The 57230-nt window shown below is 60.9% G+C and carries 45 protein-coding genes and 16 pseudogenes; 39 read left to right on the top strand and 22 right to left on the bottom strand.

The genetic code is table 11. The annotated features are described in order from the left end of the window. Window positions 1–45 precede the first annotated feature (45 nt). Together NKI49_RS23820 and NKI49_RS23815 are read left to right on the top strand one after the other, a co-directional pair. Window positions 46–789, top strand: coding sequence for a thermonuclease family protein (locus NKI49_RS23820; RefSeq protein ID WP_352604953.1), 744 nt, complete (start codon window positions 46–48; stop codon window positions 787–789). Between the two features lie 240 nt (window positions 790–1029). After that, window positions 1030–1131: pseudogene (locus NKI49_RS23815) on the top strand (transposase); the annotation flags it as partial. Between the two features lie 39 nt (window positions 1132–1170). Here NKI49_RS23815 and NKI49_RS23810 read toward each other — a convergent pair. Then, a complete protein-coding gene (locus NKI49_RS23810) occupies window positions 1171–2364 on the bottom strand; it encodes a DUF1173 domain-containing protein (protein ID WP_352604955.1) in 1194 nt (397 codons plus the stop codon). A 185-nt stretch (window positions 2365–2549) separates the two neighbouring features. Here NKI49_RS23810 and NKI49_RS23805 point away from each other — a divergent pair. The 8 genes and pseudogenes from NKI49_RS23805 (at window position 2550) to NKI49_RS23770 (ending at window position 12353) form a co-directional block, all read left to right on the top strand. Beyond that, window positions 2550–7119 (top strand): annotated as a pseudogene (locus NKI49_RS23805) (strawberry notch-like NTP hydrolase domain-containing protein). 12 nt (window positions 7120–7131) lie between these two features. After that, the gene (locus tag NKI49_RS23800) at window positions 7132–8175 is read left to right on the top strand and encodes a DUF7146 domain-containing protein (protein ID WP_352604957.1); all 1044 of its coding nucleotides are present in this window, start codon (window positions 7132–7134) and stop codon (window positions 8173–8175) included. 247 nt (window positions 8176–8422) lie between these two features. Beyond that, entirely contained in the window at window positions 8423–9364 is a 942-nt protein-coding gene (locus NKI49_RS23795; protein ID WP_352604959.1) for a DUF2493 domain-containing protein, read from the top strand. Window positions 9365–9427: 63 nt separating this feature from the next. Further along, a complete protein-coding gene (locus tag NKI49_RS23790; RefSeq protein WP_352443212.1) occupies window positions 9428–9688 on the top strand; it encodes a type II toxin-antitoxin system prevent-host-death family antitoxin in 261 nt (86 codons plus the stop codon). Further along, window positions 9678–10096 (top strand): annotated as a pseudogene (locus NKI49_RS23785) (hypothetical protein). Before NKI49_RS23790 ends, NKI49_RS23785 begins: the two are co-directional and overlap by 11 nt. 288 nt (window positions 10097–10384) lie before the next feature. Further along, the gene (locus tag NKI49_RS23780) at window positions 10385–10918 is read left to right on the top strand and encodes a hypothetical protein (RefSeq protein ID WP_352604961.1); all 534 of its coding nucleotides are present in this window, start codon (window positions 10385–10387) and stop codon (window positions 10916–10918) included. Between the two features lie 713 nt (window positions 10919–11631). Then, window positions 11632–11954, top strand: a pseudogene (locus NKI49_RS23775) (DUF736 domain-containing protein). Window positions 11955–12011: 57 nt separating this feature from the next. Continuing rightward, window positions 12012–12353 (top strand): hypothetical protein, encoded by a 342-nt coding sequence (locus tag NKI49_RS23770; protein ID WP_352604963.1) that lies wholly within the window; start codon window positions 12012–12014, stop codon window positions 12351–12353. A 116-nt stretch (window positions 12354–12469) separates the two neighbouring features. Here NKI49_RS23770 and NKI49_RS23765 read toward each other — a convergent pair whose 3' ends face one another. Both NKI49_RS23765 and NKI49_RS23760 read right to left on the bottom strand, forming a co-directional pair. Further along, entirely contained in the window at window positions 12470–12877 is a 408-nt protein-coding gene (locus tag NKI49_RS23765) for a hypothetical protein (protein ID WP_352604965.1), read from the bottom strand. Beyond that, on the bottom strand, window positions 12874–13554 hold the full coding sequence (locus NKI49_RS23760) for a nucleotide-binding protein (RefSeq protein WP_352604967.1): 681 nt from the start codon (window positions 13552–13554) through the stop codon (window positions 12874–12876). Before NKI49_RS23760 ends, NKI49_RS23765 begins: the two co-directional genes overlap by 4 nt. A gap of 491 nt (window positions 13555–14045) precedes the next feature. Between NKI49_RS23760 and NKI49_RS23755 the strand changes: the two genes are divergently transcribed. The 11 genes from NKI49_RS23755 (at window position 14046) to NKI49_RS23705 (ending at window position 26660) form a co-directional block, all read left to right on the top strand. Continuing rightward, the gene (locus NKI49_RS23755; protein ID WP_352604969.1) at window positions 14046–14453 is read left to right on the top strand and encodes a plasmid mobilization protein; all 408 of its coding nucleotides are present in this window, start codon (window positions 14046–14048) and stop codon (window positions 14451–14453) included. Next, complete coding sequence (locus NKI49_RS23750) at window positions 14450–16699, top strand: relaxase/mobilization nuclease domain-containing protein (protein ID WP_352604971.1); 2250 nt, start codon at window positions 14450–14452, stop codon at window positions 16697–16699. Before NKI49_RS23755 ends, NKI49_RS23750 begins: the two co-directional genes overlap by 4 nt. A gap of 327 nt (window positions 16700–17026) precedes the next feature. Beyond that, complete coding sequence (locus tag NKI49_RS23745) at window positions 17027–17995, top strand: SDR family NAD(P)-dependent oxidoreductase (protein WP_352604973.1); 969 nt, start codon at window positions 17027–17029, stop codon at window positions 17993–17995. A 198-nt stretch (window positions 17996–18193) separates the two neighbouring features. Further along, complete coding sequence (locus NKI49_RS23740) at window positions 18194–21061, top strand: ATP-binding protein (RefSeq protein ID WP_352604975.1); 2868 nt, start codon at window positions 18194–18196, stop codon at window positions 21059–21061. A gap of 134 nt (window positions 21062–21195) precedes the next feature. Then, a complete protein-coding gene (locus NKI49_RS23735; protein WP_352604977.1) occupies window positions 21196–22197 on the top strand; it encodes a zinc-dependent alcohol dehydrogenase family protein in 1002 nt (333 codons plus the stop codon). A 37-nt stretch (window positions 22198–22234) separates the two neighbouring features. Then, window positions 22235–22534, top strand: coding sequence for a tautomerase family protein (locus tag NKI49_RS23730; protein WP_352604979.1), 300 nt, complete (start codon window positions 22235–22237; stop codon window positions 22532–22534). A gap of 254 nt (window positions 22535–22788) precedes the next feature. Next, entirely contained in the window at window positions 22789–23613 is an 825-nt protein-coding gene (locus tag NKI49_RS23725; RefSeq protein ID WP_352604981.1) for an alpha/beta fold hydrolase, read from the top strand. A 92-nt stretch (window positions 23614–23705) separates the two neighbouring features. Next, window positions 23706–24671 (top strand): MBL fold metallo-hydrolase, encoded by a 966-nt coding sequence (locus tag NKI49_RS23720; protein WP_352604983.1) that lies wholly within the window; start codon window positions 23706–23708, stop codon window positions 24669–24671. A 129-nt stretch (window positions 24672–24800) separates the two neighbouring features. Continuing rightward, window positions 24801–25238, top strand: a complete 438-nt coding sequence (locus NKI49_RS23715) for a DsrE family protein (protein WP_352604985.1) — start codon at window positions 24801–24803, stop codon at window positions 25236–25238. 119 nt (window positions 25239–25357) lie between these two features. After that, window positions 25358–25558, top strand: coding sequence for an invasion associated locus B family protein (locus NKI49_RS23710; RefSeq protein WP_502899563.1), 201 nt, complete (start codon window positions 25358–25360; stop codon window positions 25556–25558). A gap of 370 nt (window positions 25559–25928) precedes the next feature. Beyond that, window positions 25929–26660, top strand: a complete 732-nt coding sequence (locus NKI49_RS23705; RefSeq protein WP_352604989.1) for a cysteine hydrolase family protein — start codon at window positions 25929–25931, stop codon at window positions 26658–26660. A gap of 14 nt (window positions 26661–26674) precedes the next feature. Here NKI49_RS23705 and tnpB read toward each other — a convergent pair. Together tnpB and tnpA are read right to left on the bottom strand one after the other, a co-directional pair. Next, window positions 26675–26767 (bottom strand): annotated as a pseudogene (gene tnpB / locus NKI49_RS23700) (IS66 family insertion sequence element accessory protein TnpB); the annotation flags it as partial. A 52-nt stretch (window positions 26768–26819) separates the two neighbouring features. Continuing rightward, window positions 26820–27176: an IS66-like element accessory protein TnpA gene (gene tnpA, locus NKI49_RS23695; protein WP_352604991.1), complete on the bottom strand. Its 357-nt coding sequence runs from the start codon at window positions 27174–27176 to the stop codon at window positions 26820–26822. A 363-nt stretch (window positions 27177–27539) separates the two neighbouring features. Between tnpA and NKI49_RS23690 the strand changes: the two genes are divergently transcribed. Beyond that, window positions 27540–27953 (top strand): type IV toxin-antitoxin system AbiEi family antitoxin domain-containing protein, encoded by a 414-nt coding sequence (locus NKI49_RS23690; protein ID WP_352604992.1) that lies wholly within the window; start codon window positions 27540–27542, stop codon window positions 27951–27953. Here NKI49_RS23690 and NKI49_RS23685 read toward each other — a convergent pair. Both NKI49_RS23685 and NKI49_RS23680 read right to left on the bottom strand, forming a co-directional pair. Further along, on the bottom strand, window positions 27938–28189 hold the full coding sequence (locus NKI49_RS23685) for a hypothetical protein (RefSeq protein WP_352604993.1): 252 nt from the start codon (window positions 28187–28189) through the stop codon (window positions 27938–27940). The genes NKI49_RS23690 and NKI49_RS23685 overlap by 16 nt on opposite strands. Before the next feature lie 17 nt (window positions 28190–28206). After that, window positions 28207–28788, bottom strand: a complete 582-nt coding sequence (locus tag NKI49_RS23680; protein WP_352604995.1) for a Crp/Fnr family transcriptional regulator — start codon at window positions 28786–28788, stop codon at window positions 28207–28209. 60 nt (window positions 28789–28848) lie between these two features. Here NKI49_RS23680 and NKI49_RS23675 point away from each other — a divergent pair, with 60 nt between their 5' ends. Then, complete coding sequence (locus NKI49_RS23675) at window positions 28849–29406, top strand: Spy/CpxP family protein refolding chaperone (protein WP_352604997.1); 558 nt, start codon at window positions 28849–28851, stop codon at window positions 29404–29406. 140 nt (window positions 29407–29546) lie between these two features. On the opposite strand, the gene NKI49_RS23670 is transcribed toward NKI49_RS23675, so the two are convergent. Beyond that, window positions 29547–29624: an SAM domain-containing protein gene (locus NKI49_RS23670; RefSeq protein WP_352695789.1), complete on the bottom strand. Its 78-nt coding sequence runs from the start codon at window positions 29622–29624 to the stop codon at window positions 29547–29549. Window positions 29625–29975: 351 nt separating this feature from the next. Between NKI49_RS23670 and NKI49_RS23665 the strand changes: the two genes are divergently transcribed. From NKI49_RS23665 to NKI49_RS23655, 3 genes and pseudogenes are all read left to right on the top strand, one after another. Beyond that, window positions 29976–30428 carry a YybH family protein gene (locus NKI49_RS23665; RefSeq protein ID WP_352605001.1) on the top strand — a complete coding sequence of 151 codons (453 nt, stop codon included), beginning with the start codon at window positions 29976–29978 and terminating at the stop codon, window positions 30426–30428. A gap of 126 nt (window positions 30429–30554) precedes the next feature. Beyond that, a pseudogene (locus NKI49_RS23660) lies at window positions 30555–30764 on the top strand (hypothetical protein); the annotation flags it as partial. 83 nt (window positions 30765–30847) lie between these two features. Continuing rightward, window positions 30848–31153: pseudogene (locus NKI49_RS23655) on the top strand (adenylate/guanylate cyclase domain-containing protein); the annotation flags it as partial. Between the two features lie 699 nt (window positions 31154–31852). On the opposite strand, the pseudogene NKI49_RS23650 reads toward NKI49_RS23655, so the two are convergent. The 3 genes and pseudogenes from NKI49_RS23650 to NKI49_RS23640 all read right to left on the bottom strand — a co-directional run. After that, window positions 31853–32156 (bottom strand): annotated as a pseudogene (locus NKI49_RS23650) (nitrilase-related carbon-nitrogen hydrolase); the annotation flags it as partial. A 297-nt stretch (window positions 32157–32453) separates the two neighbouring features. Further along, window positions 32454–32639, bottom strand: coding sequence for a hypothetical protein (locus NKI49_RS23645; RefSeq protein ID WP_352605003.1), 186 nt, complete (start codon window positions 32637–32639; stop codon window positions 32454–32456). Between the two features lie 217 nt (window positions 32640–32856). Next, window positions 32857–33127: pseudogene (locus tag NKI49_RS23640) on the bottom strand (type II toxin-antitoxin system Phd/YefM family antitoxin). 150 nt (window positions 33128–33277) lie between these two features. On the opposite strand from NKI49_RS23640, the pseudogene NKI49_RS23635 reads away from it, so the two are divergent. Further along, window positions 33278–33475: pseudogene (locus tag NKI49_RS23635) on the top strand (helix-turn-helix domain-containing protein); the annotation flags it as partial. Between the two features lie 252 nt (window positions 33476–33727). Here the strand turns inward: NKI49_RS23635 and NKI49_RS23630 are convergent. Next, window positions 33728–34863, bottom strand: a pseudogene (locus tag NKI49_RS23630) (DUF932 domain-containing protein). A gap of 472 nt (window positions 34864–35335) precedes the next feature. Between NKI49_RS23630 and NKI49_RS23625 the strand changes: the two are divergent. Then, window positions 35336–35869, top strand: coding sequence for a Ros/MucR family transcriptional regulator (locus NKI49_RS23625; protein WP_352605005.1), 534 nt, complete (start codon window positions 35336–35338; stop codon window positions 35867–35869). Window positions 35870–35956: 87 nt separating this feature from the next. Here NKI49_RS23625 and NKI49_RS23620 read toward each other — a convergent pair. Beyond that, window positions 35957–36269, bottom strand: a pseudogene (locus NKI49_RS23620) (DUF736 domain-containing protein). A gap of 546 nt (window positions 36270–36815) precedes the next feature. On the opposite strand from NKI49_RS23620, the pseudogene NKI49_RS23615 reads away from it, so the two are divergent. After that, window positions 36816–37215, top strand: a pseudogene (locus NKI49_RS23615) (NAD(P)H-dependent flavin oxidoreductase); the annotation flags it as partial. A 406-nt stretch (window positions 37216–37621) separates the two neighbouring features. Then, window positions 37622–38299 carry an outer membrane protein gene (locus tag NKI49_RS23610; RefSeq protein WP_352605007.1) on the top strand — a complete coding sequence of 226 codons (678 nt, stop codon included), beginning with the start codon at window positions 37622–37624 and terminating at the stop codon, window positions 38297–38299. Between the two features lie 329 nt (window positions 38300–38628). Here NKI49_RS23610 and NKI49_RS23605 read toward each other — a convergent pair whose 3' ends face one another. Next, window positions 38629–39039: a LysR substrate-binding domain-containing protein gene (locus NKI49_RS23605; RefSeq protein ID WP_502899564.1), complete on the bottom strand. Its 411-nt coding sequence runs from the start codon at window positions 39037–39039 to the stop codon at window positions 38629–38631. 18 nt (window positions 39040–39057) lie between these two features. On the opposite strand from NKI49_RS23605, the gene NKI49_RS23600 reads away from it, so the two are divergent. After that, on the top strand, window positions 39058–39282 hold the full coding sequence (locus tag NKI49_RS23600) for a hypothetical protein (protein WP_352605009.1): 225 nt from the start codon (window positions 39058–39060) through the stop codon (window positions 39280–39282). Window positions 39283–39356: 74 nt separating this feature from the next. On the opposite strand, the gene NKI49_RS23595 is transcribed toward NKI49_RS23600, so the two are convergent. Then, window positions 39357–39839, bottom strand: a complete 483-nt coding sequence (locus tag NKI49_RS23595; RefSeq protein ID WP_352605011.1) for a hypothetical protein — start codon at window positions 39837–39839, stop codon at window positions 39357–39359. Window positions 39840–39961: 122 nt separating this feature from the next. Between NKI49_RS23595 and NKI49_RS23590 the strand changes: the two genes are divergently transcribed. Next, window positions 39962–40717, top strand: a complete 756-nt coding sequence (locus NKI49_RS23590) for a hypothetical protein (protein ID WP_352605013.1) — start codon at window positions 39962–39964, stop codon at window positions 40715–40717. Next, on the top strand, window positions 40717–41097 hold the full coding sequence (locus NKI49_RS23585; RefSeq protein ID WP_352605015.1) for a hypothetical protein: 381 nt from the start codon (window positions 40717–40719) through the stop codon (window positions 41095–41097). The genes NKI49_RS23590 and NKI49_RS23585 overlap by 1 nt, the downstream gene beginning before the upstream one ends. A gap of 1 nt (window position 41098) precedes the next feature. Here the strand turns inward: NKI49_RS23585 and NKI49_RS23580 are convergent. Further along, window positions 41099–41298 (bottom strand): annotated as a pseudogene (locus NKI49_RS23580) (SOS response-associated peptidase family protein); the annotation flags it as partial. A gap of 426 nt (window positions 41299–41724) precedes the next feature. After that, a pseudogene (locus tag NKI49_RS23575) lies at window positions 41725–42754 on the bottom strand (IS110 family RNA-guided transposase). 297 nt (window positions 42755–43051) lie between these two features. Here NKI49_RS23575 and NKI49_RS23570 point away from each other — a divergent pair. Further along, window positions 43052–43318: a hypothetical protein gene (locus tag NKI49_RS23570; RefSeq protein ID WP_352605017.1), complete on the top strand. Its 267-nt coding sequence runs from the start codon at window positions 43052–43054 to the stop codon at window positions 43316–43318. Between the two features lie 136 nt (window positions 43319–43454). Here the strand turns inward: NKI49_RS23570 and NKI49_RS23565 are convergent, their stop codons facing one another. The 3 genes from NKI49_RS23565 to NKI49_RS23555 all read right to left on the bottom strand — a co-directional run bounded on the left by NKI49_RS23565 (window position 43455) and on the right by NKI49_RS23555 (window position 46593). After that, window positions 43455–44111 (bottom strand): nucleotidyl transferase AbiEii/AbiGii toxin family protein, encoded by a 657-nt coding sequence (locus tag NKI49_RS23565; RefSeq protein ID WP_502899565.1) that lies wholly within the window; start codon window positions 44109–44111, stop codon window positions 43455–43457. 46 nt (window positions 44112–44157) lie between these two features. Beyond that, window positions 44158–45048, bottom strand: a complete 891-nt coding sequence (locus NKI49_RS23560) for an adenylate/guanylate cyclase domain-containing protein (RefSeq protein ID WP_352605019.1) — start codon at window positions 45046–45048, stop codon at window positions 44158–44160. A 429-nt stretch (window positions 45049–45477) separates the two neighbouring features. Next, window positions 45478–46593 carry a Fic family protein gene (locus NKI49_RS23555; protein WP_352605021.1) on the bottom strand — a complete coding sequence of 372 codons (1116 nt, stop codon included), beginning with the start codon at window positions 46591–46593 and terminating at the stop codon, window positions 45478–45480. A gap of 713 nt (window positions 46594–47306) precedes the next feature. On the opposite strand from NKI49_RS23555, the gene gloA2 reads away from it, so the two are divergent. Continuing rightward, a complete protein-coding gene (gene gloA2 / locus NKI49_RS23550; protein ID WP_352605023.1) occupies window positions 47307–47690 on the top strand; it encodes an SMU1112c/YaeR family gloxylase I-like metalloprotein in 384 nt (127 codons plus the stop codon). 163 nt (window positions 47691–47853) lie between these two features. On the opposite strand, the gene NKI49_RS23545 is transcribed toward gloA2, so the two are convergent. Next, on the bottom strand, window positions 47854–52845 hold the full coding sequence (locus NKI49_RS23545; RefSeq protein ID WP_352695785.1) for an autotransporter outer membrane beta-barrel domain-containing protein: 4992 nt from the start codon (window positions 52843–52845) through the stop codon (window positions 47854–47856). A 448-nt stretch (window positions 52846–53293) separates the two neighbouring features. On the opposite strand from NKI49_RS23545, the gene NKI49_RS23540 reads away from it, so the two are divergent. The 3 genes and pseudogenes from NKI49_RS23540 to NKI49_RS23530 all read left to right on the top strand — a co-directional run bounded on the left by NKI49_RS23540 (window position 53294) and on the right by NKI49_RS23530 (window position 54359). Beyond that, window positions 53294–53716: a VOC family protein gene (locus tag NKI49_RS23540; protein ID WP_352608312.1), complete on the top strand. Its 423-nt coding sequence runs from the start codon at window positions 53294–53296 to the stop codon at window positions 53714–53716. 225 nt (window positions 53717–53941) lie between these two features. Then, window positions 53942–54191, top strand: a pseudogene (locus NKI49_RS23535) (Tn3 family transposase); the annotation flags it as partial. 6 nt (window positions 54192–54197) lie between these two features. After that, on the top strand, window positions 54198–54359 hold the full coding sequence (locus NKI49_RS23530) for a hypothetical protein (RefSeq protein ID WP_352608316.1): 162 nt from the start codon (window positions 54198–54200) through the stop codon (window positions 54357–54359). A 47-nt stretch (window positions 54360–54406) separates the two neighbouring features. Here the strand turns inward: NKI49_RS23530 and NKI49_RS23525 are convergent, their stop codons facing one another. Beyond that, a complete protein-coding gene (locus tag NKI49_RS23525; RefSeq protein ID WP_352608310.1) occupies window positions 54407–55543 on the bottom strand; it encodes a helix-turn-helix transcriptional regulator in 1137 nt (378 codons plus the stop codon). 405 nt (window positions 55544–55948) lie between these two features. On the opposite strand from NKI49_RS23525, the gene NKI49_RS23520 reads away from it, so the two are divergent. Then, window positions 55949–57230, top strand: a 1282-nt coding sequence (locus NKI49_RS23520) for a DUF4347 domain-containing protein (protein ID WP_352695783.1), incomplete at its 3' end; no start/stop codon positions are given.

Here is a 57230-nt window from a genome sequence, read left to right as displayed (position 1 = left end):
AACCGCACTTGCGCCAAGGGCGCGCGCGCCCGACGATGGGCGAGCGTGCCGCTGCGGCTGATCCTCGTGACCGTCGCCGCGGCCGGCGCGCTGGCCGCTCAAACGGCCATGCAGAACAGCGACAGCCTGCCCGAGCTCGATCTGTCGAACTTGATCGGGCCGAAGCCGGAACCGATCGTTGGCGCCGCCTCCGTCATCGACGGTGACACGATCGAGATCCACGGGCAGCGCATCCGCTTCAACGGCATCGACGCGCCGGAGAGCAAGCAATACTGCGATAACGCCAAGGGCTTCGAATATCCCTGCGGCCGGCGATCGGCCGAAGCGCTAGATGCGTTCCTGACCGCCTCGCGGCCGGTGCAGTGCACGTTCGTCACTTGGGATCGCTATCACCGCATTGTCGGTGACTGCCGGCGCGCCGACGGGGCCAGCGTGGCTGCATGGATGGTCCAGCACGGCCAGGCGCTCGATTGGCCACGCTACAGCCACGGCGCCTACGCGGAACAGCAGGCGAAGGCCAAAACGGCAAAGGTCGGCATGTGGGTTGGGTCGTATCAGGCGCCTTGGGACTGGCGCGCGGCACACGCTGACGGCGTGGCGCCGTCGAGCCAGCCGCTCGGCATCATCAACCGCAAGCTGGTCGCCCAGAGCGGCTATTCGTGCGAGCCGCGGCGGTACTGCTCTCAAATCGGCTCGTGCGATGAGGCTCAATGGTATCTACACAATTGCACTTGGGGCAGGAAGCTAGACCGCGACAGCGACGGTATTGCATGCGAAACACTTTGCTGAGGAGCGACAGCTATGAAGGCGAGGCCATAATTTGCTGTAGCTATGGCTTTGTGCCTGCCCTTTCAATTGGTTGCACTACTCCAGTCGGCAGCAGGTGAACCCAGTCATTTCCTGCAAGTTTGAGCACCTTCCGCTTGATCCTAACGTTCCGCGTCGGCATGGGAACCAACGATAACACTATACAGGTCGGGCCAGCCCGACCGTGTGGCGCCTTCCTCGGACAGCGGCTACTTCTGTGGTCTTGTCGCGCTAGAAGAAGACAATAAGCGCCTCAAGAACTTGCTTGCTGACAGTCCGCGCAAGGAAAATGCCGAGCTCAAGAAGAAGCTGGGTCTTGCGTAAGACATACTGAGGCTTGTTCAAAATTTCGCTCGACGGCGCTCAAAGCGGTAGCGGCGGCATATCGCCTTCGCCGACCCGCCACACCCAGGAGCGGATCTGCGGTCGCGCGGCGGTCATTTCGTCGAGCGACGCTTCGAACGTGTCCTCCGCTCCGGCAGGAACCACAAAGAGCGCGATCGGCTCCGCCTTGTTCTGAAGCAATGCGTTAGCAATCGGCTGGTCGGGTTGCAGGTCATAGCGCAATCCCTTGACACTCTTCTCGCGTAGACGGGCAAGCGCGTCGACCAGCCGCTTCTCCGGAACCGTCTCGTAAGGAATCCAGTTCTCTGATACCAGCATGAACGCGATCTCCTCGACAATCGCGAGGCCGGCTGGGTTCAGTCCAAAGGTCGCGATCACTATCAGATGTGAGCTGGAATCCGCTCCCCACAGCGACAATTCTTTCTCGAAACGAGCCTGCAAGCGGCGGTGCAATGCATCGTCGATCATGAAGGGAAAGCCGGGCAAATGTTTGATGACAAGTTTCTGACCGGATCGGGCAGGAACGATCTCTTTCACCTCGCCGACCAGAACGAGTAGCTTTCGTGGGCCGGATTTCGGCGGGAGCGCCATGCCGAGAGCCGCATTGCGACGATGTTCGATCGCTTGCCTGTTCTCGGCCCGAAACGGCTCGGGCACGAAAAGCATATCCGCAAGCGGTCCGCCCCTCACCGTCATTTGCCCGGCAGCCTCGAGCAGATGCCAGCGGACATTCCACCAATGTCGCTTGCCAGCCCATCGGGATGTCCAGACCGTCAATTCGGCCGCGTGCCAGAGATAATGAAGGAGGCCACGCAGCGACATCCTCCTGGGATCGGCGGTTGCGCTGGCGGAACTTTGCCCCGCAGGCACGGATGCTGCCCGGCTCCCTGTCTTCGACAGGCTGAAGTCCAATTTGAGGGCCGCCATGCCGCTTTGCGGATCGAGCTGTATCGCGCTGCCCATCAGCGCGCTCAGCCCGGACAGTTCGTGAGGTGATTCATAGGAATCGCAGGACGGATCATGCCCGCCGCCGCTGAGCGGCATGCGCTTGATCAGATGAAGGTCGCCGATGCGGGCGATGTACATCGGGCAGCCCGGCTCGCGGCACAGGCATAGCGGACGCTCGGTGCGAGCATAGGCGTTCGCCAGAGCCGCCTGCAGGTCAGGCGCTCCCTCCTCGTAGACCGCACTGCCAATTCTGAACCGTCGCATCACCTCCGCAGCTCCAGGTCGCCGCCGCATCCCTGTCCGGACATTCAAGTCATGGGTTTGCACAGAGCGCAACCCCCTTGGTGCATCGGCGCCAGAGGCAGAGGGGAGCTGGGAGCAGTGCGGCCCGGCTGGCGCGGAGAGAGTGCCGGCGCGGGCGCCGCTCCCCTCTCACGAAGGACATCTCCATGAACATTGTTTCGACCACCTCAACCGTCGCACGTACGGCCGCTTCCCTCGCCGCGCCGGCACAGGACGCTATCGACACCGCCCAGGCGATCCATCAGGCGGCAATGCTGCTTTTGCCTTTCCTCGAACAGGGCGAGCCTGTCACCACCGCCGCGCTGCGCACCGCCATGACGACCAGTTTTGGCGGCAGCGATGCGCAAGGGTTCTGGGTCTGGAAGGACGCCTATGAGGCGCTCGAAGTCGCCCAGGTGCTGTTTCTGCGCCGGTTCGGCCCGGCGATTCTGTCCCGGTCGACCACGCCGCAGGCAACGCTGGCGATGATGAAGCGCATCGCCGAACTTCTTCCCACTCATACGCGGCGGTCCGACGAGAGCCAGGCCATGCAGCAGCTCTCGACGCCCTTGCCGCTGGCCTTCGTCACAGCACAAGCCGCGGCGATCGCGTCTTGCGATCTCGTTCTCGAACCCTCGGCCGGCACCGGTCTGCTTGCCGTCCATGCCGAGATGGCGCGCGCCTCGATCGCCCTCAACGAGCTTGCCGCGACGCGGGCCGATCTCCTCGGCCTGCTGTTTCCACAGGTTTCCGTGTCGCGGTACGACGCTGCCCATATCGACGATCATCTCGACGCGGCCATCGAGCCGTCCGTCGTGCTGATGAATCCACCCTTCAGCGTCGGCGCCTATGTCGACGGCCATGTCGCCGATGCCGCATGGCGGCACCTCTCGTCCGCATTCGCACGCCTGCGTCCGGGCGGACGCCTCGTTGCCGTCACCGGCTCCGGGCTGTCTCCCGAAAACCCCAAATGGCGGCTCGCCTTCGAGCGGCTGCAACAACAGGGCTCAGTCGTCTTCACCGCGGCGATCGCCGGCCGTGTCTACGCCCGCCATGGCACCACCACTGAGACCCGCCTGACAATTATCGACAAGGTACCGGCCACCGACCCGACCGGCTTCGTCCGGTCGCCCGGCAAGGCCACGGATGTCGAAACGCTGCTCTCCTGGATCACGGCTCTGCCGCCCCGGCTACCTGGCGGCTTTCCGGATTCGGTCGGTGCATTGTCCAGCGGCCTCCCGCGCAATGCCGCCATGCACATGGGCGGCCGATCCGGGGCGAGAGCCGCACCCCTCGGTGTCTCAACGGCTGCTCCAAAGGCCATCCAATCGGTCCGCCCGATTGCCCGGGCGAAGCCCGTCATGGCAAGCAGCGCGCCTGCCGTCCCGCTCGCCTATGGGCTGCGTGACTGGATGCTGGAGGAGGGCGGCCGGCTCACCGATACAATCTACGAGCCCTACGCGCTCCAGTCGATCGACATTCCCCGCGCCAAACCGCATCCGACACCGCTCGTGCAGTCGGCCGCAATGGCGGCCGTCGCGCCGCCAAAACCTTCCTATCGACCGCTTCTTCCTGATGCGATCATCGACGAGGGCCTGCTGTCCGACGCCCAGCTAGAAAGCGTCGTCTATGCGGGTGAAGCCCATTGCGGCCATCTCACCGGCGCCTGGACGGTTGACGGGACCTGCGATGTCGTCTCGGCCGCGCCAGAAGGCGCTGCGAACGCTGTCCGCTTCCGCCGAGGATGGTTTTTGGGTGACGGAACCGGCTGCGGCAAGGGACGGCAAGTCGCAGGCATCATCCTCGACAATTGGCTGCAGGGTCGCCGCCGTGCGATCTGGATCTCCAAGTCGGACAAATTGCTTGAAGACGCCCAGCGCGATTGGGCAGCCCTTGGCCAGGAAAAACTCCTCGTGCAGCCACTTTCGCGCTATCGGCAGGGCACCCCGATCCGCCTTGCCGAGGGCATCCTGTTCACGACCTACGCGACGCTCCGCTCGCAGGAACGGGAGGGCAAGAAATCCCGGATCGCTCAGATCCTCGACTGGGTGGGCCAAGAGGCGCGGAGGGCCGACGGCCCAATGGGGAACAGAGAAAACTCGGCGGGAAGGGCCGAAAGCCTGACGGGGATTAAAGAAAGCCAGACAGGGATTGGAGAAAACCCGTCGGGGGCAAAAAAATCTTTCGATGGCGTCATCGTCTTCGACGAGGCCCACGCCATGGCCAATGCCGCCAGCGGCAAGAGCGAGCGTGGCGACGTCGCGCCCTCGCAACAAGGCAAGGCAGGCCTGCGGCTCCAGCATGCACTGCCTGACGCCCGCGTCGTCTATGTCTCGGCCACTGGCGCGACCGCCGTCGAGAACCTCGCCTATGCGCAACGTCTCGGCCTGGGGCAGCGAGGATTTTCCATTCGCCAACCGTGCCGAGTTCGTGGCGGCGATCGAGGACGGCGGTGTCGCCGCGATGGAAGTGCTCGCCCGCGATCTCAAGTCGCTCGGTCTCTATGCGGCGCGTTCGCTTTCCTATGACGGTGTCGAGTACGACCTTCTCGAGCACGCGCTGACCGAGGAGCAGATCCGCATCTACAACGCCTATGCAGACGCCTTCCAGGTCATTCACAACAACCTGACCGCCGCACTCGAGGCGACCAACATCGCCAGTGAGTCCGGCACGCTGAACCGCAACGCAAAATCGGCGGCGCGCTCGGCCTTCGAGAGCACCAAGCAGCGTTTTTTCTCGCATTTGATCACCTCGATGATGACGCCAACGCTGATTGGCGCGATCGAGCAGGACCTCGCCGACGGGCATGCGGCAGTCGTGCAGATCGTCTCGACCGGCGAAGCGCTGATGGAACGACGCCTCGCCGAAATCCCCACCGAGGAATGGTTGGACCTGCATGTCGACGTCACGCCGCGCGAGTATGTCGGCGGGTATCTGATGCACTCCTTCCCCACCCAGTTGTTCGAGGAATATTCGGACGCCGAGGGCAACGTCTATTCGCGGCCTGTCCACGACAATGATGGCAACCCGGTTCAATGCCGGGAGGCCGTTCGCCGGCGCGACGAGATGATCGAAAAACTTGCATCGCTGCCGCCGGTCGGCAGCGCGCTTGACCAGATCATCCACCACTTCGGCACCGACACTGTCGCCGAGGTGACTGGCCGCGCGCGGCGTATCGTGAAGAAGACCGGCCGCGACGGAATCGACCGGCTTGCCGCCGAGAACCGCCCGGGCTCGGCCAACCTCGCCGAGACCCAGAGTTTTATGGATGACGACAAGCGCGTACTGATCTTCTCCGACGCCGGCGGCACCGGCCGCTCCTATCACGCCGATCTCGGGGTCAGGAACCAGAGGCTGCGCAAGCACTATCTGCTCGAGGCCGGCTGGCGCGCCGACAACGCCATCCAGGGTCTCGGACGGACCCATCGCACAAATCAGGCGCAACCGCCGCTGTTCCGGCCCATGGCCGCCAACGTGAAAGCCGGCAAGCGCTTCCTGTCGACGATCGCGCGACGGCTCGACACGCTCGGCGCCATCACGCGCGGCCAGCGCCAGACCGGCGGGGCAGGGCTGTTCCGGTCCGAGGACAATCTCGAAAGCCCCTATGCCCGTGCGGCCCTTCGCCAGTTCTATCTTCTGTTGCACCAGGGCAAGATAGAGGGCTGCTCGCTCACGACCTTCGAGACCGTGACCGGACTGTCGCTGACGACTGACGAGGGCGGGCTGCGCGACGAACTGCCCCCGATCACGACCTGGCTGAATCGCCTGCTGGCGTTGCGCATCGAAACCCAGAACCTGCTGTTCGAGGTATTCGAGCAGTTGATGGCGGGAAGAATAGAAGGCGCCATCGCCGCCGGCAACTACGACAAGGGCCTGGAGACCATCACGGCGGAGAGCATCGTCGTCACCGATCGCCGCGCCGTTTACTCGCACCCGGTCTCGGGCGCGCAGTCGCATGTGCTGACCGTCGCGCGCAAAGACTGTATCCGGCCGCTCGGCCTCGTCGACGCGCTGGCCATCGTACGGGCGGAGCCCCAATCGGTTCTGCTCGTCAACTCGCGCTCGAGCCGTGCAGCCATACAGCTTCCGACGGCGAGCCTGATGCTCGACGACGGCGCGATAGAGCACCGCGTGCGCCTGCTGCGGCCGACGGACGAGCTGCGCTTCGGCCTCGACGCCCTTGCCGAAACCCACTGGCAGCCGGCCGACCGCAAACTGTTCTGCGACCTGTGGCAGGCAGAAGTCGCCGCCATCCCGGAGTTCACCACCAGCACCTTTCACATGGTGACGGGTCTGCTGTTGCCGATCTGGCGTCGGCTGCCAGACCATGATTGTCAGGTCTACCGGATCCAGACCGATGCCGGCGAACGCATCATCGGGCGTCACATCGCGCCGACGCTTGTCGCGACCATGTTCCGCAATCTCGGGCTCGACGATGTGCCCAAGCTCGCGCCGGACGATGCCTGGGCCGGGCTTGTCGACGGACGGATCGGAATGCAACTCGCCGATGGCCTGATTCTGCGCCGCAGCCGCGTCATGAACGACTACCGTGTCGAATTGATCGGCTTCACCCACGCGATGGTCCCCCGGTTGAAAGCGCTGGGGCTGATCTCCGAGATCATCTCCTGGAAGCTGCGGCTATTCATCCCGACAAGCGACCAAGGCTCCGCCATCCTCGCCGCGCTCCTCGACCGCCATACGCTGGTTGGCGTCACCGACCGCACCTCGGCGGCTTGAGGGGAGGCGATCATGACCGGCTCGGCCTCCGAGCTGGCGCGCCGCCTTGGCGAACACGCCGAGGCAGTGTGCCGCGAATATCTCTCCAACGGCCATCGCTCCGGCAATCACTGGATCGTCGGCGATGTCCACAACACGCGCGGCCGCTCAATGCATGTGCGGCTGAGGGCAACCGCCAAGGGCCCGGCGGGTAGGTGGGTCGACGAGGCGACATCTGAATTTGGCGATCTGCTCGATGTCATCCGTGAAAGTTGCGGCCTCGTCGACTTCCGTGACATCGCGGATGAAGCGCGTCGCTTTCTCTCTATGCCGCCGCCACCGCCCCAAGCTCCTGGCGCGCAACGCCAGCCTGCCGCGGCACCCGGCTCGCCTGACGCCGCGCGTCGCCTGTTCGCCATGTCGCAGCCAATCGTTGGCACGCCGGCCGAACGATACCTCGCCGGCCGCGGCATTCTGCTCTCCCCACGTGAGCGCGCCCTGCGCTTCCATCCCGGCTGCTACTACAGGGATCTCGTAACGGGCGAGAAGCAGACGCTGCCTGCCCTGGTTGCCGCTGTCACCAGCCTCGACGGGCAGATCACCGGCCTACAACGCACCTGGCTTGATCCTTCGGGTCAGGGCAAGGCGCAACTCGCGGATCCACGCCGCTCGCTGGGGGATCTCCTTGGCAACGGCATCTGGCTAGGGCACTTGCCCGGAGCGCCCGTCCCGGTCATGGCCGCGGGCGAGGGGCTCGAGACGATGGCCTCGCTACGGACTGTGATGCCGGTGCTGCCGGTGGCCGCGGCCACCTCGGCCAATCACCTTGCCGGCCTGAGGCTTCCCCCCGGCTGCCGCCGCCTCTACATCGCGGCCGACGCCGACGCCGCCGGCCGGCACGGCATCGAACGTCTCAGCCAGCGTGCAGGCGAGTCAGGAATCCTCGCCCTGGTGTTGCGGCCGCAGCTCGGCGACTTCAACGACGATCTGCGCCATCTCGGCCCAGCTCATCTCGCCGCATGGCTCAACGATCAGCTCGTCCCGAATGATGCCCGTCTCTTCCTGCCAACAGGATGAACGGGCGGGGCCGGCAGGCGGGCGGGGTCGGCGTCACCGGAAGCCTTGCAGGCACGGCGACGGTCCGCCGGAGAGGCTGCGCCCGCGGCCTGCCCGAGAGGCGACCCCTGCCACCCCCCGGTCACGGCCGCAACGGCTGCGCCGTCCTCCGCTCGCGCTACGGCCTTCGGTGCGGCCGCGTCCGGGGCGCGGCCGAGATGCGCTGTCAGGCCGCGATAGGCGCGGCCACAACCGACGGAGACACGCCATGACCTACGAGCTTCCTTTCGACGACGCCTACGAGCCCTACCACGCGTCCTCGCCGACCGACCGCGTCATCCTCGAACTGCAGATGTACGGCTATCGCCCGCATCAGGACGAACCCGACCCTCGGCCCCTTCCCGACGACGAGGTGATCCGGGCAGGCCTCGCCGGGATCGTCGAGACCTTTGCGGGCATGCTCGGCGATACCAGGCTCGAACCCGATCTCGACGACCTGCTCTGGTCCTTCGCAAACGTCTTCCACCGTGCCGCAGAGCGCGTCGCCCGCAGCCTCGACCGCAACGAGGAGGCGCAGCGTTCGAGCCAGCAGGAGCAGGACGGCTCGGAGGTGAAATCGGTCGAGCTGGAGCGGCTCACGGCTGAGGGAATCACCTATATCGAGCGCCGCAACGTGCTGGAAATCATGCGCGATGAGGCCGCCGACCTCTACGAGGCACAAACGGGATCGGCATGGCGGCCGCGCACCGGCTCCAAGGTCTCTCATCAGGCGATGACCGCGTCGGTGATCGACTCGAGAGACTTCCTCGCCGCTCGCCGCCACGCCGAATCCGAGGTGCTCGTCCCGGCCGGCACCAAGATCGCCTTCGCCGGCGGCCTCGACTGCAACGATCACGACCGGATCTGGGAGGCGCTCGACAAGGCCCGCGAGAAGCATCCCGACATGGTCCTGCTCCACGGCGGCAGCCCGCGCGGCGCCGAGCGCATCGCCGCCTGCTGGGCCGAAAGCCGCAAGGTCACCCAGATCGCCTTCAAGCCGGACTGGAACCGGCACGCCAAGGCGGCTCCGTTCCGCCGCAACGACCAGCTTCTCTCCGTGGTGCCCTATGGCCTGATCGTCTTTCCCGGCTCCGGCATCACCGACAACCTTGCCGACAAGGCCCGTCGGCTCGGCATCCCCGTCTGGCGGTTCGCGGAGGGCGGCGCGTGAGCGCCGTTTTCTTGCAAATCTGGCGAACCCAGATAATATGGAGATCGATCAAGGAGTCTAGCCATGCGCCAGTTCACGACGGGGGATCTCAACAAGCAGGTTGGCGACGTCACCGACGTTGCCAGCCGCGAACCCGTTATTCTTACCAAGCACCGCAAACCCCGGTTCGTGCTGATGAGTTACGAGCACTACGAACGGATGCGCATCGGCGGCGATCCCCGCCGCGCATACCATGTCGCCGAGATGCCGGAGGAACACACGGAACTCTTCGCCGCCGAGATCGACCGATTGGCGCGCGGGGAAGGATACGATGATGAGCGGTAGATTTCTGCCCGGTCAGGTGATCTCCTACCCGTATTTTTGGGCATGGCAATACGAGCGCGGCGAAACGGAAGGCCGCAAGAACCGGCCGACCTGCGTGGTCATCGCTGTCCGCGACGCAAGAGATGGCCTGACCCATCTCGCGCTCCTGGCTATAACCACCCAGCCACCGACCAGCGATCGGGTCGGTTTGGAAGTCTCCGCTATCGAGTGCCGCCGCGCCGGTCTGACCGATCTCAAACGCTGCTGGATAGTGGTTGACGAATACAACTACGATATTGCCGAACGCTCCTGGTACATCGAAGCCGACGGTAAGCCCTCGGTCGTTTCAGCAAGGCATTCATGATGAAGATCGCAGGCGCCTTTATCGAAGCGCGCAGCGAGGGCCGTCGCGTCAGCCGTCTGGATTGACGTTCTCTTTTCGCGGCGATGCGCTCGATCCAGGACGGGAGCCTCTGGCTGGCGACAAGATCACTAGCTCCAGCGCGAAGCGCCACTAGCCAGATGCGCGTAGCGCCTCCGGCAGCTGCAGGATCCGGGCGCGCCGGCCTGCGGCCGGCCGGGCTCTCGTCGCGGCGTCCCGCCGCTTCCCGAGCCGGCTTTGCCGTCTCGGCCTTCGGGTGACGATCCCTCGCGCAGGGCCAGGGGAGAGGGCGGCCGGCGCGGGGCGGGGGACGCGGGAGAGAAGGGAAAGTCACCATGTCGATGATATTCATAGGTGGATCACGCGAGATATTCGAGCTGCCGGAACCTGCCATCGCTCGCATCGGCGCAATCGTTGCTGCCGAGCACGGCGTGCTGGTTGGCGACGCGTCGGGAGCCGATGCCGAGGCGCAGGGCCTGCTCGCGGGCTACAAGTACGAGCATGTCGGGGTCTTCCATGCCGGCAAGGAACCCCGCAACAATCTAGGCGACTGGGCCGCCTACCATGTCCCGTCACCTGGAGGCACTCATGGATCTTGGTACGACGCCGCCAAGGACCGGGAGATGGCGCGGCGCGCCGACTTTGGCATGATGGTCTGGGACGGCGCATCACCCGGTACGGCCGTCAACGTGCTTCGGCTCGCCATCGCAAACAAGCCGTGCGTCATTTACGATCTGGCCAGGGGCCGGATGGCAACGACGTACAATGTGGAGGACTGGTGCGCCATGCTCCGCCATGCCGGTTCGGACATTCGCCGCCAAGCCGAAGCCCGCATGACGCCGGAGGAGCGTCTGGCGTTGCCAGAATGATGTAGGCGCGGTCCCGCCGACAGCCCGGCGGGGCCGATACGATATGCTTGATCCGGCCCCGCGCCGCCTACTCCACTTGTATGAAGGCCGGGGCCGGCCCCTTTCGAAACCGCTCCACGCGCAGAGCCGCGGGGCGTTGTGCGGATGATCATCTTGACCCGTCTCGCCTCTGAAGCGGGTGCAAGCGTGCCGAACAACATCCTGGCTTGCCGGGTCATCCAACCTGACTGCGCGGTATCGTCCCCGAGGGGCGTGAAGGCCGCTGCCAGCCGGCCCCGATCTCGAAACTGCTATGCCGCCATACCGAACACGCAAGGCGGTCACGCGCCGGGCTGCTGTTCGACGTGTTGGCGATGCCGACGACATGACCCGAGAGGCTGCAGCATGTTCCTGCGATCCGGCAGCGTTGCGTCGGCGGTCTAGCGATGGCGGCCTGAGTTCTTTTCCTTCGGTCGCATCCGGGGCCATTCCCGTTTCATGTCGCCTTTGTAGACGACCGCCTGCTTTGTGCGGTCAACCCCCGTTGGGGGTACACTCGGCGAATATTCAGGAAAATTCGATTTCTGTTTTTGTCTGCGGACAGGCGAAGGGCCTGCCCGCAATTTTTCGGCAAATAGAATTTTCCAGAATTTTCGCCGAGATGACCGCAGCAGGACGGCCCTCTCCTTTGGCGCCATCGGGAATGGTCCCGATGCAACCGAAGGAGAATTACCATGGCCACCACGATCGCAAACCTCACCACCAAGTCCGACGGCTCGATGGAAGGCGTCTTTGCCACGCTCCGGGTCAATGCCCCGATCACGCTGATCCCGAACACCAACAAGTCGCGCGAGGACGCCCCCGACTACCGGATCGTCAACAAGCGCACGGGCTTCGAGATCGGAGCCGGCTGGCACCGCATCTCCCAGCGTTCGGGAGAGGAGTACCTCTCGGTCAAGCTGGAGGCCCCCGAGATCGGCGTCATCTTCGGCAATCTCGCCCCGCCCCGGGTGGCGAGGAAAACAAGAAGGTCATCCTCTGGAACAACCCCCAGTGAGGCATCGGTGGCCGGCCCCGCAAGGGGCCGGCTCCCCACCGGCAAAAGGAGGTTGCAATGAGCCGCTACACCATCACTGTCACTGGCACCGTCCCCGGACAAGTCCTCTCGGATCCCGACGCTGTCATCGGCTACGACCCACCGCTTCGGACCTACTTCCTGCAAGCGTTCCCCCACGACGAAACCGACGAGCCCGGTCTTTGGCTCGGCACCCACGATCGCGCGTTCGAAACGCTTGAGGATCTTCACCGCGCAGCCATAGCACACGGCTACGACTTCATGCCGCTGTCGCCCAAACTGGCCGCAAAGCTGGTCGACGACAAAGCGGCAGCCAGCGGGCGTCCGGTGCGAGACACAATCCTCGGCCAGGTGCTGAAACACCTCAACCAACCCAAGTAGGCAAACACATCTCAAGGCCCGCGACGGAGTGTTCCGTTGCGGGCCCTTTTTTGCGCGTCGCAAAGAGTCACAAACATCACCCGTCACAGCATGCGACAGCGACTCCATACCGCCGATTATTCCTTTGGCAGTTTGTGCTTATGAACGCGGATATAATCCTGCACGGCCTTTCGCAGCAGTTCGGTCATGCTGTGCCCGTTGCTGATCGCTAGCAACTTGAACTGGCGCTGCTCCACTGCCGTCAAATAGTACCCGCAGCGGATCATCTCCTCCTCGCGAATCTTCTTTCCGGCAATGGGGTCCCTTTTCTGGCCCTGCCGCAGCAGCTTGCGGAAATCGGGCCCAACTGCCGGGGACGGCTTTGTCGGTTGCTGCATCTGGGGCGCAGCTTGCTCCTTGGCCCCAGACGTCTCGGCCTTCGGCGGGATGAACATACTGGGCAGCGCCGGCGGCTGCGTGGAGATCGCCTTCATCATGCGGGCTTTCTTGTCGTCACCGGGTTTCGGTGCGGCTTCTTCACTCATGCCGCGTTCCTTGTGGCTTCGATGAAGGTTTGCAGAAGGTCGTCGAAGACCCCTTCGCTCTCGGCAATCGCCTTCGCGTCAGGCACCTCGGGGCTGTAAAGGGTCTGCCCGGTCTGAAGGTCGCGGTAGGCAACGCGATTGTGCAGGACGTGTTCTGCAATGGGCGTGCCGTTGGCCTGGATGATGGCGCGCAGTTCGATCAGGGCTCGCGCCCTGCCATCGATGATGGTCTGCTTGGTCAGCACGAATATCGCAGGCAGCGGTCTACCCCGGCTCTCGACCGCCAGCGGGATGTAGTGGTCGGTGATCTGGATGGCGGCGGTGACATCGTCGAGGGCAAAATAGACCGGCACGACGACAATATCGGCGGCGAAGAGCCCGGCCATGAGGTTATCGTTTGTGGTGCCCTCCGTATCGATCAAGACGACCGAGCGTTCACCGTTGTGAGTGGCGGCCGCGCGAAGGATTTCCTGCGGCGTCATCGCGCTCACCATCGTAAGTTTGTCAGGACGATTGCCAGCTTCGCCCAGCATCTGGAACCAGCGGTTCATGTTCTGCCGCCGGTCGCCATCGATAAGAGTGACCGAATAGCCCCGATGCAGCGCGACGGATGCGAGGGTGCGCAGCATCGTCGATTTGCCAGTGCCGCCCTTTGGGATCGCAGCGGAGATGATCATGGGGCCTCCTTCCGGCGTTGTTTCCTTGTTTCCATGTTAACATGGAAACAAGTCATCATGGACACATGAAACAAAATCACGGTTGAAACATGGACATTGTCGACGGGGAAGGCTGGTTTGGCAACCCAGGCGCGCATGATAAGGGCTCGCTAAAGGTGCAGTTTTTGCGCAGCTGCTATCTTCAGCAAAGAAGGGGTCCGGTGGCCCATCGAATGCGCATTTCCGACTAAGCTTTTCCGGCCGCGCATAGTGCCGGTGTATCCATGTTAACATGGATACAAGTCGTCAACGCATCATAGACACATCGCATCAAATCACGATGGGCACATTTCGCCCGCGCCGCTGCCGCTGACAACTGCGCCTGTGAGGAGAGGCGCGCGCCCGAAATTTTTTTCATTCCTCTCCTATTGGCAGGATAGCCTATTTTGTGATACACACAAAATAGGCGGCGCGGCCCTGGCGGGCCTTAGCGCCCGCAAGCGGGCTTGAGAATGAATGCAGACGCCCAGAAAGTAGCGGTAAAGAAGGCGTCACAACGCTACGGCGAGGTGACCCACATCCGGTTTTCGGCTGACGAGCTGGCCAGCCTCAAAGCCATTGCGGAGCGGGACGGCGTGACCGTCAGCGAGGTCGTGCGGCGTCTCGTGCGGGCAGAGACCGGGCATCTGCCGATCGCGTCAGAGGCGTTGCGGCCAACGATCGTGGAGATGACCGATCAGCTGCGGCGTGTCGGCGTCAATTTCAATCAGGCCGTGCGCACGATGAGCGACGGCCGTGTTGCCCACGATGAGGATCTTGAACAGGCGCTGGTCGCGGTGGGTAACCTGGTGCGGCAGTTTCGCGAGGAACTGAAGGCGATGACTGGCGGTTCACGCAAGGCGAGGGTGGCCAGGCCATGAGCGGTCGTCTTGCTGGCTACGCGGCCGAAATCGAACGCTATCTTCGAGGCGAGTCCGGCGTGAAGCGTGAGGAGCTGGACGACGACAAGTCCGTGACGGTCGCCCGACGCGAGGTCGGTGAATTCCAGGTGATGAAGAGTTATGAGGGGACCGGTGGCGGCGGACCCCTCGGGCAAGGACAAGCCGGCTCGACGCTAGGTGGCGGCAGGAACGCCCCTCGTTCGTCGGCGGGAGGGACAGGACTGGCGAGGAGTTCCATGTCCAGCAGGGCACCGAAGTCCACTGCTGCTGCGAGTTCGCCCAAGGCCCCTAGTGCGCCGATCATGGTCTATAGCGCCACGCTCGCCGGTTTCCGGCCGGAAGAGGAGGAGGAGGAAGACTGGAAGCGGCGCGGCGGCGGCGGCCGTGGCCGTGGTGCTGTTCGTCCGAGCGGGACAGGACGAGCGGCGCGGGCGGGCTATCAGGCGCGGGCCGTGGCGGCACGAGCAGGCTATGCGGCGGGCGCGCAGCCTGCCGTGTTCAAGGTCATGCCCAATCCGCCATCGACCAAGGAAGCCGCTGCTCGGCTGCTCAACTACATCGGGAAGCGCGAGGACGAAAAAGGCGAGAAACACGACATCGAGATTTTTGACGAGGACGGGCAGGTCCTTGCGACAGGCGGCGCGCGAAAGGCGTTCCTGGAAACGTTTTGCGAGACGTTCGAACCACCCCTGGAAAACACCAATTTTATCGAGGTTCGCTTCGAACTCGCTGGCGAGATCACCGATGCCGCCGTAGGCGAGGCGTTGAGCAACGCCTTCGGTGCAAAACCGTTCATCTATGCGCAGGATGGACAAACGGTGCAGGTTTACGCGCACACCGATGAGCGGGCCGGGCCGCTCGCCAAGGTGCTGGCCGGCGGTCGGGAGAATTCGCGCAGCAAGGCGCTCGACAAGATCGAGACGCGCTTGTCTGAAGCCATCAGCGTGGCGAGTGTGGTGGCCAAGGCAGAGGTAACGGCGGCTGTCAGCCGTGAACCCAAAGCGAAATACTTTTTGCAAGAGTTCATCCGTACAAACAAAGACGTCCGCAATTCGGACGGCGAGCCAGTTCGCGGCGCGAAGGATCCCGCCAAGGCGGCTGCTGCGGTCTACGAACAATGGCGCCCGCAATTTTCGGGACGTGAGCGCCGCAATGCCTATCACCTGCTTTTCTCGGCGAGAGCCGGCACCGATGCCAACGCGGTCATGGCCGCGGCGCGTGCCGTGCTTGAGGAGCGCGCGCCAGGATACAAGTTTGTCCTGGCGCATCACAAGGACACCAAGCACGTCCATATTCACGCGATGGTGCAGGCGCGCTCTGCCGACGGCGAGCGCCTGAAATTCTACAAACCTGATCTCGCGGCCTGGCGGGAGACCTTTGCGGAAAAAGCACGCGAGAACGGCATTGCGATGGTGGCGACGCGGCGCATGGATCATGCGATGACTCGGCCTTTCACGAAGGAGCATGCCGGAGCCTACAGCCGCGCCCAGAGCGATCCGCGCTACCAGGTCAGCGCGAGGACAGTCGAGCGTGTGGAGGCCAAGCGGCAACGCCGTTTGGACGGGCAATCCCTCGTCGTGAACGGCGATGCAATCGCTATCGCATGGCAAAAGACTGTGACCACGATGCGCGCAGTCGGTGTGGTTGGCCAGGCGCTCACGGCGGCCGAGTCGATCAGCAAAAACATTCTTCAGTTCGGTCGCGATCGAACAGTGGAGGGGCAGTCAGATCCTGCCGCGGGTCGCGGAGCTGATCAATCGGGGCAGAAGTCTTTCTTGTCCCATCCCGGTATGAGAGAATTGAATGCACTGATAGGAGATTTGAACATGGCGCAAACCCCCTTGGAAATGCGGCGTCAGATGGCCCGCGTCAATCAGGCTCTGGACAACATGGGCGAGACGCTGCCGCCGGCGCATCAAGGACAGTTCGAACAGTATCGTGAAGAGGTGAATGACAAGATGCACGACCGTCTCGCGCGGCTGCAATTCGAACGGCAGCAACAGCGTCGTGATGGTGTCACTGGCGAGCCGTTCCCCGAGCGCGAGGCGCGAGGGCGAGACCTCCCAACTCGGGACGATCCCCGCGAGCCGATTGAGCCGCGTACAGGCGCCGAGCAAGAGAAGGTGAGAGCCAAGCAGAAGGACGCGAACAAACAGAAGGCGCGGCAGTCGGAAGAGCAGGACCGCAAGACCCAGCGCTCAAACGATAACGACTACGAGCGCTGAACAAGGGCCAATCTAGCGTCCTCGCGCGGTGGTCTTTCAAAACGACGCATTCGTCACAGAATGATCAGGCTGGATGGCAGCTTAGCGCCTCATCTCGGACACTCAAGCAGATTTGAGCACTTGCTGAAAGCCGACGTATCTCATTGGCTGGTTTTCCCGGTTCCTGACGATTAACGGAGCTAGGAGTCGGATGACGTGAGAAACGGTCTGCTACCGGGCCCGAGGGTCCACCTTCCTTTGGCCAAGGCGTGCTGGGCGACAGCACCCATGGAAACTGCTATTGGGTTTGTGTGCCGAGCATTCGTAGGGGCGAAGCTAGGGGACAAAATGCACGAACGGCAGACTCCGCTCTATACGCCTTTTGGGCCTGCCGTGACGGCGTTGGAAGTGGCAACTGGCATCGACCTTACCGGACACGTTGCATTGGTGACAGGTGGTTCTTCCGGGCTTGGCTTGGAGAGTGTTAGAGTGCTTGCTGCATGCGGGGCTAGCATCTGCGTGCCCGCGCTTGACCCAATCGCCGCCCAAGCCGCTTTGAGCGGAATTGAAGGGGTAGAGGTCTGGCCCGTTAACCTGATGGATCAGGTCTCAGTCCAAACCTTTGCCACCACCTTTCGCGAGCGCCGAAGCCGACTTGATATCCTGGTCCTAAATGCGGGCGTGATGGCCAGGCCTCTGTTCCGCGATGCCGATGGTCACGAAGGCCATTTTTCCATTAACTACCTCGGACACTTTCGACTGACAGTGCTGCTATGGCCAGCTTTACTTGCGGCGGGGAAATCTCGCGTGGTTGTCCTCTCCTCCCGAGCCCATCAGATGTGCGATGTCGATCTGGATGATCTCGATTTTGTAAGACGACCCTACGAGAAATGGATGGCCTATGGCCAATCAAAGACCGCCACCGCGCTTTTGGCTGTTGCGCTCGACAGGCGTGGGCGCCGTCACGGCGTCAGCGCCCTCTCCGTACACCCCGGAATGATAATGACACCCGGGATCCGTCATCTACCCCGGTCCGAGATCGATGCTGTCGGTGCTGTCGCCCCAGATGGGTCTCCGATAATCGATCCGGCGAGGGATTTGAAAACCGTAGAACAAGGCGCGGCGACGACAGTCTGGAGCGCGACCTCTCCTGCGTTGGACTCGATAGGCGGCGTTTATTGCGAGAATTGTGACGTAGCACGCATAGAGCCCGACGAGGCGTTTGGGGTGCGCCCCTATGCCATCGATCCCGAGAGGGCCGAGAGGTTGTGGCGCGCGAGCGCAAGTCTGACTGAATTGGACATTGCAAAAACCTGAGGCCCCATGCTTGGGGCGGTCCGCCCAAGCGAAGTCGAGTTAAGCCCGCAGAGATGGATCGGAGCTCCGCTACACGAGGATCGTATGTTACTTGAAATCCTGCGGTCGTCAGTAACGTGAGTCCGACACACTCGATCTCCTTGGCAGCATCGCTCTATACTCCGTTCTGACAACGACCCGTGACCAGGGAAGGATAGAATGCAAGAGAAGGCTTTCCCGAAGGCAACCGCCGCAGATTCGGCAATCACCTTTAGCTCATTCCTGCTCTATCCGGGGCGACATCTTCTACTCAAGAACGATGAGCCCGTCTTGATCGGCTCCCGAGCGCTCGAAATACTCATTGCGTTGGCCGAGCGACCTGGAGACCTAGTAACGAAAGATGAATTGACCGCGCGAGCCTGGCCCAACGCTATTGTGGAGGAGTCGAACCTCAGAGCTCAGATCGCATTCCTACGAAGGGTGCTCGGCGACGATCAGGCCGCTCCGCAATACATAGTCGCCGTTCCGACAAGAGGCTATCGGTTCATTGCCTCTGTCCGCCGCTCTCATGTTGAACACGAGCCCGAGACGACACAGGCGCCGAACAACCTCCCAAGTCAGCTGACGCAACCCATCGGTCGTGAAGAAGCCATCAAAACCATCGAAGGGCGGTTTCAACGGTTCCGGCTGGTCACGATTGTCGGCCCGGGTGGCATCGGGAAGACTACCGTTGGCCTTCGTGTGGCAAAGCAATTGTTGTCGGCGCATGAGCATGGGCATTGTTTCATCGACCTGGCCCCAATAAGGAATTCCCAACTCGTCCCTTCGGTTTTGGCGTCACAGTTTCACCTTCCGGAGACCTTGGGTGATCCGACCGCGAGCCTCATCGGGCACCTTCGTGGGAAACGCTTGCTGCTCGTCTTCGACAGTTGCGAACTCGTTCTCGAAGCCACTGCCCGTCTGGCGGAGACCTTGCTCCGCGAAGTTCCAGATATCACCATCCTTGCCACCAGCCGCGAAGCCTTGCGGGTGGAGGGTGAAAGCGTCTACAGGCTCCCCCCGCTCGATACGCCGCCGTCGGCGGCGGGTCTGACTGCCGCCGACGCATTGGAGTTTTCCGCCATCAGCTTGTTCGTTGAGCGGACGACCTCTTCCGTGAACGGCTATACGTTCGACGACAATGAAGCAGCCGTGGTCACACACATATGCCGCCAGCTTGATGGGATCGCCCTTGCGATAGAGCTTGCCGCGGCGCGGGTGGAGGCGTTTGGCACGCGAGGGATCGCGGAGCTTCTCAACGATCGTCTGCGGTTGCTGACAGGTGGGCGGCGCACCGCTCTACCGCGCCATCAGACTTTGGCGGCGATGATCGACTGGAGCTACGGTGCGCTTTCAAAAGAGGAACGGAAAGTCCTGCGTCGGCTCGCCATATTCGCGGGCGACTTCGGACGTGAAGCTGCAGTTGCCGTCGCGTCCGACTTGGCCGCACCGGACCGGGATGTACCCGGTCATCTTGCTAACCTCGTCGCCAAATCCCTGGTAGCCGTCGACGCTCAAGGCAAGGCCGCGCGATACCGGCTGCTCGACACGACGCGGGCATTCGTTTTGGACAAAATTCGGGAGGAGGGGGAGCTCGATGCCGTCATGCGGAAAATGGCGGCCTATCTGTGCGACATTCTACGGCATTCGCAGGCGGACGTCGAAACCCTGTCGAGCGAACTATGGCTGTCCAGCTACGGTACCCAGATCAACAACGTACGCTTCGCTCTGGACTGGGCGTACTCGGATCATGGCGACCTGGAAATTGGCCTCGCGGTCACGGTCGCCGCCATTCCGATGTGGTACCAGCTTTCCCTGGTCGACGAATGCCTGACCAGTGTCCAGCGAGCGCTGCAAGGGATCGGCCCGGGAAAGCGAAGAGACGAGCAGGCTCGGATAATCATGCAGCTCTATAGGGCACTTGGGCTCTCGCAAGCATTCAAGGTAGGCTTCGCGCCACAGGCTCCGGCCGCGTTCGCGAAGGCGTTGCAGATATCGGAAGAGCTAGGTGACCTGGAAGGTCAGGCGGAGGCTCTGTGGGGCCTTTGGCTCGCGCAGGTGGGGATGGGTGAGTATAGAGCATCGTTGCGAAACGCGGAACGCTTCATGGCGCTTGCCCAAAGCGGGCTCGATCGGTTCATTGGCGATCGGATGCTCAGCATGACGCTGTTCTGCATGGGGGACTTCCGGGGTGCCCGCCATCGCGCCGATCTCATGCTGGCCCACGATGTCTCGGCTGAAACCGCCTCCGCGGGTTCAGTGCGTTTCCGATTCGGCCAGTCGGTTTCGGCACGAATACAGCCCGCCCAGCTCCTGTGGATGCAAGGCCTTCCAGATCAGGCAATCAAGGCGGTCCATACCGCCGTCGCAGCCGCGCGGGACTCGGGCCACGCGATCTCATTGTGTGAAGCCTTGGCGCGATGGTCATGTCCGGTCCTTGTTCATGTCGGCGACCTAGCAGCGGCGGACTCGGCAATCACCGAGCTACTCGATCTGGCCAAAACAAACGCGCTCGGCCCATGGGAGGTGTTCGCTCGGTGCTGGAAGGCGGCGCTTTTGATCCAACGGGGGCTCCCTGAGGATGGCGTTTCCCTTCTCCGTAGCGGGCTGGCTGAACTCCGCCAGGTAAAACTCTTCAACCTCTACAATGTGAGATTTCTCGGCTTTCTGGCCGAGGGCCTGTCTTCTCTGGGACAACACGCCGAAGCGCGGTCTCTGGTAGAGGCGGCGATCAGCGCCAGCGAAGAGAAGGACGAGCTCTGGTGCATCGCGGAACTGTATCGCCTGAAGGGGGATGTCCTTTGGCGCGACGGCGACGATTTCAAGAGTGTCGAACGCTGCTATCTCCATTCGGTCGACTTGGCGAGGCGGCAGGACGCGCTGTCATGGGAACTCCGGACAACTACGAGCTTGGCGAGGTTGGCGCGTGAGCGCGGAGAGCCCGGTCAGGCGCGTACGCTGCTGGCCGCGGTCTACGATCGGTTCATCGAAGGTTTCGAAACAGCCGACATGGTGGCGGCCAAGGCCCTTTTGGCCGAGGCGTCCTGATCTTCCCGCGGTCTCCGCGTCTATGCTCCTGCCCGTCACAAGATTTCACTGCGATTCACTGGCTTGAGATAACGGAGCTCTGCCATCTTCTATCCGTCGTCGGACAGCCGGCGACACCGCAGCGGGGCAGGCAGATGAAGACTACGACGACCAAGATGGATGCGCTCGTCCTGCACGAGACGAACTCCGACTTCGTCCGTACCAGCGTGGTCTGCCCCGCGCCCGCGGCGGGCGAGGTCCTTATCCGGGTCAAGGCGAGCAGCGTCAACCCACTCGATCTCAAGATCAGAAGCGGCCAAGCGCCTCATGCGCGACACCCACTGCCCGCCATTCTCGGTATGGACGTCGCCGGGATCGTCGAGGCTGTCGGTCCAGGGGTGATCGCGTTCAAGCCACAGGACGAGGTCTTCGGAATGACGGGCGGCGTCGGCGGTCTCCAGGGATCGCTCGCGACCTTCGTGGCCGTCGATTCAGATTTGCTGGCCCAAAAGCCAGCCAACATGACAATGCGCGAAGCGGCCGCCTTGCCGCTGGTATTCATCACCGCCTGGGAGGGGCTTGTGGATCGCGCACAGGTTCAGGCGCGCCAGAAGGTCCTTGTACTTGGTGCGGGTGGCGTCGGCCACGTTGCCATCCAGATCGCACGGGCTTTCGGGTCCGAGGTCTTTGCCGTCGACAAGGCTGCCAAGCAGCGCGAGATCGAGGAGCTATGTGCCACGGCAATCGACAGGGATCAGACGACGGTCGAGGAGTACGTCAAAGACCATACGGGCGGGCGCGGCTTCGACATCGTCTACGATACCGTGGGCGGAGCCGGGATCGACGCCGCCTTCAACGCAGTGGCGCGTTTTGGTCACGTTGTGAGCTGCCTCGGATGGGGCACGCATTCGCTCGGTCCGCTCTCGTTCCGAGCCGCTAGCTACTCAGGTGTCTTCACGCTTCTGCCGATCTTGACCGGGGAAGGCCGCGCCCATCATGGGCAAATCCTGCGGGAGGCAAAGCGACTCGCAGAAGCAGGAAAGGTCACGGCTCTCGTCGATCCGCGTCGCTTCAGTTTCGAGACGATCGCGGAAGCATACGCCCAGATCGAAAACCGAACCGCCCACGGCAAAATCGTGATCGACGTCACCGACTAAAGCGGAACGGACAATCTGCAAGTAAAGGAAATCCGTCATGCCATTTGTCAATGTGAAACTGGTCGACGGCGTGTTCACGCCGGAGGAGAAACATGCCATGGCCAAGGCCTTGACCGACGTGATGGTGAAGTTCGAGGGATCGGAGGCCTTCCGCGAAGTGGTGTGGGTTCTTATCGAGGAATTGCATACCGATGGCTGGCACATTGGCGGAAGGCCGTTCGAAGGGCCGAAGTCATTGATGACGACGCTTTCGAAATCCAAGGAGGTCGTCGAAATGATCGACGGCATGCCTACCACCCGGAAAGAGTGGGCCGTGGCAGCGCCAGTTCTGGGCTGACGACAGCAAAATATCGACACGACCGAAAAGAGAGCGTCCGGACAGACGATGTCCGTAGGCGCTAGTGGAACCGCGTCCAGGTCGCAGAGGAAAGAGAAATGGAGACGAGCACATCCACGACAATGCCCATTACGGCTACGAGACGGGAAGTCCTGATCGGGGCGGGAGTCGTCGCTCTTGCCACGACCTTGCCTCTGGCCGCCACGGCGTCGTCGAATTCAACCAGTGCAACCCCTGAAGATGGAAATGAGACCATGAGCAGCATCAAGACAAAAGACGGCGCGCAGATTTTCTACAAGGACTGGGGCGCCGGACAGCCGATCGTGTTCCACCATGGTTGGCCGCTGAGCGCCGACGACTGGGACAACCAGATGTTATACTTCCTCGGCAAGGGATTCCGGGTCATCGCACACGACCGGAGGGGCCACGGCCGTTCTAGCCAGACCTCGGGCGGCAACGACATGGACACCTATGCGGCCGACGTCGCAGCTCTCGCAGAAGCGCTCGACCTCCGCGACGCCATCCACATCGGCCACTCTACGGGCGGCGGTGAAGTGACCAGGTACGTCGCCCGGCACGGCAAGGGCAGGGTCGCCAAAGCGGTGCTCATCTCCGCCATACCTCCCGTCATGGTCAAGTCCGCCAAGAATCCTGGAGGGCTCCCGATCGAGGTCTTCGACGGCTACCGCGCAAGCTTGGCGGCCAACCGAGCGCAACTCTACCTCGATATCGCCAGCGGACCGTTTTACGGGTTCAACCGTCCCGGGGCCACGATCTCCGAGGGGACGATCCGCAATTGGTGGCGTCAAGGCATGATGGGCGGAGCGAATGCGCACTATGAGTGCATCAAGGTCTTCTCGGAGACCGATTTCACCGAGGACCTGCAGATGATCGACGTTCCGGTGCTGATAATGCATGGAAGCGACGACCAGGTCGTGCCCATCGCCGATTCTGCCGAACTCTCCGTCAAGCTGCTCAAGAACGGGAAGCTCAAAGTCTACGACGGCTACCCGCATGGCATGTTCACAACCCATGCCGACGTGATCAACGCGGACCTTCTGGCCTTCATCAAGGCCTGACCACCTCGGCAGGCCGAAGGGGCCTGCCCTTCATGTATTCAAGTCAATTCAAGCTGTCGGCTCCCTTGAGGCCGGTTGCGGAAAGGTATGTCATGAAGACGGAACACATGCTCTCCCGCCGCGGATTTTGCCTGTGCTGCATAGGCGCTGCTACCTTCGCGGCGACCGGTGGCTGGATGAGCCCCCGCGATGCCTACGCCGAAGCGCGCGGACTTGTCAGCTTGATCAAGGACAGCGCTGCCAAGTCCTCGATTTCCACTCGCAAGCTAAGGAACAATATCACTATTCTGGAAGGCTCGGGCGGCAACGTCGCGGTATTGAGCGGCAAAGATGGTCTGGTCATGGTCGATGCAGGCATCAGCGTGTCGCGCCCTCAGATGATCAAGGCACTCTCCGCCCTCTCCCCCGAACCCGTGACCCATCTCATAAATACCCACTGGCATTTCGATCACGCGGACGGCAACCCATGGATCGGGGACGGCGGAGCCAAGATCATCGCGCACGAGAATACCCGCAAGTACCTGTCGCATGTGCAGCGGGTGGAGGACTGGGACTACAATTTTCTGCCGCTGGAGCACAGCGGAGTGCCCAAGCACGTCTTCTCAAAGGAGCATTCGCTCAAGGTGAACGGCCAGTCGCTCGCACTGAACTACTATGGTCCGGCGCATACCGACGGCGATATTTCAGTGATGTTCGGCGAGGCCGATGTCCTCCATGTCGGCGACACCTACTGGAACGGCATATACCCATTCATCGACTATTCGACAGGCGGCGGCATCGACGGAATGATCGCCGCCTCGGACGCGAACCTGGCCGCGTCGACCGACAAGACGATCATTATCCCAGGCCACGGAAACCCGGTAAGTAACCGGGCGGAGCTGCAGGAATTCCGCGACATGCTTGTCGCCGTCCGTGAGAACGTCGGAGCGCTCAAACGCCAAGGGCAATCGAGGGACGAGGCCGTCGCGGCCAAGCCCACGGCAGATTTCGACGTGAAGTGGGGTAATTTCGTCATCGATCCGGGCTTCTTCACGCGGCTGGTCTACGAGGGCGTCTAGTCCGAAGGTCCGGTCATCTGCTGATCTTGTGGCGAATTCCTTCCGCAACTCCCACGCGCCATCGGGATGCCCCACGGGGGCGCCGCGGCCCGAATCCTTGACGCAACTCCGAACCCTTGGGAGACAGCCATGTCGGAAACAACAAGCAAACTGATCATAGATATCCCGGTTGAGCTGAAGGAAGTAAAATCGGTCCACAGCATTGGGAGCCTTCAGTTCGAAGGCGACCTTCCTGCGGCGCTTTTCCATCTTCAGCTGATCACCACGGATATCGCAAATTGGAGGGCGACATCAGATGTGATCGTGGTCTTCCACACCAACGCGGGTCACGTCACGCTGAATGACGCGGCCTATAATGCTTCGCGCAACATCGCCACTGGAAACCCCTACAAGAAGCTGATTGCTGACCTCATCGACATCGGCGTCAAGGTCGAACTATGCGGCGCGACGGCGAGGGTAAACGGCTGGGGGAACGCCGATCTTGTGCCCCGGATTGAGGTAAATCTCGACGCTATGGCCCGCACGATCCAGCTCGTGCGTCAGGGTTTCGTCAAGATCACAGAGTGACGGTCGGTCGACTGATCCAGTCTCTTACCAGACATGAGGCGACCATGCTCCAATTGCCATTCGGGTTCCATTCGACGTCTTCCGAAGTCCTGAGAGGTGTAGACCTCCGGGGAAAGACGATGATTGTCACCGGCGGCGCGAGCGGGATCGGCATCGAGACGACCTCGGCGCTCGCCGCGGCCGGGGCCACGGCCGCGCTGCGCAAGGGAAGCACCCTCAAGGTGATGGTGGTGGCGGACGGCGGCAAGGAGACGAACCTTACGCTCTCGCTTAAAGGGTTCCCGAGCGCGCTCGACAGGACCACTGCGTTGCTGCAGTAAGTGGCAACCCCAGCCAACCCGCCGAGACGCCATGCCAAGCCTTATTGCCTCGGGCGGCGGCGACGCTCTTGGCGCACGGCTGCTTGACGCTTCAGCGCTTAGGCACACTCGCGACGCTTCCGGTCATGTGTTGATCACCGTCGTCGCACTGGCATGCGGTTTGGGCGCTTGTTTTCGGCCCCCGAAATCTTCGTCCAGCCACAATACACTCGAACTGATGTAACATAATGGATATTATAAGAGCCGTAACCGCTATTCCTGGGCCGCCCAAGCAGGCATGTAGCCCCCCTTTTGTTGACGCGATGTATGTGGCGGATCATGATAACCAAGGGCGCAAAGAGCGACACCTCATGCTGGTGGGAGGATAAAAATGCAGCCACTTGTCATCGACGCGAAGCCTCAACCTATTTCAATTGATCCCGCTAACGCTGCAGTTCTCGTCGTGGACATGCAGAATGACTTCGGCTCCAAAGGTGGAATGTTCGACAGAGCCGGAATCGATATCTCCGGCATTCAACGGGCTGTCGACCCTACTGCCAGCGTAATAGCTGCCGCTCGCAATTTGAGCGTGCCCATCGTTTATCTGAAGATGGGGTATTATTCCGACCTATCGGACCTTGGGACATCGGACGCCCCCAATCGTATCCGACATCTTCAGATCTTTGGGGTCGGTGAGAGCATGACAGCCCCGGATGGTAGCGAGAGCCGGATTCTGATCCGCGACACCTGGGGAACAGATGTCGTTAACGACCTCAAGCCAGAGGCAGGGGATGTCGTCCTCTATAAAACGCGGTTCAGTGGTTTCTACGAGACCGAACTCGATTCTGTTCTGAAGACCGCAGGCATCAAACACCTCATCGTGACAGGATGCACGACCAGCGTGTGCGTGGAGTCGACAATTCGGGATGCCTTCTTCAGGGACTATCAGTGCATACTGCTGACGGATTGCACTAGCGAGCCCATCGCCTGGGACGCCTCAAGGAGCAATCATGATGCCTCGATCACGCTCGTGCAGATACTCTTTGGATGGACATCGACGTCCGACCACTTCCTGAAGGCGATCGAGGAGCGAGTTCAGGGGCGTCTTGAACTAGCCGAATGAGTTGGCGAGGCGAGACCGCGCAACGGATCGGCCCCCATCGTCTCTCGCACCAGCGCTGCCAATCCCTCCGCGCCCTTGCGGAAGTCGACGGGCTTCGTCGCCACCATGACCTTGACCGCACCCGTCGGCCCGATCACGACGTCGCCTTCAGCGCGCGGATCACTGCGGCCCCCGTCTTGGTATCGGCGCCCCCCCGCCGACGCGCATCGCGATGCCGTCGATCTCAAGCTCGATCATGCCTGCATCTCGGGTGGCTTGCCGTTTCCGCTGCTTCGGTGAACGGCTGGCTACAGGTTCCGCCGCCGCCACAACCGCCGGCACAAAGGCAGGAGAATCTTGCTGCACCGAAGCGGCCTGTTTGCGCGCTTCGCGACGCCAGGCGAAGACCTGCTGCGGCCTAAGGCCATACCGACGGGCGACCTCGGAAATGATTGCGTTCGGCTCCAGCGTCTCCGCGATGATCCGCGCCTTGTCGTCCACCGACCAATGACGCCGACCGCCGGCACCGTTGATCACCTCGAAACGCCGAAGCTGCCGCTCCGGATCAAGCGTAAGGTCAAGTCCAGACACAAGCCGATCTCCGATCCCAATACAAGATCGGCAACCTCACAGATCGCGACCACTCCCGAAAGGTGGTCCCACAACATCGCTTACTAAGAGCCTCTGAATCTTGATATAAAAATATTGGTTCCATAGCTAAACTTCTGCCGTTTATCGTAGAAGAGCGAATCCGCAAACAATTGGACGGTTCTACAATAAGGGATCGACTTGGGTTCCTGGAAGCTTTTCGAATTTTCTGCCTCGCGCCGCCAGCCGAATTGCGGGGCACTTGTGAAAGAAGTCGGAATGCATGAGTTCGCTGTTGGGCAAGCTTGATCGATGCGCACGCATCGGAATTCATACAGGACGGCAACACCTCATCGCATCTGGGGCAAGCCCGGGGTCCATAGGGCGGGACATGACGTTCGCAGTTTTGAATCGTTGCGGCTCCCCGGGCTTAACGAAACTGCGAAGTACGAGCTGCCGATCTCCTTCAAATCTACGCGACAGCCCACCATCAAGATTCGGAAGCGCGACCGCGAGCGCGCCGAGCGCATCCGATTGGCCGGTGGGCCGAAACCATGCCTCAGAGAACGCGCAGTCGCGCTTGCTCGGGGGCGAGAGGTGGTGCGAACACGTGATCTCACAGACATTGGCATTCCCCGCTGCTATCTGGCCCGGATGTGTGATGAGGGCCTGCTGATCAACGTCGCCTACGGCATCTATCGCGCCACAGATCAGAAGGCGGCATGATCCGATGATGGCCAATCCCCGCAGAATGACAATGTCCGCAGCGAGAGCGGCCACACCTGGCACCATTCGGCATGTTGCTGTTCAAGATAACGAAACTCGGCGTTGCCGAGGCCGCCAATCTCAAGGACTACAAGACCAGGATGCCCGCTTTCCGGGAAACGCTGAGCGACGACGACATCATCGCGGCTCTGTCCTACATCAAGTCGCGGTGGCCGGGAGAAATGCGTCGTCGACATGATGCACTTAATCGTGTCTACGAACGTCGAGACTCTTCCGCGAGATGAGCCGCAACATGCCGGCGACGCGCCAACTCCCGATAAAACGCCTCCGGTGTCACGCCGATCTCGGAGGCCGCCTGATACCAGCGCCCTTTGGGCGGTAACTTGCCGCCGTTGAATGCCATCCAGGCATCCAATCTCGCTGCAACCGATTTCAGGGACAGGATCTCGGCGCGGGTCCGCGTCCGGTGCACCTCGCCTGCCAGATGGCGCATTAATGCAGAAGCCAGATCGGGATCGCTTTCAATGGCCGTCTTGGCTCTAGTCATCGGCACGGCCCGGACCGCCGATTCTTCGGCTGCGAGGGCATCGCAATGATATCGGTCAGCGAACAACGAAGCCTCGGCGACGATCGAACCGGAGCCGGCACGCTGGAGCGTCAGCTGGAGTCCGTCAGGAAGCGCCCGGACAAGGCGCAGTTCACCCGCAATGACCAGGAAGAGTGACAGGACCGGGTCGTCGGTTCGGAAGAGGACATTGCCCGCGTCGACGCGCTGCTCGCGCTCCGCCAGCGTCAGGAAATATTCGAATAACGAACTCGACATGATCGCGATCATGTTCCTAGTTCGATAGCCGTGTCAAACGTCGCAGGACCCCGAGACCACGGAGATCTACCGATGAACCGGATGTTTTCTGCATTGCTTTTGCTGGCGCTCCTTGAGGCCGTGGCGACCGCGGCTCAGAACCATGGTCTCCACGGGGCCTCAGAACAGGCTAACCCGCCTTCGCCATATTCGGGGATGGAGACGCGTAGCGTGAAAGCGCTGTCAGGTGAGCAGATCGCCGACCTCGGGGCGGGCCGCGGGATGGGCTTGGCGCTGGCGGCCGAACTTAACGGATATCCGGGTCCGTCACATGTCCTCGAGCTCGCCGAAACTCTCGGCCTGACGGGCAAACAAGCGACGCGTACTAGGGAACTGCTGGGCCAGATGGAGGCGGAGACCATCCCACTGGGAAAGCGGCTCGTCAACGAGGAAGCCGAGCTGGATCGCCTGTTTGCCCAAAGGACGATTACGGCGACCCGCCTCATTGAAATGACAAAAGCCATCGCCGACTTGCAAGGCGCTCTACGGACGGCGCACTTGCGCTACCATCTCGATATGGTCCAGTTACTTACTCCCGAGCAGGTCCGCCGATATTCCCAACTTCGCGGATATGCTGGAAGCGCTAATTGAGCAGGCACATCACTTCGGCCCCACATCAGATGGGACGGATTCGATCACTAGCGCGGGGCAACTTAATGGCGGTTGGTACAATGCTACCGCCGTATCTAGGATCAGGGCTTTGCCGGCCTAAGCGAGGGCAGGGGGCTACGCTACTTACGCCGATGCCCAATCGACATGATCCCGAGCGCCGTCAGATCGTCGGCGGTCAGGCTTGGTAGCACCTTCATCGATGTCGTGGCTACCGAAGGCGTCGGCATACCCGTCGAGGCCGAGGCTCACCAGCCATGCCCGAACATCCACGTGCCTACCTCCCAGGCGGTGGAGGCTTTGCCCGACCACTATATCGCAAACACTAAGCCCGGTCGCCTCTCTCGCGATGAGCAATGCCCCTTTGGCCGTGCGTTATCCTATCAGTGAATGATGCCAACAGTCCCGAATTTTTACTGATGGGTAGCCTGCATTCAGATGGCATATTAGGACAAGTTAAACTAATACAGAGTGCGGCCCACGACCATTCGCGCGATTGATCTCCACTTTGGAGGAACTGGTATCCAGAAACCGGAACGCGGGAGGATGAAATGACTTTGAAGCACTGTCTGCTAGCCGTCGTTTTCACGTCACTGTGCATGGGTTCTGCCCAGGCCCAGTCTGCGAAGGAAGCCATCGAAGCCGCTAATGCAGAGTTCGTGAAGGCTTATAACAGCAAGGACGCGGCCGGAGTTGCGTCGAAGTACGCGGATGACGCGGCCGCATTCCCGCCGGATATGGCGCGTGTCGACGGCCGCCAGAATATCCAGAAACTATGGCAGGGCGCGATGGATATGGGCATATCGGGGCTCACGCTTACGACACGTGATGTCCAAGAAAGTGGGGATTTTGCGTTCGAGTCCGGGAGTTTCTCTCTCAAGGCACCCGGCAAGGATTCGAAGCTGGTCGATGCGACCGGGAAATATGTGGTGGTCTGGAAGAAAGGCCAGGACCGCACCTGGAAGCTCTACCGGGATATATGGAACTCCGACTCGGGGAAATGAAGGGCACCTACGACGCTATCAGAGTTAGCGTCATTCTCCCCACTGCGATGGGCGGGACGGAGCCATGGGCGACTGGGCCCGCGACGCATTTGGTCCCAAATCATGCGCCGAGTCAGCCCACGCCGCGTTGCATTCGTTCCTTCGAAAGCCGACCGAAAACAGCCCGCCCCCTGCGACTTCAACATGTACAAGGGGCGCCATCTCGCCGAGAACTTCTTCTGCGACCTCAAGCAATTCAGGCGTGTCGCCGCTCGATACGAAAAGATCGACGAGAGCTTCCGCGCCATGATCTATGCCACCCAATCAAGTCCACAACCGGCAGCCGCTTGCGGGTAAGGTACTAATAGGCGAAACTGATCGGAACCTGAGAGGGTCTGCCACCTCGCCTCCGAGTTTGGCCGCCGACAGAGTGCTCCGCAATGGACCGCAAGCTCGCCGCCATCCTTGCTGCTGACGTCGTCGGATATTCTGCCATGATGGAGCGCGACGAGGCGGGAACGCATGAACGGGTGCGCGCCGATCATAAGGAACTTTTCGAGCCGACAATAGCGCGTCATCATGGCACTATCTTCAAGCTGATGGGCGACGGCCTGCTGGCGGAGTTTTCTTCTGTCGTCGAGGCGATGGAATGCGCGGTTTCGCTGCAACGTGGGCTGGCCGAGCGAAACGCCTCGTTGCCGAAAGACCAGCGCGTGGAAGTGCGCATTGGCGTCAATCTTGGCGACTCAGGTCCGATGGTTCGCCATACGCTCTGCCAACTCGAACTTAAGTGATTAATCTGTCGAATTGAAAGTTCACTGACCGTTACTGTCCAAAATTGACGGATAAAACTCTAACACCCACGAGAGTTCTCGCTGCAAGTGAGCTTAGAACCAAAGAAATATTTAGAAATATTTACAAATTCATGAAAAAGTCGCGTAATACATATTATGGAACTAAGTGGTGGATATATAACATTTTCTTTTCAACTCTGAGGGAGTGCGTAGTATTCGAGTCCGCCGTTGAAGAGCTCACGCTGGCTGGGTCCTCCTTGGCATGCAGCTTTGCCACAATCGGTGTTGCGCCGACTCCTGTCCAAAGGCATTGAAATGCCGCTGCGCGGCTCTATCTGTTCAGGTATATCGTGCGTTCTCCTCCCATTTCGCACGATGAGTTCCCCTCTGAAGGTCTAACCTTCACATCTTGGCCGAGCCTCTGGGTCGGCCATTTTTTCACTCCACCGCCCCAACTCAGAACAACGCGGCCAAACTGGCATTCATTTAGCGGCCGCACATCCAGCCAGGGCGTCCCGGCACAAATGCCGACTCACTCTCGCGCCTGCGCTGGCCTTCAACGGTGACGGCGAGTGGTGACTGGACTCCTATCGCCTCTACAAAGCGTCGATGATTTCCCGCTTCACAAGTCGATCTCCATTCCTCTTTTGCTCACCGGTTGAACGCGATGACCAGCGGCGAACCGAACAGTGAAGCCCAGGCTTGGGCAGTCACCGTTTGGATGGCGAGAATGCGGGTCTTGTCCGTCCACCAGCCATTGCGGGTCGCGACGATGATGTCCGGATTATAGAGCATGGACTGGAGCACCGGCCAGATGATGAGCTGCTCATGGCAAATCAGCGCGCAATCTTCACGCCATCGACATCGACGATTGGATTGGCAAAGACATGCGCCCTCGCCCCGCTGCCCTGCCCGACCCAGGCCAGCCATGCTGCCACATGGAGACAGGCACCGGCTTGAGCGCGCAAAGCGAGGGCGAGGCTATATTGACCCAGGCGCTACCGGCGCCGATCTACCTCGCTGAATGTCTGAGGTGTGAAGAACTCGCGCAGCAGCGACAGGAATGCCTTTTAGCCGCCCGATTGACGGTTCCGGTTCAAGCGAACGAACGTCCAGTTACATCGGTGTTGAACTCGTTGAGGACGATCCAAAGGCGCAGGTCGGCATTAGGTCTGCTCGCAATTCTCGCGGGACGGAACCTCGGCCGCGAACCTGGCCAGTTCCGGCTTAGTGGTTCTGGCCCATTGCACTCCTAGTTCTCTGCGTGGCTGAAGATGAGAGCGCCGTTGTCCTTGCGAACTTCAACGGACACGATTCCATCGTCACCCCTTCGGGTCTGGAACATGGAGATTGCATGGTCTTTCGCGGTCTTCTCGGTGTCGAAGGTCACCTTGTCGACGATGCCCTGTCTTCCATACCAGATAACGGTGTAGGCCATTGTTACTCCCATCCTTTCGGCGGAGCATATAGAATTCGGCGTGTCGCGCGACAGTCGCTTCGACGTCGGGTGTCGCCAAGATCAGATTTCAACTGAGACGCTAGCGAACACCGACGGCGACCGGCCTGTCCTTACGACGCTCAGTTTCGCCAGATTGGATCGCGCGTCCACAGACATGGACAGCGGATGACGCAAGCCGTCTCGATCTGGTCGTAGCTCATTGTCGCCCCGCGTCGTTCACCTCCGCGTAGGCTTCAACCGAATCCTCGAATTCGACGAGCAGCCTATCCGACGTTGTTTCGGTCGTCCCTGCTGGCCGCACGTCGGCCTGGCTCATCAGCCGCTGGTAGTCCTGGGTGTTGAGAAGCACCAGACGTTGCTTGTTGCGCTGAGTTATCGTTATCCGGGTGACGTAACGCCTCGGCGATTATGTCGCCGGATTTCCTCGCCAGATCACTGGTCGAATAGGAACCACCTGATCGGGCCAAGCTGCCCTCCTGTTTGTTGCTGTATTGCTGCTATTTACGTCATTCACAAGCTTACTGAATGAGCTAAAGCAGCGGCCGCTACCCGACGGAAAATCGGGGATTCTCGTATATGGCGGCCGTCGTCAGCTACAAGGCGTTGCGCTCGCGGACATGGAGATACGCGAGGTGTTTGCACCAATTTGAGGCGGCATCGGCAGGCGGCTGGGCTTTCGCAGGAAGAACTGGCCCACCGCGCGGAAGTCGATCGCACCTATATGAGTGCGTTGGAACCCAGCGTCTGCGGCGCGATGATCGACGTCGTCGACAAGCTGGCAAATGTTCTCGGAGTTTGAGGCCGCGGACCTCCTAACCGGGCCTCCATTGCGCGTCACAAAAATAGCAAGCAAATCGCCCTCATTTGTCTTTGTCGGCACCCATGACAGCAGTCGAATCGCGAGCCGGGGCGGAGCCCGGCGAGCGGCCGCCGGGTTTGAAAGACGGCCGCTCGCGCCGGCCCCGATGATCTGGCCGCGAGATTATATTATTGTATGGCGGTCTCGGTGACACGGCGGGCCTGATAGGGCCCGCGGCGAAACGTTCGCTGCGCGGCCTTTCGTTCCCTCATGCCGCCTTTTCCAACAAGGCCTTCGCCCTGCCTTCGAGCTCCAATCGGCTATCCTGATGCGCTTTGGTACGCGCATGCGCGGTCATGCCCTGGACAAAATCGAAGATGCTTTCGGGCGGGCGGCCTTCCTCCCGCAACACAGCCTCGATATCTTGCCCGTTTCGCTCTTGGAGAAACCGCGCTTGCGCAGGAAGCTTTCGCGGTCTTCGTCGCTACGGGCGACGATCTTCTCGCGCGCGGCCTTGATGCCGGCGATGAACGGCGCCGGACTTGAGTTCGCAAAGCTCGTCAAGGCGGGCGCTGCCTCATGAGCAAAACGAAGTGCTGCAAACTTCGAATGCCGGATACTGATTTCTTCAAAGCCTTCCACACCCCACAGATTGCGGTTCATGCAAACAGCGCGGAGATAGAAACTCGCAATGCCCAGCGTCTTCGAACCGACTTCCGAATTCCAGCAATAGAAGCCGCGGAAATACAAATCCGGGTCTCCATTCGGAAGGCGCCCGGCTTCGATCGGATGCGTGTCATCCACCAGAAACAGGAACACGTCTCGGTCGCTGGCGTAAAGCGTCGTGGTGTCCTTTGTGATGTTGACGAAAGGATTGTGGGTCAGCGTCGCCCAATTGAGAACGCCCGGCACCTTCCACATGGTGTCGCCGGTTCCGTTACCCGCTATCTTCATGACGGCGGTGACAAGCTCGTGGTCCCAAATGCGGCCATAGTCCGGGCCGGTGACGGCGCGAAGCTCAACGCGTCCATCCTCCGTCTCAAGGGTCTTCATCAATTCCGCCCGATGGCTCAAAAGGCTATGCTGCAAATTGATGCCTGCCCGCGGTGCGGGCAGCTGGCGCATATAGGTCGCCGGCGCGCTGACAAGACTGCAAAGCTGGCCAAAACTCCAATGCGTGGGTGCAATCGGTTGCTCTTGTCCGGGGATGATAAGCGAAAGCCGCTCTGCATTGTCGCGGGTCGCTTCGACGCGAACCGCGCGGCTCTCAACGGTGCGGGCGGTGGCGCGGTCGGCTCTCTTCTTCACGGCATCATAAAGCTCGGTAAGGCTCAGAAAACGCTCGTCATCGGGACGTGAAAACCATTCCGAGGAAACTCGTCCGATCCGCTCGCCGCGCGACACTTCGACACGGAAGCCGCTGGAAGCAGGCCGCTGCTGGCCGTTGCTCTCGCTGTTGAGATGGTGGTCATATCCATTGTGCTCACTCCTTTTCCGTCAATGCCGAAGGCATGTCACCCGGCATGCCTTCCGGGGCGCGTGAGCGCGCGGGAGTGATGGGGGCCAATGGCGGCGCGCGGAGCCGGGTTGCACGGTCGAGCGGAGCGGATGGAAATTGATGGCCGTTTTTGCTGCAGTGGGCCGCTTTGCGAGCCGGCGGTCCTGCTCTGCACAGGCGGCAATGGTGGGGAAGCGAGGGGAAGTCCCTCGCTGCCCAACGGATCGACAGGGTTATCGATCAGAACCATGAATGCGAAGCTTACTCTTTTATGTTGTGCAAGAGCTTTGGATTTTATAAAGAAATATACTATTGACTGTCCGCGGCATATGCAAATCAAAATCGCTAAACCGTCCGGTACAATAAGAGGAAAACTGTATGACCACTGCGCCCGAACAAATCAGCCAAGCGGATACCGTGTCGATAGCGGCCGACATTGTCGCCGCCTATGTGTCGAACAATCCGCTGCCTGTCGGCGAATTGCCGAAACTGATCGGCGATATCCATGCCGCTCTACAAGGGCTCGGCACGCCGGTGACGGGACCTGTGGTGAAGCAGGAACCGGCAGTATCGATCAGGAAGTCCGTGACGCCGGACTTCATCATCTGCCTGGAAGACGGAAAACAATTCAAATCGCTGAAACGCCATATCGGAGTCCACTACAATCTGACCCCTGACGAATACCGGCAGAAATGGAACCTGCCCTCCGACTATCCGATGGTGGCGCCGAATTACGCGGCCACGCGTTCGGCCCTTGCGAAGTCATCTGGCCTCGGGCGGAAAGCGGCTGCGCCCATTCCTGCCGCGGTGGAAAAACCAAAACGGACTGCTCGTGCGGCAGCAGCAACGACGACCCCGGCCGCCATCAAGTCACCAGTGAAGAAGACGCGCAAGGCACCAGCCAAAGCCTAGTGCGCTGCGGCTGGCGGACGTGCCAAGCTGTGGGACCTGACCATGGCAAAGCCCCGCCTTTTCGGCGGGGCTTCGTGTCTAGTCGGGTCACTCTGCGGTGCGGCGGGACCAGATGAGCGAGAATTCGCCCTCGGTGTCGGTCTCGACCAGACTCGCATAGATTGGAGCGGGGAAGCTGGGATCGTCGAGCTTGACGGAGTGGTAGTTGCGGCCCTCGCGCGAGGTCTTCTTCCATGCCGCCCCGAACTCGGTGGCGCCGGCGAAGATGCGGAAGTCGGGACCCCTTTTCCTTTTCGCCAACCGCTGGAGAGAACGTCACCGTCTTGACGTCGAGGTTGAGGGTCTTGACCGAGCCGGAGAAGCCTTTCGCGGTGCGCGAGAATGTGCCGATTGTAGCCATTGTGGTGGTTCCTTCTGTTTTTCTCGGGCCGCGCCCATCGCGGCCTCGATGGTGGTCGTGAGACCGGAGACGATCGGTCCGCACCCACCGGGTCCCCGTTGCGCTGCGCAATGGGGTGGTCCTTAGGGGCTGAAACGAAGTGGAAGGCGGCGGCGCGAGGCTTTCTTGGACCGCGAGGAATGGACGCTCAGCGGACAGGGGAAGAAAACGCAGCGCCGTCGTTGCGGGAAGACGATCGAGACTGAGTGCAGCGAAGACGGTCTTCGGTCAGACCCAATCCATCCGAGGACGTTGTGGGCGTAGCTTAGAATTGGCGGAAGGAACCGCCACCAGGCTGCTATCTGTCACAGCTGATGTCGCCCGTGCCGTGGCGCCTCTCCGTCCTGTCAAAGAACTGACCCAAACGCCAGGAGAGTGCGTCCGTCCTCCAACGGATGAAAAAGGAACGGCCGACTTCCTTCATCTTGGGCTGACCCGCCATCGAGTTTCGGGCGGCTCCGAAGACGACCGATTGAATGCTGAACGCAGCGCTTCCAAGCCGCCAACGCTCGTGAAGTCTCGGTGCCGGTGATCGCGGAAGGCGGCATTGCTGACCGGCGCGGCATCGCCGCCGCCTTCATGCTCGGCGCGTCTGCCGTGCAGATCGGCACCGCCTACCTGCGCTGTCCAGAATCTCTGGCCAGCGCAGTGCATAAAAGCGCGCTGGCACATGCGTGATGACGGGACGGCACTTACCAACGTGTTCACCGGGCGTCCGGCTCTCGGGCTGTCGTCAACCGCTTCACGCGTGAACTGGGACCGGCCGGCGGCCGAAGCAACGGGCTCAGGCGATTTCTCGCCGCTGCGGGCCGGGCAGTCGGCCGCACTCGGCAAACAGTTGCCGGCGAGAGAACTGACGCTGAAATGGGCCACGGACGCAACGCAACTGAAGCCCCATCGGCTATGACTGGGAACAGACATGATCCGGTGCAGCTGCCCTGCACGCCTTGGACGATATCAGGATCGCAAGAACGGCTAACATGAAAACGAACGCTGTCTCAAAGCGCTTCTGAACGGCCCCACTGAGTGGCCCAGGGCAAATGTAAGTTTGGTCTTGGTCCGGGCTCCACTGGGAGCCTGGCCGGCGGAGCGGGTCGGGCTGGCGCAGCCGGCCAGGCGGCGATCGCCCGCCTCAATTGGGATTGGGCCCGACAGACCGGCTGCGGAAGTAGGTCCCAATATACACCATCATTGTTGCCCGTGGGCCACGATCGTCAACAAATTGGACCAATCAAGGCCGCTCCTCAGTAGATTCCGTTGACCGCTTAGATGCGACGTATCTATTCGACAGATTGCATTTGGGGGTGATCGCTATGAAACGACTTCTTCTCGCATCCGCGTTGTCCGCGTTGACGCTTACGCCTGTCTTGGCCGCTGACGTGGTTGCACCTATCGCGTCCGTGTATGACTGGAGCGGGTTCTATGTCGGCTTGCAGGCTGGATATGGGTGGAGCCGCGTCGACCAGCCGTACGCAATTGTCGGCGGGCCGTTTGACTTCACGCAAGATGATGCTGACGGAAATGGATGGCTTGGCGGCGCGCACGTTGGTTACAATAAGCAATTCGACGCTTGGGTACTTGGCCTTGAAGGAGACTTCGAAGCTTCTAATATCGATGGCGATGATGGCGGCTCCGGCGGTCACATTAACGGCTTTGAGTTCAAGTGGCTGGGGTCGGTACGCGGGCGAGTTGGCTACGCATTAGACCGCGTTCTCCTGTACGGCACGGGCGGTTATGCCATTATGCGAGGCTCAGCATACGCGGTTGAAGGCTTCGGCGGAGCAACGGCAGAAAGCAACTCTGCCACATTCCATGGTTGGGCCATTGGAACGGGTGCCGAGTACGCTTTTACGGATAACCTCACTGCGCGTATCGAGTATCGGTACACAGATTTTGGTTCGAAACGAATTTCGTTCCCGGTCAACGGTTATGATGAAAAGATCGACCCATCATTCCAGGCTGTTCGACTAGGTGTCAGCTACAAGTTCTGACCGACCATACAAAGCGGGGCGCTCGCCCCGCAGCCTTTTATGGCTTCACGCGCTCGCCGGACCTCGCGGTCCAGATGGCCGCATCGAGTTCGCCGGCAAGTTTCATGGTTGCCGCGTTTGTCTCTCACGCCGCAGATAGCATTCGTATTGCAGCTTCTCCGCTTAGGTGAGCAAGTCGGGATTGATCGTCGTAGCGCCAATCGCAGTTCGGATTATCCGCATCGACTTCGAACGGCGTCGAGGAAAGCTCTGTTCGCGGCGATAGAAGCATTGTCGCAAAGGTTGAATCCGCCCGTCCGTAGCCGAACCGCCGTCCATAATCTTTGATGTTACGGCGCATCCCTATGGTCTGGTTGGGGAGCATGCGGGCTAGAATCCCGAGCGGCCTTGCCATTTGAATTGGTCAGGTGGGGCGTTGAAGCTTCACCCCATGTTTCAATCAGCATGCGCATGAACCTCTCGGCGGGCGGGAGAGCGATGCGCCGCGTCGGCGCACGACTCCGATCGTGCGCGAGATTTCGGGACTCGCGGATGGGCCTTGTGACCAGGAACGGATGGTCGCCCTGCGGGGTTGCCATGCGCGGCAAGACCGATATCCCGAGACCGGCTTCGACCAGACCGAGTGACGTCGAGAGGTGCGTCACTTCGTAGGACCAGCGCAGCGCGAGGTTCGACTTCGTCAGCGCGGCATCCAAGAGGCCAGCAACATAGATCTGGTTTGCGAGTTCGCCGGTGAACACCTTCCAGGCATCACGCCCATGCGGCCCGACGCGTCGTTTCTGGTGTGGTTGGACGCGTGCGCGCTCGACCGCAGAGTGGGTGGAATTCAGAAGTTCTTTGTCGAGCAGGCCGGGGTTAATCTCTACGACGGCCGCGTCTATGGGCCTGGCGGCGAAGGCTTCATCCGTCTGAATGTCGGCTGCCCGCGTCCTCTGTTGCGCCAAGGGCTGGAGCGCATGTCCAGCGCGCTGGCATCCCTGTGATTGAGCGGGACCAAGCTTTTTGCGCCGAGTTGATCTGGAAGAAATCGATGAGGTCTTGCATCCCTTCAACTCTGTCAATTGCGTGGCAACTTGTGAATTTCCAGCCTGACAGGCCCGCCCCTGTCACAACTCGTGCAAAAGAGCGCGCGCTCGACAGTACTGAACAGCGCCCCTTTTCCATAGCGTTCGATGAGTCCGGCAGGCTTCACCGTTCCATGGTGCGAACAGGACCTGCACCAAGCCCGCAATACATGCCACTCGCGAAGATCGCCGAGCGCCACATCGAGGCCGGCGTGAACGCTGCCGTCGATGATCGCCTGCGGTGGGACCTTGACCTCGCCGGGTGTTAGGTTTTTCTCCATCACATGCCGACTGTTGTAGTGAATCAGCAACATCCCTGGGCGGCGCCGGATGGCGGCTTGCCAGGCTGCCTGACTCACCGTTGAATCGGGAGAACGCGAAATGGTTTCCGACAAAGCCTGCTCCTCGCGATCCCAGACCTCGATCCGAAAATTGTCTTCCGCTGTTTTCGCCAAGCGCGATTGACGCCGAGCCATGGTCCTTTGCTGCTCAAGATGGCACTGAAATAGGGAACATATTCCTCTCTCGTCAAGGGCACGCTTGACTCTTTGTTCTCATTTTGTTCACATTGACAGGATAACGCCATAGGAGGCGAACTATGGAACTTCGCTTGAACATTGAGGACGCAACACCCGAAGAGCTCGCACGCGGCATCGCGGCAGCCGAAGCGGTGTTTTCACGCACCGGCATCACCGCTTTGCAAGGCGCGGAAGGGCTGTTTGCGTTGGAAGGGTGGGATATCAAAGGCTTTCCAGAAGACGACAAGCCTGCCGAGGACGAGGACCGCGCCGCGGCCGCTTGGATGGAGGCCGACAAGGCTGCGGCGGCTGCGTGTTGTGCGGGCTGGCCGGAGGACAAAGTTCCGCACCATCCGGTCATGGAACTGGTCAACGTTCCCCGCACGAAGCTGCAAGCTGAGGCGATTCCAGACACCTGGCCGGAGCGGAAGCAACTCTATCCTGATGTCATCAAGCGGCTGGAGATGATGACTGGCCCGGACCGCCAGATTGATTTCGATGTTGCCTTCGTTCTCGGTTGGGTTCCCGAGCGGCCGACGCTGGATCGGGTTGAGCCGCTTTCGGAAGATGGAGACCGCATCCCCTTCTTCACCAGCGATCTTGCCCAGGTCGAAGTGATGGCTCGCAAGGCGCTGAAGAACTGGACAATCGAGATCGACCGCGATCCCTGCGATGCCCACGTTTTCGACCCGAGAGCCAGCGATGACGATGATGAATTGCGCATGGCGGCATGGCGCGATTTCGACGGCTCCTTGCATATGGAGAAGCCACCTGCAAATCCTGCAATCGCGTTGACGCTGGCAATGATGCGCGGCCAGTCCTTGCATTTCGAATAGTGGTCAAACGCAGCCGGGGCTCACCAACGCCATCGGTCATCGACCGCGATTGGCCACACCAGGTTGCGCTGCCGGATGACCTCTGCACCGACCGCAACTTCACCATGATCGCGAAGTTCTGCCAGGAACGAGGGCTCAAGCACGAGACGCGGCATGTGCAGGCGATTTGGCCGAACGGCAAATATGAAATCTATCGGCTCTATTGCTTTAGCGATGCCGCATCTGCAGAGGTGTTCCTTGATCACTTCGAGGGGCTGATGTTCGATCCGAGGCGGCATCGGGAAAATGGAAAGGTGCGAGGCATCTGGCGCCGCACGGGCGAATACGCGCCGGTTCTCGATCTCGGGCCGCTCAGCGTACCAGAGATCTTGCGCAGCTAAGTCACGCGTTTTCGGGGCGAACTGTCTCGACCGAGAGCGATCCGGCCGGGAGCGGACGCAGCAACTCAGCCTCGGGCTTTGTCAGATCGATCCAGGCCGCCCAATCCTGGGACGAAGAACGACCACCTGCCGATTGTGATATGGGGCGACATCCGGCCCAGGATCGGTCGTCCCCATCGTGAACGTGGACGGCTTGTTGCCGACAGCCTACTCGTCCTTCACCTACAAGGGCCGTGATGCTCTGCCGCCGCCGGCCATCCTCAATCCGAGCGCAAGGACCGGCTCGTGATCTCTACCTCAATCGCGGGCGCCCTCCCGCGCAGCGGGTCGTCTAATCGCTCGACCGTCAAGGGGGTGAGTGCAAGGCCGTCGTCCTTTCTGTCGGTTCTCGTTCGTCCGAATGCCGGGTACAGGGTCGTCTACGCGGTCGACGCGATGATCGCCGCAGGATGAGTTTCGCAGGTGAGATCTTCCTATGTTCGTTACGCAATCTGCTAAACGAGGCAGTTGCTTCCCGCTTCGCGGAATGATCTCAGCCACGTCCCGGCAGGGACGACTCGGTGCGTCCCGTAAGAACGCTATCGGTGGAATGGCGTGAAGAATGGTCGTAGCTAAACGTCTGCAGGATCAGACAGCGGCGGGTTTTCCTCCGTGCGGATCGAACAACTCGCCCGTCCGGAGCATCGCATGCATGATGACTGCCAGCTTGCGCGCCAGGGCCACGGCCGCTCGCTTGAAGCCGAGCCGATCTTTCAGCTCCAACGCCCAGGTTCGCAGGATGCTGGTATCCGTCGACCGGTTCAGGATGACCGCGGCCGCCTCATATAGCAGTCCGCGCAACTGACTGTCGCCACGGCGCGAGATATGACCATCATTATCGACCTCGCCGGACTGGTAGCGCCTCGGGGTCAGGCCCACCCATGCGCCCACGGCGCGCGAGTTCCTGAAGTTGGCCGGATCCTCCACCGCTGCGGCAAAGGCGGTGGCTGTGACGGTGCCTACACCGGGCACTGACATGAGCAGACGGCAATGCTGGTCGTTACGCGCCATCGCTGCCAGCTGCTTGCTCAGCTCTGCGATTTGGTATCGGATACCACTCCATGCCTGCAGCATTGGCACAACAATGCGCGCCAGCTTTTCTTCACCCCGCAGAAGGTCGCGAACGTTGCTCGAATACGCTTCCGGCGCCCTTGGGCACGACAAGGCCGAACGTCTTCATCAATCCACGGATTTGATTGGATATCTGCAAACGCATCTTAAGAAGTTGGCGCCGCGCGGTGATCAGCGTGCGGATCAGCATGCTGTCGAAACCTTTGACGCGGACCTCTCGGTAGAAGCCGACCTCGGCCAGATGTGCCAGGCCATCGGCATCGTTCGCATCGGTCTTGTTCGCGGCCATGTCGAGCGCGGCTTTGGCATGCCGCGCGTCGATGCAGATCACCGGCAGGCCCTCTGCCGTCAACGCATGGTAGAACCACACCGACAGCGGCCCCGTTTCGAACACAACCCGCCGGACATGCGGTGCGCGCTTGCGGATCACCGCCGCAAGCAGTTGCGGATCGGATGCGCACTTGCCCCGCCAAATCCTCTTACCGTTCTGCCGGATCGATATTGCCGTCTCTTTCATGGATACGTCGAGGCCGATATAGTGTTCCATGGCTGTCCTCCGTTCGGTGGCTGGGCCCGGTGTCGATCGAGAGCCCGTTCTTCATCCTATCGGAGGACAGCCAGCCGGCCAGATGTTCGAACATCGCCGCCACATCTCAGGTGGCCACCGCTTCCGCGATTACTTCATGTTCGTTCCTCGGCCCCAAATCCAAAGACTAGTTTGAGTGTTTTCCCAGTGCGCCCGCATCCCAATCAGCTAAGATACCGTTGCCGCCGCAGAAAAACGGCCTGCCTATTGGTGCGACAATCGGATGACAGTTGTTCGCCTTCGCATAGGAATGTCACCATGAAGCGCAAGATGGCTGCTCTCATGGTCAGCGATATCGTCGGCTACTCCGCGATGATGGAGCGGGCTGAGGAGCAGACGGCCGAACGTTTGGCTAGCTGCCAGGCACTGATTTCGGAGAAGGTCGGCCTGCTTGACGGCCGCGTTTTTAAGACAGCGGGTGACGCCGCGCTGGCTGAGTTCCCGAGCGTCGTCAACGCGGTGCGCGGCGCAGTCGAGATACGCAGCGCGCTTGCTGGTGCTCAGGACCGTCGGAAGAGCCACTGAGGACGCGATTTGGCTTACATATCGCAGATGTCGTGGTGCAAGGGGACGATCTGGTCGGAGACGGCATCAACCTGGCATCTCGTATCCAGGCAGCCGCCGAACCAGATTCTATCTACGTGAGCAGTGCGCTCTTCGATCATGTCCGACGCAACTCTGCCTTCATATTCGACGACATGGGCGATAGAGTCTTCAAGAACATCACAGATCCCGTGCACCTGTACCGGGTCCGCGGGGAAATAGGCGTGCACCGGCTGCAGACAGCCCCGGCGCAGTTGCTCAGCACGAACGAAACGGCGCCGCTGTAGCCATCATGCCGCGTCGGAGCAACAGTGCGAACCGTCGGCGGCTGCGCAGTCGCAAGGTCGTACTCCTTGCGATTGAAAAACATACGAGCATGAGCCACGCAGTCCACGCCAATATCCTTGTTCGCGATCGCCCGGCGGCCGATTTCGGACTCCATGAGCTGATGGATGTCGTAATAGTGGCACGAGATCCGTTGTCCGCCACCACGCAGTTCACCGCGACGCTCAAACCAGCGCGGCAAGCCGTGAAGGATCACGACCTTGTCCCAAAAGGTCCGGTCCGGATCGACCGTAGTGACGTCTGCTAGACTTAGATCGAGACCTGGCGCGTCCTCATCGACATAGGATCCGATCTGCGGCGTGTTCGGATCGAGCGCTGACTTAGCGCCTGACTCAATCGTCACCGCCGGACGGACATACCGATCGCAGGAGCGAGGTGCTTGAAAGCTCTCGCGTGCCTTGATCAGCGTGCCCAGCGCTGCGAGGAGCATGGTCGCGGCCGCTCGAAGCCGGTCGCGGCTAACGAGTCCGGCCGAGTCAGTCTGAGACAATTTCGTAGTGAAGAAGCTGGGCGTCGCCGAGGGTCGACCTCAATCCAGGCGAGATGACGCCGGAGCCGAAGAGGAGAATATCTTCGCGGCGTACGAATACTTCATGGCCGGGTCCCATCGACACAAACGTGCCCGACGAGCTTCGCTCGACAAGCCGGGCCCTGCCATTCGAAATGGTGAAGGTCGCGTGATGCCTTGAAACCCAGGGCCGCTGGACGACAATATTGCGTTCCGGAGATCGGCCGATGGTCACGAATTCGTTGTTTCGACAGGATCGCAATTGATCTCCGTAGCGGATGACCAGATTGATCTGCCGCGGCGAGGCGGAGAGCTTATCGGTAATGGTGCCCCAGTTGGTGATCTGCGTACCGAGCGCCCCATCGTCGCTCCACAGCGTATAGACATCGAAGAGTTCTTGCTTCCCTTTCAAGGCCATTTTGTCGAGGAGCCGTAGTGCTTTGCGGCTTTTTGCGGAGAGGGCTTCGCAGAAGCTCTGGCTGATCAGCACCTCCCCGGGGTTGGCCGTGGTGGACAACCTTGAGGTGACATTGACAACGTCACCGAATACCTCGCCCCGCGTGCGAATGACCGCGCCGAAATGCAATCCGATACGGGCGCTCAACGGCCCTTTCGTAAGTTGGCGGCTGATTTGGCAGACGGCTCTCAGCGCCGCCTCCGGGTTCTCGAACACGCTGAATACGTCATCGCCTTTCGAGTGGATGAAATCTCCGCCGTGCCGTGCGACGATCTCGCGCATCGCGTCCAGGCAATCAGAGACCTGCTGCAGAGCGGCATCGTCGCCGATGCGCTCATAGAGGGACGTGCTGCCCACGACATCAGCTAAGAGGACTGCGGCTAGAAGTCTTTCCTGATCCATCGATCTCGTATCCGCGCCGCGAACACAGCCTATATAGCACACCAAAGTTGCCTTTAACTTATCTAATTCCGCGCCCGGGAGCCGGGCGGTGCTTCAATTGGTTGATTATGGGCAAGCCGTTGAACGGGGCCATGCTGCTGGGTGACGAGTCGATTCCGAAACCGGTGAAGCTTCGACGGCACCCCGCGCCGGCGTGCGGGTGTTCCTTGCGTCATGCGGCAAGTGAGGCACGCCACGGCGACGAGCGAATTCCGGGTGCTACCGTTCGGACCGTTCAGCCGTGTTTGACGGTCCTTTTTTGGTCCCCAGTGGGTCGCGGCTTGTTGCGGCGGCTGGCCCGAGCGGACGTACTCTGAAGCGCGTGTGTTGCGTCCGATATTGAGACAAGCGGGCTGTTTACCAGCCTGTCCCTTCATTCGCTGACGGGATTTACTCACGATCGTCACGAATATTCAGCGTGTAACGTGTGTGTCGGAGTTCACCAGTTCTGGTCAGCGCACCTTTGGCAACCAGATCCTGCAGATCCCTCGTCGCCGTAGCGCGCGACGCCTGGGTGGTGGCGATGTAATTCTCGGCGCTGAGACCACCCTTGAAACCGTCGATACCTTCGCCGAACATTCGAGCGATGACTTTTTCCTGGCGCTCGTTGAACTGATCCCGATGGCGCTCGTGGAATTTGGCCTTGGCGACGGAGAATTCGACACGAGCAAGCGTCACGCGCTGCGCTTCGAGGATCGTGTCGGCGAAATATAGCAGCCAGTCGGTAATTGCGTTGCTCTTGTTGCTGGCTTCCAGCCGGTCGTAATAAGCTTTGCGATGACGTTCGATCGTATAGGCCAACGCGATGAGGCTTGGCTCGCCCAGATTTTGCGCCAGCGCCTTTTCGCAAAGCGCGCGTCCTATGCGGCCGTTGCCGTCTTCGAACGGATGGATGCTCTCAAAATAGAGGTGTGCGATACCGGCGCGCGTCAGCGCGGGGATCGGAGTCTTGCCCTTGGGGGCAGTATCGTTGAACCAGATGGCAAAGGCGTTCATTTCGGCTTTCACGCGCGACGAGGGTGGCGCCTCGAAATGCACTTTGGGCTTGTCCAGCCGACTGGAGACGATCTGCATCGCATCGGCATGCTGGCGATAATTGCCGATAGTTTTGATACGCCGTTCACCCGACATCACCATCTTGTGCCAAGCGTAGAGGGTGCGATGCGAAAGCGGCTCCGCAAAATGCAAATACACGTCGGCCATCATTTCTGAGACGCCTCGCTCGGCTGGAGGAATGCGTCTGTTTTCACCTCCAAGCCCAAGTTGCTGCCGTAAGGACGATTGCAGGCTCTCGCGGTTGAGGTATTCCCCTTCGATGGCGGATGTCTTCAACGCCTCTTCGCTGATAAGCTCGACGCGGATCTGATCGCGATCCTCGGACCCGACGTGACGAAAGACGCCGAGGAACTCGCCCGATCGCAATAGGAACTCGCTTTCCAGCGGGTCCAATGCCATCTTGTCGTAGGTAAAATGCGGCCAGTCGGCCTGCTCCCAATTCCATGCCATGAGCTATAGAACGCCTTACTATAACTCATGATAGCGAAAAAGGTGAGCTATAGCAATCTTATCTATGCCTCAGCCGGCATGATCAAACTGCACTGAGGCCTCGATAAATCGCTATGAAGGCAGCACGGAAATGGATGGGTCAGCCCGGACGGGCGCCACACGGACGGTCGGATCGGGCCTAGTTTCCATCCGGCTTTTCGTTGCAGGCAGCCGAAAGAGTCGACCCCTGCAACACGGGTGCTTTGGTGGTTGGGCTGGTGGTTCAACCATCCACTTCTTCACCGGCTGCCGCCGGATCCTGAATTCGCCCCAGCAGTGCTTCAATGTCCACGCAATGGCGCCTAGTCAATTCAGCGACGAAAAGCGCCATAGCCGGTTCCCTTCATCCGGCCGCAGTGCAGGCGCCAAAGGCAAGCGGATCTCAACTCCCAACCCAACCCTCAGGGTCGAAGATCACGACGATACCGGCACCAAAGTGGAAGTCGGCAGCGCCGCATTGTCTGCGTTCATGGGGACTTTCGTTTTGGCAAGATCGGCGTTGATAACTGCCTGTCGCGAGGCCGCGTTATGACGCGTTGTTTGCTCTCTGGCGGCGACGTTGGGCGGAGAGGAAGTCCGCAACGACGAGGCGGCCCTCGCGGGATATAAACAAAGTGGCCTCGTACCCGATGGTGACCTTGGCCTCAAATCCCAGCTTGGCTAGAGTTCGTAGCATGCTGAACGCCATTCACCACGTCGCGCTCATCTGCACAGACTACGACCGGTCGCGACGGTTCTATGTCGAACTCCTCGGCCTTGATCTGATCCGGGAGGTCTATCGGGCGGAGCGGCAGTCATGGAAGGCCGACCTGCGGATCGGGTCCGCCCAGTTGGAATTGTTCTCCTTCCCCGCCCCGGTGATGCGGCCGTCCTATCCGGAGGCGACAGGCCTGCGACATCTGGCATTCACCGTGGTCAATCTCGAACCCGTAATTGCGCGCCTGGAAGCCGCCGGCGTTGCCGTTGAGTCAATCCGGACCGACCCGTACACGGATCAGCGATTCACCTTTTTCAGCGACCCAGATGGATTGCCGCTGGAACTCTACGAGGCCCAATAGGAACCGTTAGCCCCTTTCGCGACTACCGCCTTTTGAGAACGGCAGGTTTCAGGAAAGACACTTGGCTCCTCAACGATCATCGGCCAATCTGGGCCAAGCTCGATCGGGTCCAGCCAAGCACCGCATGGTGCGTCAGTTCTATCCGCAGCCCAGTGGGGAACGCTCACCACTTGACCCGCAACCCCAGTGAGCCGGTCAGCGCATGACTATCACCAAAGTCTTCCAGTGCCGTCCGGGCGATGGCTTCGCCGAATACCGAAAACCTGTCGTCGGCCCAGTCGATCGTGCCGCCGATACCGAGGCCGCCCCACAGTTGCTGGTTGCGGTTCGAAAGGCTGCTGCCGGCGAGGTCGACCGAGGAGCCATCCTCGAAGTCGTAATAAAGGTTGGCTATGCTGTAGAGGTTCGTGTGGCCGGCGCGGCCCGAGCGGTCCTGCCATTGCGTCTGGTGTTCGAGCGAGAGGCCGAGGCGGCCGAGCAGGCTGTCGTTGCTGCCGGGGGCGACCCTCGCGCCGAAGGCGTCGGTAAAGGCGTCGAGGTCGACCGACGACCAGGCAAGCTGCGCCTGCGGCGTCAGCGACCAATTGGGATCGAGCATGATACGCTTGCCCGCTTCGACGCCGAGCGCGTAGCCGACGCCATTGTTGCCGTCGACGAGCCGCTGTCCCGCGGTCGCCGAGTCGAGATTGCTGTCGTACCAGATTACCTGCGCCTGGCCGTCGAGGTAAAAGCCCTCGGCGCCGTACCAGGTCAGCGAGCCGGAAACGCCGGTGCCGGTGCTATCGATCGACCCGCTGCCGAAGACCGAGGATACGTCGGCGGACACGGTGCCGTACTGGAAGGCGACGCCGCCGATGAGCTGACCGGCCGCGCTGTCGGACAAAAGCATGTCGGCGCCGGTCTGCAGCCTCCAGGTCGAGGTGTCATAACTCGTTCCCGTGGTGGAGCTTTCCGGATCGTAGGACCCGCTGGTGCCTTCGATCCTGCCCCACAGCCCGATACCGGCCTCGGCCTTCACCTCGTCGGAAATCCCGTCGGCACCTTGCGCTTCGACGGTCCACGAGCGGTTGCCGAGCCGCTGCTGGAGGGTGCCCAGCTGGTTGAAGGTCTGCAACACACCCGCATAGGCCTCATAAAGAGGCGCGCCGGCCTGATAGAGCGGAGTTCCGGGTCCGCCGCCATCGATCAGGGCGGAACGCAGATACCAGTCGCCGTCGCCGGGCGTGCTGGTGCCGCCCTGGTAGAGCCTGTAGGCGTAGGCACCGCCGACCACCGCCTGATTCCCTTCGAAGGTGTAGTTGCCCTTCAGTGAGAAGCTGCCGTTGGAGATGCCACCGACGTCGACGATCTTGATGCCTTCGACCGTTTGGTCTCCTGAACCGCCGAAATTGACGACCTGAAGGGTGCCCGTCCCCGATGTGTTGCCGGCGATCACCAGCATGTCGGTCGGCGACCCGTCACCGCCGAGCGCGGTGTTGAGAACGACGTTACCGCCGTTGCCGACATAGTCGCCGCTGACGGTAAGTGTGTGGCCGGGGCCGCCGCTGGCTATAAGAACCGTGCCGGCGTTGCTCAGCCCGGCAAGCGTCTGCGAAGTGCCGGCGAGATCGAGCGTGGCGCCTGAGGCGACCGAGAATTGCGAGGAGGAACTGAACGCGTTCGCTGCGCCAGCGGCAAGCGTGCCGCCGGTGACCGAAGTGGCGCCCGTAAAGGCGGAATTATCCGAGGCGAGCACCAGCGTGCCCTGGCCGCCCTTGATGAACGTGCCGGCGCCTGAGAGCACGCCGGCATAACTGGCGTTGACGACCTGGTCGAATGTGAAAGAGGTGCCGGCGCCGATCGCGACATCGCCGCCGAAGCGCTCGGCCGCCGAGACGAGGCCGCCCTGATCGATGGTCCAATCGAGCAGCGAGGTGCCTGCAAGCGTCAGCGTGCCGGCGCCGTCCTTCACCATCGCGCCGGTGCCGGAGATATTGCCGGCAAAGCTGGCGTCCGCCGCCTGGTCGAATACGACGATGCCGGAATTGCCGATGTCACCGCGGATCGAAGCCGCATTGCCGAGCAGCGTGCCGGCACTTACCAGCGTGTTGCCGCCATAGCTGTTCGTTCCGGCCAGCGTCAGCGTGCCCTGGCCGGTCTTGGCAAGGCTGCCGGCGCCCGAGATCACGCCGGCAAGGGTGAGATCGGCCACGGTGTCGAAGGTGCCGCCGGCTGCGGAAACGATGATATTCCGCGCCGAGGAGAAGGCGGCGGTATTGCGCAGCGTCCCGCCGGAAAGAGTGAGGCCGCCGCCGGCAGCTCCAAGGTTGTTGTCGGCTGAAACAGAGAGCACTCCACCCGCAACCATTGTGCCGCCCGTGTAGGTGTTGGCGCCCGAAAGCACCAACGTGCCGGCATCGGTCTTGGTCAGGCTGCTTGCTCCGGCCAGCACCGAAGCGATGGTGGCGGTGTAGCCGTTTCCGGCCGGGGTACCGTCGCCGACGCGGATGATGCTCTCGCCGCCGGCGCCGGCCAGTGTTACGGGGTCACCTTCGATGCGGTAGCCATCGGCGGCAAACTGCATTCCGGTGACTTCCAGCGCGCCGGCGCTATCGTTGGCGACGACGGTGCCGCCGAGCGTCTGGAAGATGGCAAAACCGGGCTGCGGCTTCATGGCGCCGTTGACCAGGCCGGTGCTCATGGTCCAGGTCGGGCTCGTCGCCGTCCAGGTGCCGTTGCCGCCGTCGACCAGATCGTTGTTGGGACTGCCGGCCGCGTCACCATCCCAGAACAGCAGGTCGTTGCCGACGCTGCTGACCAGATTGACCTGGTTGGCGACCGAGGTCTGGACCGTCAGGTCGGCCGTCGTAACGCCGGCCGGCAGAGTGCCCAGTTCGAGACCGTTGTCGGCAAGCGCACCGCCATAATTGATCAGCCGGTAGACGCCGGGGCCGAAGCCGCCGACGTCGGTTATGTTGACGCTGCCGTCCAGCGTCAGGTTTCCGGTCACCTCGATCAGGTCGTTGACGCCACCGCCGACAATGCCGGCCTGGCCCAGCTGATAGTCGAGGATCGAGCCGGAACTCAGGCTGAGCGACCCGACCGCCAGTGTGCCGGGACTCGAACCCGGCGCCAGCACGCCGCCATCGGTGATGATGACCGCGCCGCCGATCGTGCCGGAGCCGCCCAGCGTACCGCCGCTGTTGACCGTCGTCTGCGTGTTGCCGAGCGAGCCCTCGACCGCGAGCTTGCCGCTATCGACCGTGGTGGCGCCGCTATAAGTGTTTGTGCCGGTGAGGCTCAGCTTGCCAAGACCTTGCTTGGTAAGGGAGCCGCTGCCGTCGATGGGGGCGGCAAAGATGGCGTCGGTCGGCTGGTCGAAGACGAGCGCGGCGTCGTTGAGGATTCCGCTGGTGCCGAGGCTCGATCCCTGACCGATCAACGTGCCGCCGGTGATCACAGTGCCGCCGCTGTAGCTGTTCAGACCGGTCAGTGTCGTGCTGCCCGAGCCTTGCTGAACCACCGCGCCGGTGCCTGAGATCGCACCATCGACGATCAATGCATTTGAGCGGTTGAATGTCAGTGTGCTGTCGTCGAGGACATTGCCGACAATGCTGCCGGAGGTGCCGCCATCGCCGAGTTGGAACGTGCCGGCGGTGATCGTGGAGCCGCCAGTGTAGGTATTGGCGCCTGTCAAAACCAGCGTGCCGTCGCCGGCTTTCGTGAGACCGCCTGCGCCGGCGATGACATTGCTAAGCGTGAGGGTCGTGCTGGCATCGGTCAGGGACGTTCCGCTGCCGGTCAGTACGATGGTCCGGGCGCTGGTGATGTCGGCGGTGGTTTCCAGCGTGCCACCATTGAAGGTCAAGCCGCCCAAGAGCGCGCCCAGATTGTTGTCGCTCGATATCTGCAGGATTCCGCCGGACAATGTCCAAGGCGTGACGGCAGTCGTCGTCCCCGTCAGCGTCCAGGTGCTGTTGCCCGTTTTCTCGTAGAACCCGAACCCGTCATATTTGGCGCCAGCGCCGATCTGCGACACATCGAAACTGGCGTTGGTACCGCCGCTCAGCTTGAACGTATCGGCATTGCTGAAAGCAACCACATTGCCCGTGATGGTGGAGCCGGCCTGAATCTCCAGCGAGTTCACGCCGCCCGTGAATTCGATGGCTTTGCCGGCTACCGGCGTTCCACCACCCGCGCCGACGGCGCCACCTGTGATCGTGCCCGCATTAATGACGGCGATGTTGGCGCCCTTGATGCCCGCGCCGCCATCGCCTGCCGTTCCGGTCGCGCCGGCCTGACCGCCAATGCCGCCAATGATCGTCGCCCCGGTCCCGTTGATGACGGTTCCGCCCGAAAGCAGCAGAACACCGGCTCCGCCGTCGCCAGCGTTGGCCTGGAGGACGACTCTTCCGCCAGCTCCCCCAAGAAGGTTTCCGCTGTTCTCTATCGTTCCGCCACCGGTCAGGACGACAGCAGCTGCGCCGCCGCCACCACCTGCTTGTGAACCAGCTGTGACGGTACTAGTGCCGCCGGTAACGCTGCCGCCCGCCTCCACAAACACGTTTGCGGACGAGAATATACCAACGCCGCCACCGCCGCTGCCGCTATTGCTACCGATTCCGGTTCGGCCACCAATGCCACCTGTCACCGATCCTGTTCCGGTGACGGTAACGTCGGCCGTGGCACTGACGCCGACACCGCCACCGCCACCGCCGCCGCTCCTGACGACACCGTTCGTAGAAGTTGAGCCTAAAGCGCCGGCCCCTCCGCTGATGCTCGTTGCAATGGTTCCGTCTGTGGAGATGACCAGGCCCGTAGCACCGGTCGCACCGGCAATGCCATTTGGGTTGTTAGCTGTCCCACTTAGCGATCCCGACCCGCCGGCCGCACCGTTGCCCGTCGTGAGGTCAACGCCGCCACCGCCGCCACCGGCGCTAGCGCCAGGGGCGGCATTCTGACCCGTGGCGCCCGCTAGCGAACCGTCCACACCCCCCTGTCCGGCGCCTACGCCGACGCCATTGCCGCCATCGGCCCAAGCGGGCGCGGCGCTCAGTGCGACGGTGACAGCAAGGATCGCAAGGGAAGAAGCGCTGGAGCGAAGCGACACGGCTTGCTGCAAGCGCGCGAGATGCAAAACCCAAATCCCATCGCGCGCCAGAATCCGCTCCGCCATGCCTATGCTCCCTGATTCCCAAGTGCGCCGAACGCAGCATGAAAGTTATTCGCCCACAAGACGTTATAGTCTTGAAAGCTACCAAGAAGCTAATAATGGCCAGTAAAATCTGGTCTGCGACGTTTGCGTGATAAGAAATATATTTATATTAGCTTTGGCTCATAATGAGGACCCTTACGCATCGCGAGAACAATCTCGCCGCATGGATTTGCGCGGAATTTTCGGAGCTCCTGGCCCTCGGCCGATCCCATCGAGTGAACTCGAAGGCTTCGCGGCACGCGAAAAGCAGACACGCGCCGCCTGATTCCAAATGAACGCTGTATGTCTCGGCAACAGCTCCGCTGCATTGGTAATAAAAAATTAGACGCCGTGTCGGCAATGCGGGCGGTCAAAACGTCTTCAAGCAGACGCCAATCGGTGGACTGCCATCTCAACAACGATAGGAATGATGTATGACCAAGAAGATTTTTGTCGGCCTGCCGGTGGCCGACGTGAAGGCATCCACGGCTTCTATGAGTCTCTCGGGTTCAAGAACAATCCCAGGTTCACCAGTGAGACGGCTGCGGGGATGATGTGGAGCGATGAAATCAACTTCATGCTGCTCAGCCGGGAGAAATGGCAGACCATGACCACCCGCCTCATCCCGCCCTCAACGTCCAGCGAGGTAATGCTGGCGCTGTCCCTGGACAGCCGTGACGCCGTCGATGCGATGGCTGCAGCTGCTGCTGCAAACGGCGGAACCGCCGACATCAATCCAATCGAGGATCACGGGTTCATGTACACCCGAGACCTCGCTGATCCCGATGGTCATGCCGTGGGCGCGATGTGGATGGGCGTTCCTGCAATGCCTTCGGGCAACAAGGCGGACTGACATACTTTAACCGATCAGCCTCGCTCGGCTGCATTGAGCGGGGCTGATCGGCACGGATTAAGGACGGGCCCTCATCCTCGAAGAATCTTGAAGGCACGATACGAACTTTGACATCAGGGCCAGGCTGGCCGCTCCGGGTAAGCGTAAGGTCAAGTCCAGACACAAGCCGATCTCCGGTCCCCATACAGGATCGGCAACCTCACAGATCGCGAACACTCCCGAAAGATGGTCCCGAGACACCGCTTACATTCAAGTCCGGCACTGCGCCGGCGCTGCGAGGCCGGCCTTAACAAGGGCGAAGTCTCGCACAAGCTCAAGCGCGCGGTCTTCTTCCGGCGAAATCCGAAATCGTCCACTCGAAAGCCAGGCATTCCGAGCGTCGGGCCTCAATTTCATCGTCAGCCCGATTGTACATTGGAACACGGTCTATCTCGACCGCGCGGTCACGCCGCTCAAACGCGGGCGACGAAACATTCCACTGTTGAAGCACATCTCGCCGCTGAGTTGGGAGCATATCCACCTGACCGGCATCTACACCTGGGACAGCCAGCAGCATCTCCAGGAAGGCTTCAGGTGCTTCGCCTCTTGGCTGGGCTACGGCGCGCCGAATAAGGTTCTTGCTCCGTTCTATCTTAATCTATGATTTCGAACTGCTCTGTTCCGACCCCGACCTGCCCCACTTACGTTTTGTCATTTTAACAAGACATCAACTCTTTCGTCGTTTGAGAGGAGCGCTAGGGGGGCGAGTAGGGCAACCAGTTGACCTTGCCGGTGCGTTTCTGTTTTGGAAAAAATAGATTTTAGATAGGACCGTGCGGTTCCTCCAGTAATACAAACCACATTCGCGGCGTCCTCAAGCGAAAGACCCGCGGCAAGCAGCTTGGCAAGATTAGCCTCAGATACCGACAAGCCAAACTGCGTATGCAGAACCTCTGTGGTCGGTTTGCGCCGTTGTGCGGGGTCTACAATAAGAATAAGGGCCCGTGCGTTGCCAAAAATATCGACCGACCGCGCGCTCAAGGGGCAGGCTGTTATCTGATAAGCGTGTTTCCCCGACGGTCGCTGAAGCACAACTGTTTGCGGAGGGGATAGCTGACCAACATTCGAACGTAAAGTGCATGCGTGCAACATGGCATTTAGGGCAACTGCATCGGTGTTGTTGGTTGCCTCCAATCTACTTTGGCGAATTTGCAGACCATCACCCATTAGCGCGTAGGCGATCTTGTTGATTAGAATGGCGCGCCCACCGTCATCTACTACGACAGCGCCGATCGACATGCGCTCGAAAGCGTCCACCGCGCCCTCAGCATGGGCGTAATGGAGGGCAGCGGCAGTGGTGGCGGCGCGAGACAGATGGCTTGCCACGAGTCCGAGCCGCCGACGGTCTGATTCCTCGAACGGCCCCTGCTTGTTGCTGCGCTGGATCGATGCCGTCCACGGCTTGCCACCGACACTGATGCTGATGCCAGCAAACCATCTGAGGCCACAGGGACGAAGGAAGTCATTATAGAACGGCGAGGTTACCATTTGTTCCGCCGTCATAACGTCCTGGTCAAACACTACGCGGGCAAGTCCGTGAACGGCTCTTCCGTGATATCGTTCATCTTGGAAATACCAGCCGTCCCGTTGATAGATCTCGACAGACTCGTTTAGCGTATCAGAATGAGGTAGCCCGAACCTTCGCAATTCGGTGACGTCTGGCAATAATAATGCACCAACCCCGTTTTCCAGCCGGGCCAAGCTATCGCACACTTCGATCCACTTCTGGGGCAATACGACTGCTTCGTAAATTGTATCCAACAAAGCTTCATAGGGTTTATCAAACATGGCGTGAGCGCCTGACCAGAATCCAAATCGGCAAACCTACGCCAGGGGCAATCAGGGAACTTTTGGAGCTGCTTTCAGGAAGCTCTAAGGAAGATGAAGCCTTGTCCGATGGCTGCGCGCTACCCCGCCGACTAGGGACACTTGGGTCCCGTCGAGCAGGGTTGCAATGTACCCAAATTTTCACAAATTCCCCGTCACCTAAGCGATTCGACCAAAGCGCTTGGCCGCAAAATGCTGCGCTGTGGCGTCAAAAAGAGTTTGTCCCACTCCCTCTCGATCAAGTTACCTTACCTAGCGTCAGAACTCCAGGGTTTTTCATCCAGTACCCCCAAATGGGAGGTTCGCTGTCCTACGAATGCACTAAGATTTTCGCCTGCTTCTTGAGAACCACAGGTGCTGTGGAGGATGAAGATGCCCAGCTCTATAAGTGAAATAGCCTTCATCGATTGCGGCATAGGAGATGCTACAAAATTGGCTGGGAGCCTTCGTCCTGACGTCAAATCGGTCATTTTGACACAAGCTTCTGGCGCACTCGAACAGGTCCAATTGGCTTTAGCCAATCAGACCGGGCTCAAAGCGATTCATATTCTAGCCCATGGTTCTTCAGGCAAAATACTGTTCACTTCAGGTACAGCTGAGGCGGACGATTTAGCAGCCCGTCCCCTCCTCACCGCTTCACTGCGATCCGCGCTCGCCAGCGATGGCGTATTGCAATTTTGGTGCTGCGAAACAGGAAAAGGTCCGGGAGGCGATGACTTCGTCAGGGCCATCCAGCGCCTGATCGGCCGTGCCGTCGCGGCCGCGTCTGGTCTGGTCGGGGCGCATGCACTGGGCGGCAGCTGGACCCTTGACCGCTTGACGAGCTGTGCCACTTTCGACTCGCCGCTGTTAAAGTCTGCGCAGCTGACTTATTCCAAGGTTCTGGCTACCAACAGCGCCACCACCGGCACCGATAACATTTCTCAAACGGGCGGTGGAGATACGCTGCTGGTCAGCGCCACCAACCAGATTCAGGCGGCCGATTATTTTAATGGTGCCAACGGAAGCGATATTATTCTCATTAGTGCATTGGCTGGGGGAGCCATTGATCTCAGTGCAGCAGGAAGCGACGCAAGTCACGGGTTCCATAATTATGAGTCACTCGCATTCAATAATACCTCCGGAACAACAACCGCGATTTTCAACTCTTCCCAGTTTAGCACGAGCCTCCTCTCGACAAGCCTGGCAGTCACGGGGACTGCGGCAAATCAGGCGATCACCATCAACAACGCATCGTTTTTTTCGGCGGCACTGTGGACCTTCTCATCGTGGACCAGCGGCGTCGATACCATTACGATCAACGGTACCTCAGGCAGCGACACACTGACGGGCAGTATAAAGGCCGATATCATCAACGCTGGTGCGGGCGCGGATAACATCAATGCAGGCGGCGACAACGATACGATTAATATAGGAACCGGCCAGTTCGTGGCGGGTGAATCTATCGATGGCGGCACCGGCGCCGGTGACAGCCTGAATTTCACCTCCACTGGAGACGGCACCAGTGTTGATCTATCCGTCGGCACCGTCAGCAATGTCGAGACGTTGGCAGCCATCAATCAGGGGAGCGGCAACGGCTACGATCAGACTTTCACCGTCAGTGCGACCCAATGGGACGGCTTCACAACCGTCAACATGAATGACGGTA

It is taken from the genome of Mesorhizobium sp. M0587, assembly GCF_040320945.1.
Classification (GTDB): Bacteria; Pseudomonadota; Alphaproteobacteria; order Rhizobiales; family Rhizobiaceae; genus Mesorhizobium.
The sequence above is the reverse complement of the archived record's forward strand: the minus strand, read 5'-3'. Positions and strand labels throughout refer to the sequence as shown.

Excerpts from the sequence above, each read along its gene's own strand:
- NKI49_RS23740 (WP_352604975.1), top strand. The coding sequence starts at position 18,194 with ATGCAAGAGAAGGCTTTCCCGAAGGCAACCGCCGCAGATTCGGCAATC.
- NKI49_RS23745 (WP_352604973.1), top strand. The coding sequence starts at position 17,027 with ATGCACGAACGGCAGACTCCGCTCTATACGCCTTTTGGGCCTGCCGTG.
- NKI49_RS23730 (WP_352604979.1), top strand. The coding sequence starts at position 22,235 with ATGCCATTTGTCAATGTGAAACTGGTCGACGGCGTGTTCACGCCGGAG.
- NKI49_RS23715 (WP_352604985.1), top strand. The coding sequence starts at position 24,801 with ATGTCGGAAACAACAAGCAAACTGATCATAGATATCCCGGTTGAGCTG.
- NKI49_RS23705 (WP_352604989.1), top strand. The coding sequence starts at position 25,929 with ATGCAGCCACTTGTCATCGACGCGAAGCCTCAACCTATTTCAATTGAT.
- NKI49_RS23685 (WP_352604993.1), bottom strand. The coding sequence starts at position 28,189 with ATGTCGACGACGCATTTCTCCCGGCCACCGCGACTTGATGTAGGACAG.
- NKI49_RS23555 (WP_352605021.1), bottom strand. The coding sequence starts at position 46,593 with ATGGCATGGAATTGGGAGCAGGCCGACTGGCCGCATTTTACCTACGAC.
- NKI49_RS23675 (WP_352604997.1), top strand. The coding sequence starts at position 28,849 with ATGAACCGGATGTTTTCTGCATTGCTTTTGCTGGCGCTCCTTGAGGCC.
- NKI49_RS23600 (WP_352605009.1), top strand. The coding sequence starts at position 39,058 with ATGCGGCCCGACGCGTCGTTTCTGGTGTGGTTGGACGCGTGCGCGCTC.
- NKI49_RS23765 (WP_352604965.1), bottom strand. The coding sequence starts at position 12,877 with ATGAGTGAAGAAGCCGCACCGAAACCCGGTGACGACAAGAAAGCCCGC.
- NKI49_RS23790 (WP_352443212.1), top strand. The coding sequence starts at position 9,428 with ATGCGCCAGTTCACGACGGGGGATCTCAACAAGCAGGTTGGCGACGTC.
- NKI49_RS23690 (WP_352604992.1), top strand. The coding sequence starts at position 27,540 with ATGCGCACGCATCGGAATTCATACAGGACGGCAACACCTCATCGCATC.
- NKI49_RS23680 (WP_352604995.1), bottom strand. The coding sequence starts at position 28,788 with ATGATCGCGATCATGTCGAGTTCGTTATTCGAATATTTCCTGACGCTG.
- NKI49_RS23610 (WP_352605007.1), top strand. The coding sequence starts at position 37,622 with ATGAAACGACTTCTTCTCGCATCCGCGTTGTCCGCGTTGACGCTTACG.
- NKI49_RS23595 (WP_352605011.1), bottom strand. The coding sequence starts at position 39,839 with ATGGCTCGGCGTCAATCGCGCTTGGCGAAAACAGCGGAAGACAATTTT.
- NKI49_RS23540 (WP_352608312.1), top strand. The coding sequence starts at position 53,294 with ATGTATGACCAAGAAGATTTTTGTCGGCCTGCCGGTGGCCGACGTGAA.
- NKI49_RS23570 (WP_352605017.1), top strand. The coding sequence starts at position 43,052 with ATGAAGCGCAAGATGGCTGCTCTCATGGTCAGCGATATCGTCGGCTAC.
- NKI49_RS23760 (WP_352604967.1), bottom strand. The coding sequence starts at position 13,554 with ATGATCATCTCCGCTGCGATCCCAAAGGGCGGCACTGGCAAATCGACG.
- NKI49_RS23720 (WP_352604983.1), top strand. The coding sequence starts at position 23,706 with ATGAAGACGGAACACATGCTCTCCCGCCGCGGATTTTGCCTGTGCTGC.
- NKI49_RS23725 (WP_352604981.1), top strand. The coding sequence starts at position 22,789 with ATGAGCAGCATCAAGACAAAAGACGGCGCGCAGATTTTCTACAAGGAC.
- NKI49_RS23780 (WP_352604961.1), top strand. The coding sequence starts at position 10,385 with ATGTCGATGATATTCATAGGTGGATCACGCGAGATATTCGAGCTGCCG.
- NKI49_RS23710 (WP_502899563.1), top strand. The coding sequence starts at position 25,358 with ATGATTGTCACCGGCGGCGCGAGCGGGATCGGCATCGAGACGACCTCG.
- NKI49_RS23645 (WP_352605003.1), bottom strand. The coding sequence starts at position 32,639 with ATGGCCTACACCGTTATCTGGTATGGAAGACAGGGCATCGTCGACAAG.
- NKI49_RS23800 (WP_352604957.1), top strand. The coding sequence starts at position 7,132 with ATGACCGGCTCGGCCTCCGAGCTGGCGCGCCGCCTTGGCGAACACGCC.
- gloA2 (WP_352605023.1), top strand. The coding sequence starts at position 47,307 with ATGCTGAACGCCATTCACCACGTCGCGCTCATCTGCACAGACTACGAC.
- NKI49_RS23755 (WP_352604969.1), top strand. The coding sequence starts at position 14,046 with ATGAATGCAGACGCCCAGAAAGTAGCGGTAAAGAAGGCGTCACAACGC.
- NKI49_RS23670 (WP_352695789.1), bottom strand. The coding sequence starts at position 29,624 with ATGAAGGTGCTACCAAGCCTGACCGCCGACGATCTGACGGCGCTCGGG.
- NKI49_RS23525 (WP_352608310.1), bottom strand. The coding sequence starts at position 55,543 with ATGTTTGATAAACCCTATGAAGCTTTGTTGGATACAATTTACGAAGCA.
- NKI49_RS23770 (WP_352604963.1), top strand. The coding sequence starts at position 12,012 with ATGAGCCGCTACACCATCACTGTCACTGGCACCGTCCCCGGACAAGTC.
- NKI49_RS23735 (WP_352604977.1), top strand. The coding sequence starts at position 21,196 with ATGAAGACTACGACGACCAAGATGGATGCGCTCGTCCTGCACGAGACG.
- NKI49_RS23545 (WP_352695785.1), bottom strand. The coding sequence starts at position 52,845 with ATGGCGGAGCGGATTCTGGCGCGCGATGGGATTTGGGTTTTGCATCTC.
- NKI49_RS23810 (WP_352604955.1), bottom strand. The coding sequence starts at position 2,364 with ATGCGACGGTTCAGAATTGGCAGTGCGGTCTACGAGGAGGGAGCGCCT.
- NKI49_RS23750 (WP_352604971.1), top strand. The coding sequence starts at position 14,450 with ATGAGCGGTCGTCTTGCTGGCTACGCGGCCGAAATCGAACGCTATCTT.
- NKI49_RS23590 (WP_352605013.1), top strand. The coding sequence starts at position 39,962 with ATGGAACTTCGCTTGAACATTGAGGACGCAACACCCGAAGAGCTCGCA.
- NKI49_RS23665 (WP_352605001.1), top strand. The coding sequence starts at position 29,976 with ATGACTTTGAAGCACTGTCTGCTAGCCGTCGTTTTCACGTCACTGTGC.
- NKI49_RS23795 (WP_352604959.1), top strand. The coding sequence starts at position 8,423 with ATGACCTACGAGCTTCCTTTCGACGACGCCTACGAGCCCTACCACGCG.
- NKI49_RS23560 (WP_352605019.1), bottom strand. The coding sequence starts at position 45,048 with ATGGATCAGGAAAGACTTCTAGCCGCAGTCCTCTTAGCTGATGTCGTG.
- NKI49_RS23565 (WP_502899565.1), bottom strand. The coding sequence starts at position 44,111 with ATGCTCCTCGCAGCGCTGGGCACGCTGATCAAGGCACGCGAGAGCTTT.
- NKI49_RS23625 (WP_352605005.1), top strand. The coding sequence starts at position 35,336 with ATGACCACTGCGCCCGAACAAATCAGCCAAGCGGATACCGTGTCGATA.